The organism is Streptomyces sp. CT34 (assembly GCF_000805335.1).
Lineage (GTDB): Bacteria > Actinomycetota > Actinomycetes > Streptomycetales > Streptomycetaceae > Streptomyces.
On sequence record NZ_KN708638.1, the window covers coordinates 2,564,961 to 2,606,160 of the forward strand.

Below are 41,200 nucleotides of genomic sequence, written 5' to 3' on the forward strand. Positions count from 1 at the left end.
AGCCCCCAACAGCAAAAGCCGATTCACGAAGAGCCCGCTAGCCGAGCCAGCAGGCCGGAGGGCACGGCGCGCGGCCAACTGCCGGGCCGGCGAGCCGAAGAGAAGGCCGAAGAGAGAAGTGAAGGCCGAAGAGAAGGGAGTACAGCGATGCTCTGGTGGGGCGTGGCATCCGCGCTGCTCGCCAACGTCCTGTACAGCACGGGCTTCGTGTTGGAGAAGCGCGCCCTGTCCGGGCTGCCCGCGCTCAGCACCCACCGTCCCGCCCTGGTCGTCCGCCACCTCCTCAGCAGCCCGCTGTGGATCGTCGGCTCACTCGCCCTCGCCGCCGGTTTCGCCGCCCAACTCGCCGTCTACCGCACCCTCCCCATAGCCGCCGCACAGGGCATCTTCGTCTCGGGCCTGGTCCTCCTGCTGCTCCTGTCCTCGGTCGTGCTGGGCGAGCGGACCAGCGGCCGGGAGCGGCAGAGCATCGTGGCGATCCTCGTCGCGCTGGTGATGGTCGTCGCGTCCTTACAGGGCCACGACGCCCAGGCCATCGCCCGTACCGCACCGCCCGCGACACTGCTCGCCATAGCCGTGCCGTCGCTCGGCGCGGGGCTGTTGCTGTACCGCTCCGCCGAGCGCCGGGCACGGCGCCGCCACCGCCTGCCGACCACGGGCGTCCCGTACGGGGTGGCGGTCGGGCTGCTCTACGGGGTCAGCTCGCTCGCCATCAAGGGTGTGTCCGGGCTGCTCGGCGCCCACGACATCCCTGCCGCGGTCGGGGCGCTCTTCCGGTCGCCGTATCCGTATCTGCTCCTCTTCACCGGAGCCACGGGGCTGGTTCTGTCGCAGACGGCCCTGCAGCGCTGCCGGGCCTCGGTCATCGTCCCCGTCTGCTCCACCGTGACCTGCGTCTTCACCGTTGCCTGCGGCACGGTCACCTTCGGCGAGCCGCTGCCCGCCAACCCCGTACGGCTGGCATTGCGGCTGGGCGGCACCGTCGTGGCGTTGTCCGTCCTCCTGGCGCTGCCCCGTCACGACAGCCACGACCGTTGCGAAAGCCACCACCGTCACGAAAGCCATGACCATCACGAAAGCCATGACCGTCACGCCAGTCACGACTACCACGACATTCATGGCAGTCACGCGAGTCGCGGCAGCCAGGGCAGTCACACGAGTCGCGGGGGCCGGGGCAGTCACGAGAGTCACGGGAGCCAGGGCAGTCATCACGTCGGTGCCTCGGCGGGGCAGGGCGGCGACATGTCGACGAGTCTGAGCAGCGACGTCTCGACGGGGCGCGACGCCGGCACGTCGACCACTTCTGCCGCCCCACCGGGCGACTTTGCCGCCCCGCCCACCGCCGCTGCCGCGCCGCGCGCCTCGCCCGCGTGCCCGCGCCGTTCGGCCTCCTCCCCGTGCGCCTCGGACGCACCGGGGGTCGGCGGGCGGTCGTACGAGGCGACATCCCGCCACACCGCACAGTCCGCCGCCAAGTCAACGGAGTTGAGCCATGAAGCGCGATGACCCACTGCTGAGGATTCTTGCCTGCCCGATCGACAAGGGGCCGCTCTGCCTGCTCGCGTCGGATGACGCCCTCTACAACCCGCGGCTGCGGCGCCGTTACCCGATCCTCGACGGCATCCCGCAACTCCTGCCGTCTTCGGGCATGCAGGTCACCGATGAAGAACATGAGCGCGTGCTGCGGCAGATCGCGGAGGAGGATGCCGACGACGGGGAAGGTACCGGCAAGGGGGCGAGCGTCGGTTCGGGGGAGGACGCCGGTGACGGGGAGGGCAGCAGCTTGGGCGAGCGGAGCGCGGCTTATGGGGGTGACGCGGGCTCCGGAGGGGGCGTGGACTGCGAGGGGGGCGTGGGCTCCGATGGGGAAGCTGGGGCTCGTGCCGGCAATGAGTCCTCTGGTGACCCCGCCGGCCCTGATCACGCCCATACCCGCACCCACACCCATACCCGTACCCACGCCATATTGCCGGGGGCCTCCCCTGAGGCCGGGGCCTCTGCTGGGGCCTGCGGCTCTGTGGACTCGGAGGCGGCGTCGTGACGTTGGCGGCGTGGTTGGGGCCGCGGTTGCCGGGGCGGTGGGTGGCTGCGGTGGCGGCCGGGCTCTATCCGCGGTTCGAACCCGAGCTGGGGCGGCTCGCGGACTTCTGTCCGGCGGGCGGGACGGCCGTGGACGTCGGCGGGTGGTACGGCCCGTGGACCCGGCGCCTGGCGCGGCGCGCGGACCACGTCGTCACCATCGAGCCGGTCCCCCACCTGGCCCGGTTGATCGCCTCCGTCACGCCGTGCCATGTCGACGTGGTCTCCGCGGCGGCCACGGATCGCACCGGTTGCGCCACGCTCTGGCTGCCCCCGGACGGCCGTGGCGACCGCGGGGTCTCCTCGCTCGTACGCCGTGAGGTGCACACCACGGCCCTGGACGTCCCCTGCCTGCCCCTGGACGCGCTGAAGTTGTCGGCGGTCACCCTCATCAAGATCGATGTGGACGGCGGCGAACTGGCGGTCCTGCGCGGTGCGGCGCACACCATCGAGCGTGAACTACCCGCACTGTTCGTCGAGTTGGAGACCCGGATTCAGCCGCTCGCGCCCGTACTGGAGTGGACGGCCGCGCGCGGGTATCGCGGCTGGGTCCTGCCGCGTGACCGCTGGCTGCCGCTGGCCGACTTCGATCTGTCCGCCCATCAGTCCCGCACCTCCCATGTCGCCGAACACGGCCTGCTGAGGCGCTCCCTCGCCCCGCACCGCCGCTATGTCAATTCCGTGCTCTTCCTCCCCGACGGCGCCCGCCCCGGATCCGCCGCCTCCGCGCCGGCCGCCGCCTCCACCGCCTCCACGGCGTCCGTCCGCGACCATGTCCATCATGAACCCCGCCACTGACAACGACCCGCCCGCCGGCTCCGGCGCCCCCTCCGACCTGCCGGGCCCCCTCGCCTTCCAGCTCGTACTGCTGCGCCGGATGGCCGACCACCAGCCCGGTCTCGTCGAGGACGCACTCCGCGAACTGGGGGTCTCCCGGGCCGAGATGCGGGAGGCCAACCGTCGCTGGCAGGCCCGGATGCACGCCCCGCGGGCGCGGGCCGGCGTCCGGCCGTACCGTGCGCTGCTCGGTACCCCCGAGACCGTCACCGGCCGCCGCATCGGCGATCTGACCTGCGAGGCGCTGACCTGGCCGGTACCCCTCTGGCCGGATCTGCGGTTCGAGGTCCTCGCCGCCCCGGGTGGCGCCGTGTGGAACGCATGGCTCGTACGGGCGCCCGGCGCAGCCGCCCCCGTGCTGCGTACGACGGCGGACCTCACTCCGTGGTCGTGCACGGTCGACGAGGTCGCCCGCGCCTTCGCGCCGGCCCGCCCCATGGAGGGCAGCGCCCCCAACCGCTGGCAGCTGGCCTGCTCCGCCCCCGGTCCGGACGGGGAACGGCACGAGATCGTCACGGAGTTCGCCTGGGGGCTGTACCAGCGGAGGGTGGATTGAGCAGAGGGTGGATTGAGGAGAGTGGGCTGACGGGGAGTGGGCTTACGGAGAGAGGACTGATGGAGCGGCCGATGTGGACGTGAGCGATTGACGCGCCATCGATGCGCGGGGGCCGGTGCGGACGCCTGTGCGGATGCCGGCGCTCACGCCGGTGTGGACGGCTCTGTCGTGGTGGTGACGTACCGTCAGGCAGCGAGCCCACCGGGGTGCAGCCGCAGACCGTGGACCGTGGACCGTGGACCAGTGAGCCGGTACGTCGGCGATGCGGTAACTCGGTGCAGTAGCTCGGTGAGTCATGGGGCCCATCCCCCTTGCTCTTTTCCTCCCCTTCCCCCCGGCCCCTTCCCCGGTCCTCTCTCCGCCCCGCCACGGCTCCGTCGCCTTCCCCCTTCACCCCTTCGCCGCGCCGTTCCCGCCCCCGTCCCCCGAGCGGACGCGCTCGACGAGCGGGGTGGGAATCGGGCCCGGAGGATGGCGCACGAGCGCTCCCGTGCGGGCGCTCGCGTCCAGTACCGGCCCACCGGGGACGGCCAGACCGGCCCATCGGGGAGGAATCCACCATGACCATCTGCCTCGCCCAGCTGCGGCGCTGCTCGGCCGCCGTCGACCTCGGTGCCGCCCGGACCAGGGTGTACGTCAAGAACCAGGGGCTGGTCGTCGACGAACCGACGGTCGCCGCGGTCAACACCCGTACCGGCTCGCTACTGGCCGTCGGCGCCCAGGCCGAGGTGATGGACGGCCGCACCCCCGATTACATCCGCGTCGTCCGGCCGGTCTCCAACGGGACGGTGGTGGACATCGACATGGCGCAGCGGCTGCTGCGGCACCTGGTGGGCGACAAGCTGCGCAAGACGTGGCGGCGCCGGCCGAGCATGCGGGCCGCGGTCTGCCTGCCGTACGGCAGTGAGCCGCTGGCCCAGCGGGCGGCGGTGGAGACCCTCACCGGGCTGGGTGCGCGGCGGGTCGAACTGGTCGACACGCTGGTCGCCGCCGCCGTCGGCTGCGGGCTGCCGGTGGAGCAGCCGGAGGCGACGATGATCGTGGTGTGCGGCGCGGGCACCACCCAGGTCGCGGTGCTCTCCCTCGGCTCCATCGTGGCCGCCGAGACCGTCCCCGTGGGCGGCAATGCCATCGATCACGCGGTCATCCAGCATCTGCGGCTGCACCACGAGCTGATGCTGCCCGGCCAGTCGGTGCGCCCGCTGCATCTGATGTTCGCCGGGGAAGGCGAGCTGACGCCGGGCACCACCGAGGTGCACGGGCGGGATGTGGTGAGCGGACTGGCGCGCTCGGTGCATGTCGACACCGAGCGGGTACGGCGCGCGATCATCACGCCGCTGACCGCGATCCTCGACGGTATCGGGGCGGTGCTGCGGCGCTGCCCGCCGGACCTCGTGGCCGACCTCGGGGAGCGCGGCATCATGCTGGCGGGCGGCAGCGCGCTGATCCCGGGCCTGGAGCCGATGATCCACGAGGCGACGACGATGCCGGTGCATATCGCGGACCGGCCCGGCACCTGCGCGGTCCAGGGACTGGGCGCCATGATCGAGGGCAAGGTGCAGCCCCTGCACCTCGATCCGATGGCTCCGTAGCGTCGTGGCCCCATGGCGCGGAAGGTCCGCGGGGCTCCGTAGGTCCGTAGCGCCGTAAAGCGGTAGGTCCGCGGCTCCGTGGCCCCGTAGAGCCGCGGGTTCGTGGCCCTGTGGCTCCGTCAGAGGCTCCGTCGTAGGGAGCCCGACGGGCCGTCTGTCCGAGCCGGGCGGGCGGCGGGCGGCGGGTCGGCGGGCGTCCCGGTCACAGGCTCCGGGCGTTCCAGGCGATCACCGCGGGGCGGTCGTGTTCGGTGCCCAGGACGCCGACCGCGCCGGTGCCGAACGTGAACAGTCCGCCCGCCGCGGCCGGCAGGCCGAGGCGGCGGGCGGGCAGGACGCGCAGGAAGTGCGCATGCGCCACCAGGGCCACATCGCCCTCTTCGGTGTCCAGATGGGGTGCGATGCGGGCCAGTACGCGGTCGGCGCGCGCACCCACCTCCTCGGGTGTCTCCCCCGGGTGGCCGGCGGGGCCGGCGGCGACGCCGTCGGTGAACAGGTACCAGCCGGGTCTGCTGCGGTGGATCTCGGCGGTGGTGATGCCCTCGTCGCCGCCGTAGTCCCATTCCCGCAGGTCGTCGAGGATCTGCGGCGACGGGAGTCCGGCGAGTTCGGCGGTGCGCAGCGCGCGGGCCATCGGACTGGCGTAGACGTGCCCGATCTTCCGGCCGGACAGCACCGGCCGCAGCGCGCGGGCCTGCTCCTCACCGTCGGCGGTGAGCGGGAGGTCGGTCCAGCTGGTGTGCCGGCCGTCCCGGCTCCACTCGGTCTCGCCGTGCCGGATCAGCAGCAGCTCGCTCACTCGGCCTGCGCCTGCTCTCCCTGCTGGGCCGCCTCCTGGGCCTGGGCTTCGGCGACCGACGCCCGGACCTCGTCCATGTCGAGTCCGCGGGCCTGGCCGATGACGTCCTCCAGGGCGGATTCCGGCAGCGCGCCGGGCTGGGCGAACACCGCGATGTTGTCCCGGACGATCATCAGGGTCGGGATGGACTGGATCTCGAAGGCGGCGGCCAGCTCGGGCTCCGCTTCGGTGTTGACCTTGGCGAAGACCAGGTCGTCGTGCTTCTCGGACGACTTCTCGAAGATCGGACCGAACCGCTTGCAGGGCCCGCACCACTCGGCCCAGAAGTCGATCAGGACGAAACCGTTTCCGGAGACGATCTCGTCGAAGTTGTCCTTGGTGAGCTCCACGGTGCTCATACGCGCTTCCCTGCTTCCGGTCTGCTGACGATGTCCGGGTCGGTGTCCCGTTGGTCCGGTCGGTGTCCGGTATCCGTAACGGGGTCACCCCGCACCGTATTCCGTACACCGGACCGTCCGGCTCCCCTGCCCACCCCAGCCGCTCCTAGACATCCCGCCCCCGGAGAATCGCCCTGCCGCCGTGTGGTGTGTCGCACGGCGCCCTGAGAGCAGCGCACGCCCCACCCGGGTGCGGCCCCGGGCCCTACGATGGACAGGGGGCCTGCCCGGAAGGAGGCGGCGGCCCAATGGAGACGCGCGTCGATGAGATCGCCGACGGCATCTACCGGATCTCCACCTATGTTCCCGAGGTGGCCGCACCGGCGGGGTTCACGTTCAACCAGTTCCTCATCGACGCGGAGCAGCCGCTGCTCTTCCATACGGGCATGCGGCAGCTGTTCCCGCTGGTCTCGGAGGCCGTGGGCCGGGTCGTACCGCTGGACCAGCTGCGCTGGCTGGCCTTCGGGCATGTGGAGGCCGACGAGTGCGGGGCGATGAACGAGTTCCTGGCGGCGGCCCCGCATGCCGAGGTGGCGCACGGTCTCCAGGGGTGTCTGGTCTCGCTCAACGATCTGGCCGACCGGCCGCCGCGCCCGATGGCGCACGGTGAAACGCTTGACCTGGGCGGCAAGGAGGTGCTGCGGCGCCGGGTGATGCACCTCAACACCCCGCATGTGCCGCACAATTGGGAGGCGCGGGTGCTGTTCGAGGAGACCACCGGCACGCTGCTGTGCGGGGATCTCTTCACCCACCTCGGCGACGGCCCGCCGATCACCGACCACGACCTGGTCGGGCCCGCGCTCGACGCGGAGGAGCTGTTCCGTCAGACGTCGTGCCTGACGGCGGCGGTGGCGACGATGCGGTCGCTGGCCCAACTGTCGCCGAGGACGCTGGCCGTGATGCACGGGTCGTCGTACTACGGGGACGGTGCCGCGGCGCTGCGCGAGCTGGCCGACGGCTTCGAGGACCGGTTCAGTCCGGAGATCTCCTTCGCCGGCCGGCCGAGCGCCCTCGCCGGCCAGGACGCCCCGCAGGGATGACCACGACGACCGCGGGGATGACGGCAGGGGCATCGCAGGGCCGACCCGGCGGGACGGCCCGACAGGACGGCCCGACAGGACAGCCTGGCGGGACAGCATGGCGGGACAGCGCGGTGGGACGGCACGGTGGGGATGTCGTCGGGCCTGCGTCGTGGCGCTCAGCGGTCCGTGACGGCGGTTAGCATCGCTGGAGAGACCGCCAAGGACGGAGTGTTCATCTGTGCGTCATCTGCGCGTAGGCGTCGCCATCTTGACCATGGGAAACCGCCCCGCCGAACTCCAGGAGCTGCTGGATTCGGTGGCCAAGCAGGACCTCCCGGCGACGCACATCGTGGTCGTCGGCAACGGCTCGCCGCTGCCCTCGCTGCCCGATGGCGTGACCGGCCTGTCGCTGAGCGAGAACCTGGGGGTCTCCGGTGGCCGGAACGTCGCCCTGGACGAGCTGCGCAAGCTCGGCGAACTGGACGTGGTGGTCGACCTGGACGACGACGGGCTGCTGATCGGCCCGGACGTCTTCAGCCGGCTCGCGGAACTGTACGAGCAGGACCCGCAGTTGGGCATCGTGAGCTTCCGCATCGCCGATGAGCGGGGCCGCACCCAGCGCCGCCACGTCCCCCGGCTGCGGGTCGGCGACCCACAGCGCGGCGGCCTGGTCACCACCTTCCTCGGCGGCGGGCACGCACTGTCGGTGCCGATGCTGGACCGGATCGGCGGCTGGCCGGACGAGTTCTTCTACGCCCATGAGGAAACCGACCTGGCCTGGCGGGCGCTGGACGACGGCTGGCGCATCCGCTACGCGCCGGAGATCGTGCTCCAGCACCCGTACACCTCGCCCACCCGGCACGCGGTCTACCACCGGATGGTGGCCCGGAACCGCGTCTGGCTGGCGAAGCGCCATCTGCCGGCGGTGCTGGTGCCGGTGTATCTGGGCGTCTGGGCGGCGCTGACCGCGGTCCGCAGCCGCTCGGCGGCGGGCCTGCGGGCCTGGGCCGCCGGGTTCGCGGAGGGGGTGCGGACCCCCTGCGGACGGCGGCGGCCGATGCGCTGGCGCACGGTGTGGCGGATGACGCGGCTGGGCCGGCCGCCGGTCATCTAGGCCCCGTCGTCGCACTCCCGTCGTGGCACTCCCGTCGTCGAACTCCCGTCGTCCGCCCGGAGCGATCCGTCATCCGCCCGGGTCGTCATCGTTCGCCCAAGGCCATCCGTCATATGTCCAGGGCGAGATGGATGTCCTCGTAGGCCAGCCACTGGGCGTGGGTGTGCAGCCCGTAGGTGAGCTCCGTGGCGGGTTTCCAGCCGGGCGGGGCGGGGGGCCATGGCGCCTCCTCGGTACGGCGCGGGGGTGTGGCGGGCGGTGTCGGCGGCGCCTCGTTGATCGGTACGGGGCGGACCGCCGTTTGTACCGCAGCGGCCAGTTCGGCCGCGGTGACCGGGGCGCCGGCCAGCCCGGTCGTCCCGTCCGGCGGGGCCGTGGTGAGCATCGCGGACAGCGCGGCGACCAGATCGCTGACGTGCAGGGGGCGCAGGGGTGCGGCCGGGTCCTCGACGGTCAGTGGGTGGCTGCGCAGCGCGTCCCGGACGAGGCGGCCGATCCGCGTGTCGTGCGGGCAGCCGGGGCCGTACAGATCCCCCACGCGGACCGTTACGTCCCTGAACTGCCCTGATGCGGTGGGGTACTTGAGAGTGAGGGAAGACAGGGAAGGGGGAGAGGTGCCTCGGCCGGCGGAGGTGGCACCCGTGCCGGCGGCGGCGCCGGTGGCCGGAACCGGTGGGTGCGGGGCCAGGCCCGTCAGGTCGAGCAGCGCGTCGTACGGGCGGCCGGCGGGACGGCCGGGGGTGGTGGGCTCTTCGGGGACGGTGCGGCGGTCCAGGGGGGTGACCTGGTGTCCGGCGTCGGACAGGCCCCGTACGAGGTGTTCCGTGAGCGGGGTGGTGGGGCCGAGCACACCGACCCGCAGGGGGGCTTCGGTCCGGGGGCGGGCCGGGCGGGTCCGCAGCCGGTTTGCCGTCTCGCGGCCCGCCTCGATGCCGGCGAGGGTGATCTGGGACAGTTCCGCGCGCAGTTCGGCGATGCGCTCCTCGGGCTGGGCGTGACTGATGCCTCCGGGGCCCACGGTGGCCAGCGCCTCGGCGAGGACGGCGGGGTCGGGGGCAGGGGCGGTGCCGTCGTCGGGCGCGGTGGTGCGGAGGCCGTCCCGCTGCTGGACGAGACCCATCGTGAAGGCCGTCAGCCAGGTCCCGGTGGCCGCGGCGGGGCCGCTCGCTTCGGCCATCTGCACGATGGCCGGTTGCGGCCTTCCGGGGCGTAGGCCACAGCCCTCCAGGTATTGCTCGCAGGTGAGATGGAGCCAGTGGCCGGGATCGTCACCGGGAGCACCGGCGCGTACCGCGCACTGCGCGACGCCGTGTTTGAAGAACGGGAGAACCCGCGGTCCGCTCAGCCGGATGTCTTCGCGACCGGGAATGTCCGAGGGCAGAAAACAGACCGAACGGCGCGGTCCGCGAAAGGCGTTGCCGGAGATGCTGCCGTGGTCCTCGTGTTCGGCGAGGCTGGGTACCGAAACGTATGCCGGGATTCGGTGCGCGCGTAGGTAGCGGTTCATCAGGATGTCGTCGGGCGAGCTGTCAAGATGGCGTCGGCCGAACGTCACGAATCCGGCGGCGACTTCCCTGGGCAGAATGATGGCGACACACGGAAAGTACTCGTTGACGGCGGTCACCCAGCGCGCTCCGGTCAGTGCGCCGAATCGCACCGCGGCGCCGTTTCTGGAGTCCCAGAGAGCGAATAGCGCGAGGGCCGCGTCCGGCATCTCTTCGACCGCCATCCGGGCGCGCGCGAAGAAGGTATCGGAGAGGATCATGTCGTCCTGGACGACGAGTTGATGAGTGGCGCCGTCGTCGATCGCCGACCAGGCGCACAGCGCGGTCCGCAATACGGATGGTTTCCCGGCCGGGTCGGGGTCCATGACGACCCGTAATCCGCCCGGTGGGGCGGCCTGCGCCAGGCGTTCCGCTGCCGCGCGGCGTTTCGGGTGGGTCATCACGGCACCGCTCAGCCGATATCGCGTCATCGATTTCCTCCGGCGCTTTTCGCCGTGCCGGGCAATCCGGCACAGGTGGATCCGGACAGTACGGCGGTCGCCGGGAGCGCCGCAAGACTGCCGAAATGGCGCTCTGGTAGGGGCATTCGGTGACCGACATGCTGACCGCTGGCCCAGGTCGGGCGGTCTCGTGCACAGGGAGAGGGGTCCATGTCGGCGACGGCGAACGGCACTGGCGACAACACCGGTGGCATCGGTATCGGTATCGGCACCGGTAACGGCGTGGGAAGTGCGGCGTGCGGTGATCCGGGGGAATCGGTGGCGGCCCGGCTGGAGAAACTGCGGGACGCCCGTGTGGTGGTGACCGGTGGCGCCGGATTGGTGGGCAGCCGGCTGGCCCGGCTATTACGCCGGGCGGATGCCGAGGTGACGGTACTGGACCGGCTGGACGCCTATCCCGAATCGGCGCACACCTCGTTGTTCGGGGTGGACGGTCTCGGGGCGAAGTTGGTGGTCGGGGATATCTGCGACCGCGAAGCGGTGCGTACGGTGCTCGCCGGCGCCGACTATGTGGTGCACGCCGCGGCGTACGCGGATGTGGCCGCGTGCACCCGGCGGCCCGATATCGCCTTCCGGGCCAATGTGCAGGGCACCCAGGTGGTGCTGGAGGAGGCCGCGGCCTCCACGGTGCGGCGACTGGTGCTGGTGTCCTCGGCGGCGGTGTACGGGGACGGCGATCCGTCCGTACGGGGGCCGCAGGTGTTCCGCGAGGACCAGCGGCTGCTCCCGGTGTCGGTGTACGCCAACTCCAAGCTCTGGGCCGAGCACCAGACGCGGCTGCTGCTGAGCGGCCCGGACACCCCGGAGTACGCGGTGCTGCGCTACTTCTCCGTGTACGGCGATCCGCAGATCCCCAAACCCGGCAGCCATTCGTGGATGGTGGCCTGGCTGTCCATGCAGGCGCGGCTGGGCCGCCCGATGCGGCTCAACGGGGGCGGGACGCAGGTGCGGGACCTGGTGCACGTCGAGGATGTCGCGGCGGCCACCGCGCTGGCCCTGATCGAGGAGCGGATGGCCGGGGAGACGGTCAACGTCGGTACCGGTGTGCCGACTTCGGTGCGCGAGGTGGGTGAGCTGATCGCGCCGCACTTCCCGGCGTCGCGGTTCATCACCACGCCCATGCCGGAGGGCGATCCGCTGGGGGGCTGTGCGGCGACCGAGCGCGCGTGTGAACTGCTGCGCTGGCAGCCGCGGATCGACGTCCGGGCGGGTGTGGAGCGCTATGTGCGGTGGCTGTCCACGACACCCCATGCGGTGCCGGGGTGGCTGGCCGCCGGGCCGGCCGCATGACAGCCTGCCGCCGGGAAGACGGACAAGGCATCACGAAAGGTGACGTACAGGTGAGTTATGTCGGCTCGTATCTCTGGTCCCTGCGGCAGAAGGTGGGCAGCCGGCCGCTGCTCGTCCCGGGCGCGCAGGTCCTGCTGCTGGACGGGGCCGGCCGGGGGCTGTTCCAGCGGCGCGCCGACAACGGCGTGTGGGAGCTGCCGGCCGGGGCGTGCGAGGAGGGCAGCGACTTCAGGGGGACGGCCGTGCGGGAGCTGGCGGAGGAGACCGGTCTGCGGGTGGCGCCGGCGGATCTGGAGGCCTTCGGCTCGCTGTCCGACCCCGGGGTGCACACCCTGACGTACCCCAACGGGGATGTCACCCATTGCTTCGCGCTGTGTTTCTGGGCCCGCCGGTGGTCGGGGGAGCTGTCCCCGGGCCGGGACGAGGTGACCGGTGCGCAGTTCCGGGCGCTCGCGGATCCGCCGCGACCGCTGCATCCGCCCACCGCCGTGGTCCTGGAGATGTTCCGGGAGTTCGGCTCGACCGGAAAGTTCCAGGCCCGATGACGACGAGGCGAGCGGTGCGGGCGGGTGGTGCGGCGGTGCCGTGCCGGGCGTGCCTGTCCGGGGAGGATCTGGACTGGATGGGCGGCCGGTCGGTCAGTCTGGCGCTGGATCTGACCACGTCGGTGGCGTTACGGGCGCCCGGTGCCCGACCGCCGGGCGGGGCCGCTTCCGGTGCCGGGGCGGGGAGTTGGGCCGAGGAGGTGTGGGCGTTCCTGCGCCGCCGGCTGCCCGGAGCGGGGGCGCGCCCGCCGGCTGTGACGGTGCGCAGCGACGTGCCGGCGGCGAGCGGCCTGTCGTCGTCGACGGCGCTGATCGTGGCGCTGTTCCGGGCGTTCGCCGAGGTGGCGGCGCCGGGTGCGGCGCTGTCCGCGCGGACGCTGGCCCAGTGGGCGTACGAGTTCGAGTTCGGGTACTTCAACGGCGGCGGGATGGATCATCTCGCGGTGATCGCGGGCGGTCTGCTGCTGCTCGACGGGCGGACCAGCGGTCTGCCGGAGATCGTGGGCCGGGTGGACTTCCCGGCGGACTGGGCGGTGGTGGTGCTCGACTCGGCCACCAGGAAGGACACCGGCGACCATATCCGTTCGGTGCGGGCGCGGCTCGCGGCCGGGGACGCCCGGCTCGCGGCGTACCGGGAGCGTTGCGACGCGGCGTCCGTGGCCGTCTGGGAGGCGGTGCGGCGCCGTGATCCGGCGGCGCTGGGCGGTGCGATGGGCGAGGCGCACGCCGCGATGCGCGATCTCCAGGGCATGTCCACGCCGCTGCTGGAGGAGTTGCGGGAGGTGGCGCTGCGCCGTGCCGGCCTGCCGCTGAAGCTGAGCGGGGCCGGTGGGGGCGGGGCGCTGGTGGGAGTCTGCCCGGCCGCCGACGCGGCGGAGGTGGCGGCCCGGTTGCGGCGGGCGCTGGGCGCGGGGCATCCGCGGGCGCGGGTGATCGTGACCCGGGCGGCGGCGGGCCTGGCGCCGGAGCTGGCGGCGGCGCCGGCCCCGTAGGGCGCGGCAGGTCCCCGGGCCGTCCGGTGCGCGGGGTCCGGGGAGCCGGCGGTCCCGGAGGACCGCCGGCCTGCCAACTGCCCGGGGAGGTACGCGAGTCGAAGGGGCCCACTGGATGAGCGAGCCCGCTGGATGAGCGGGCCCGCTGGATGAGCGGGCCCGCTAGATGAACGGGTCCTCCTCGCTCCCGGGCTCCGGTACGGCCATGGTCCCCGCCGCCGTCCCGGACCTGATCCTGTCGAGTTCGAGGTTGGAGCGGTGGCGGGCGCAGTGGAAGCGGCAGTCGCGGCTCGGGTCGACGATGCCGCGGTCCGAGGTGCGCCAGATGTCCGCCAGGCTGTCGGTCACCGCGTCGCCGATGCGGGCCCCGGCGTTGCCCCGGTGGTACGAGCAGACGTAGACGCCCGACGGCGTCACAAGGGTGCGCAGTTCGGCGACCCGGCAGCGGTGGTAGTCCTTCTCCTGGACGGGCCCCACCCGGTTCCGCAGGGACGTCAGGGTGGAGGAGTCGACGATCTCGAAGCCGTCGCCGGTCCACTGCCGTGCCCGGTCGAGCTGCTCCTCCACGGAGGCGAGGATGCCGTCCGGCACCTGGACGACGTGGTGCCCGTCGTCGAACATCGCCTTGGTCTCGAAGTAGTCGCACCCGATGTCGTGGGCGAGTTCGGCGGCCCGTAAGACCTCGTTGTGGTTGCCGACGACGGTGCCGTCCGGCTCCTGGCGGGTCATGACGAGGAACGAGTAGCCGAGGGCGCCCGCTTTGGCCTCGGCGAGCAGCCGCATGTTGCCGATGACCTTGTCGAAGACGCTGCGGCCCTTGCGGTCGGGCCGGAAGAGCCGGTAGGTGTCGCTGGTGCCGGCGTCGACGGAGACCCGTACCCATGAGGCGTAGGCGGCCAGTTCGGCGAGGTTCTGCCGGATCAGGGTGCCGTTGGTGACCACGCCGATGGCGATGCCGGCCTCGCCGAGGACCCGCAGCACGGTGCGGGTGCCGCGGTGGGCGAGCGGTTCGCCGCCCCCGATGAGGACCACCGCCCGGACCTTCATCTCCACCAGTTCCCCGGCCAGTTCGGCGAGCCGTTCGGGGGTGAAGCGCCCCTGGTTGAGCAGCTTTCCGCTGATGCATTCCGGGCAGGCCAGATCGCAGAAGGTCGTCGGGTCCAGGTCCACGACCAGGGGGCCGCCGGAGGGTCCTCCGGAGGCGGCTTCGAGGATCCGCGGCCAGCCGGTCGGCTGGTAGAGCTTGGACACCAGGTCGAGACGGTCGAACGTCACGTGTTCTCCTGCAAGGTCGGGTACGTGCGGAGGGTCCGTCCACCGGGGCGGCGGTGCACCGGTGAGCGCGTACGGCGAACGTCCGGGTCATCCCTTGACCGCGCCGGTCGCCGGTCCCGCGGCGATCCGGCGCTGGACGAGCGCGAAGAAGACCGCCACGGGGAGTGCGGTGAGCGTGGCGCCGGCCATCAGTCCGCCGTAGTCGGTGCCGAAGCCGGTCTGGAAGGACACCAGCCAGATGCTGAGGGGCTGCTTGTCGTTGCTGGACAGCAGGACATAGGCGAAGACGTACTCGTTCCACGCCTGGACCAGGGCGTAGAGGGAGGTGGCCACCAGCCCCGGTGCGAGCAGCGGCAGGACGACCCGGCGGAAGGCGCCCAGCCGGGTGCAGCCGTCGGTCATCGCGGCCTCCTCCAGCTCGACCGGCACGGCGGCGGTGAAGCCGCGCAGCAGCCAGACCGTGAAGGGGAGCACGAAGGCGAGGTAGGTGAGGATCACCCCGGGCAGGCTGTCGGTCAGTCCGGCGTCGCTGAGCAGCAGATACAGCGGAATGATCAGTCCGGCCGACGGAATCAGCTGGACTCCCAGGATCACCATGACCACGGCTTTGCGCCCGGCGAACGCAAAGCGGGCCAGGGCGAATGCGGCGAGCGTGCCGATCAGCAGGGAGACGGCGACGGTGCCGGCGCCGATGAGGACGCTGGCCCGCACATTGGCCCAGAAAGTCGGGGTGGCGAGGGCCCGGCGGAAGTGTTCCAGGGTGAGCCGGGCCGGCCAGAATCGCGGCGGACTGGCGTGGATCTCGTCGGCCGGCCGGAATGCGGTGAGCAGCATCCAGTAGATCGGGAAGGCCATCAGCGCGCTGAAGACCAGGCCCAGCGCATTCAGTGCGGGTCGCCGTTTTCCGCGGTGCCGGGAGTTCGGGCGTTCCCGGTTCGGTGAAACGCCCCGATTCCCGGTGCCGGGTGCTGTGTTCACTCGGTCTCCCCCAGGTGGACGAGCTGGCGGATGTGGACGACTGCGCCGCCCAGCAGCATGAGGACGGTGAGGACGGCGATGGCCGCGCCCGCGCTGTAGCGGTTGACGGCGAAGGACTCGGTGAACGAATAGACCCCGAGCAGGTAGTAGTCCTTCTCGGGCTGGCCGCCGCGCATCAGCCAGATCTGGTTGAACACCCCGAAATCCCAGATCGCGCAGAGCGAGGTGACCAGCACGGCGGTGGGTTTGACCGCCGGGAAGGTGACATGGCGGAACAGGCGGAATCCGCGGGCGCCGTCGACGCGTGCCGCCTCCTCCCATTCCGCGGGGATCTGGAGGAGGGCGGCGTGCAGCGTGATGGCGGCGAACGGCACGGTGCCCCAGACGACGACACCGGTGATCACGGCGAATCCCTGCCAGGGGTTCTCGAACCAGTTGTGCTTGCCGAAGTCCAGTCCGGGCAGCAGTCCCAGCAGCCAGTTGACGACGCCGTCGTCGGCGTCCGTCAGCCAGCGGAAGACGGACGCCGCGACCATGACGGGCATGGCCCAGACGGCGACCAGCACCCCGGTCATGGCCGTCCGCACCCAGCGCGCCACCCGCCGCATCAGCAGCGCCACCGGCATCGACAGCACCACGGTCGCCGTCACGCAGACCACCGTGAACAGCACGGTGCGGCCGAGGACCGCCCAGAAGAACCCGTCGGAGAGGATCGACCGGTAGTGCGCGAGCCCGGCCCAGGGTGGCGCGGCCCCGGAGAAGAGCTCGCGGCGGGTCATGTCCTGGAAGGACAGCAGCACCAGGTCGGCGAGCGGGTAGCCGAGGACGGCGGCGAGGGCGAGCACGGTCGGCGCGATCAGCAGGTAGGGCAGCACCCGCCGCCGGGCGGTGCGCCGGGCGCGCGGCTGCGGCTCCGCGGTCCCCACGGCCGTCAGTTCTCGTTGATCACGGCGTCGATCCGGCGGTCCGCGGCCCGCGCCGCGTCCGCCACCGACCGCTTCCCGGTCGCGATGTCCTGGAGCGTCTCCTGGAGGACCTGGGACTTCTCCACGGCTGTCCACCCCGGCGCCAGGGGGGTCAGCCAGCCGCGCCCGGCGGCCCGCGCGGCCGGGCCGTTGCTGCCGCCGGCGGCCACCTCCCGCAGCTGGGCGGTGTTGTTGGGCAGGGTGTCGGCGGCGATCAGCCGGCGCTGCGAGGTGCGGTCGGTCAGCAGCCGGATCCAGTCCTGGGCGAGGCTCCGGTGCGCGGACCTGGCGGGGACGGCCAGGGTGGAGCCGCCCAGGAACGGCGGCAGCAGTCCGCCCGAGGGGCCCGGGAAGGCGAACGTGGCGAATTTTCCGCGCAGTTGCGGACTGCCGCCGGACCTGCTGTCCGTCGCGGCCCTGGCCTCCCAGGTGTTGCCGTAGAACATGCCGGCCCGGCCCTGCCCGACCACCGCCGGCTCGTCGCCGTTGTCCTTGGACCGGTCGCCCACGTAGTACGCGTCGAGCAGGTCCTTCCAGGCGGAAAGGCCCTTGACGGACGCCGCGGAGGACAGCGCGCCGTGCCAGCGGCCGTCCCTGCGCACCGCGATCTCGCCGCCCGCGTCCTTGACGAAGGCCATCGCGGCGTACCAGTAGCGGCCCGGCATGTAGAACGCGGAGAAATTCCGGTCGGCGGCGCCGAACTTCCGCTTCAGCCTGTCGAGATCCGCCCGTAACTCCGGATAGCTGCGCGGCGCCCGGTCCACGCCGACCCGGTGGAGGAGATCGGTGCGGTAGATACCGACCCGAGGTCCCGCGTAATACGGCACGCAGTACGTCTTTCCGTCGTTGCGGCAGGCGTCGCGGAGTGCTCCGAGCCATTCCCCGGAATGATCGAACCCGGCCGGATCGACCGGTGCGAACGCCCCGTTGACGATGTAGTTGGTGGTTTCGCTGTTGCCCATCTCGACGACATCGGGGACCTGCCGCCCGGCCAGTGCCGCGTCGAGTTTCTGGTTCTTGCTCGTCCACTGCTGGTACTGCACCGTGACGTGGACGGTGGGATGGATACGGCGGAACCGGTCGTTCACGTGCGAGACCAGATCCGGCCAGCTCTCCTGGGCGTCGACGGTGAGCCACACCGTCAGATCCCCCGAGCGGTCCGCCGCCACCGGCCCGCCGCAGCCGGCCACCGGCCCCAGCACCGCAACCGCCCCCAGGGCCACCGCTGAACGGGAGACACGCCCCACCATGATCTCCTCCCTCGGGGTTGTCGAAACCGGCGTGCTATCTACCCCACGTATCCCGCGCGTTACCCCGGGGAGTCTTTCCGGCCAGAAATTCCGCCGCCTCCGAATGCCCGGCCGGGGAATACGGGAACGTCGGTACGGCAGGCCGGACCACATTCCGGTCCGCATTCACCACAGCAAATACGGCGGTGATTTGACGCAAAAACCGTGGTGCGCCGGAGAGCCGCTCTTGACGCTGCCGCCCCCGCTGCCTCACTTTTGCACGGGTGTCCCCCACGTCCCCTATCGAAGGGTTTGCACGTGACTGAGTACGGCACGGCGGCCGCAGATCCGGCCACCCGGCCCCTGAAGGTCAACTCCTGGAACGGCTGGGACCCCCTGCGGCATGTCGTCGTCGGACGCGCCGACAACACGGTCGTACAGGCCCCCGAACCGGCCGTGCAGCGGGACTTCCCCGACGACGGCTACCCGCTGGGCACCTACGGCCCGATGCCGGCCGACATGACCGCCGAGGCCAACGAACAGCTGGACAACTTCGCCGAGTTGCTGCGCCGCCGCGGCATCCGCGTCGACCGCCCCACTCCCCTCGACTTCAACCGGCAGGTCGGCACGCCCGACTGGACGCAGGAGACGATGTCCGGCTGCATGCCGCCGCGCGACCTGCTGCTGACCGTCGGCAGCGAGATCCTCGAAGCGACCATGTCGTACCGCAGCCGCTGGTTCGAGTACCTCTGCTACCGGCCCATCCTCCAGCGCCTCTTCGACGCCGACGAGAACATGCGCTGGGAGGCGGCGCCCAAGCCCCGGCTGACCGACGCCTCCTACAAGCCCGGATTCTGGGACACCTACCACACCCTCGGCACCGAGGAGCAGCTGGCCCGGGTACGCGACTACGACCTCGCGCTGACCGAGGCCGAGCCGCTGTTCGACGCGGCCGACATCGCGCGCTTCGGCAAGGACCTGTTCGTCCAGCTGTCGTTCGTCACCAACCGCAGCGGATACCGGTGGCTCAAGCGGCACTTCTCCGACTTCCGGGTGCACGCGGTGACCTCCACCAACACCCACCCGCTGCACATCGACGCCACCTGGGTGCCGCTCCGCCCCGGCCTGGTGCTGCACTGCGGTGAGCGGCTGGCGGACGCCGAGCTGATGGAGTTCTTCCGCCGCAACGACTGGGAGATCATCGAGGCGGTGCAGCCGGCCAGTTGGGAGCACCAGCCGCGGCTGTCGTACTGCAGCCCGTGGCTCGCCGGCAACATGCTCAACCTCGACCCGAACACCCTGTGCATCGAGGAGAAGGAGGTCCCGCTGGCCGACCAGCTCTCCTCGTACGGCTTCGAGATCGTGCCGGTGCCGTTCCGCGCGGTCGGCCCGTTCGGCGGCGGACTGCACTGCGCGACCGTCGACATCGAACGGGACGGGACGCTGGAGGACTACTTCCCGCACCGCTACGGACGGTACTGACGCCGGTGCCGGACGACCGCGGGGACATCGCCGGGAGCGGCATCCGGGCCGTGATCCTCGACTTCTACGGCACCCTGGTGCGGCTGGTCGAACCGCTGCCGCCCAGCCACCGGTCGCTGTTCGCACGCCGGGGCCTGACCGAGGCCGCCGGGAAATGGGGCGACCAGTGGGCGGTCGGGCCCCGGGACGGCGAGCAGCACGCCGCCCACTCCGTCAGCGAACAGGCGTACCGCGCCTGGGAGGTGGACCGGCTGCGGCGCCGGGCGCGGGAGTGCGGCGTCCCGGAGCCGGCGGCCGGCGAACTCGCCGTGGAGCTCGACCGGGCGATGAAGGACCTCCGGCTGGCGCTCTTCGACGACGTACCGGACGCGCTGGCCGGGCTGCGCGCCCGGGGCCTGCACGTGGCGGTCTGCTCCAACTGGTACTGGGACCTGGACCGCGCCATCGAGGACGTCGGCCTGGCCGGGCTGGTGGACACCGCGGTCACCTCGGCCCGCGCCGGCGCCCGCAAACCGCATCCGCTGATCTACCGGACGGTGCTGGAGCGGTGTCGGGTTCCCGCGGGGCAGGCGCTGTTCGTCGGGGACATGTGGGAGCCGGACGTCGCGGGACCGCTGGCCTGCGGGATGCGGGCCGCGCATCTGTGGCGGGCCGACCGGGCCGTCGGGGGGACGGCCCCGCCGCTGCCGGACGGGGCCGTGCGGATCTCCTCGCTGGCCGCGCTCAGCACTCTGGTGTAGCCGGGCCGGCCAGCCGGTCCAGCACGTTCCGGGTCACCCGGACGACGCCGGGGTCCAGTTCCCGGCCGCAGACCACCGGCCAGTCGGTGGTGCCGGCCGTGAACACCGTGCCCCCGGCGGTGTAGAGCCCCATCGTGGCGGCGCGCGGGCCGGTGATCGCCGGCTCGCGCGCCGGGCAGTTCCAGTGCCCCCATTTCAGGTGGTGAAAGTCGTCGTGCACCGGATCCAGGAGGTAGATCCCCAGGATGAGGAAGGACTCCGGAGTGCCGTCCGCCCCGGTGGCGCGGGCCACGCCGGCCGCGTCCGTCGCGAAGGCCGCGCCGTCGCACTCGTAGCCGATCAGCGCGGTCCCGGCGCCCAGGGCGTCCGGGGTGCCGCCGTCCGTGCCGTCCCGCAGGCCGGTCCCCTCGTAGACCCAGTGGTCGGCGTGCTGGACCCGGTACCCCTCGCGGGGCCGGTCGCCGGGCCAGTCCCCCGGCCACATCCCGCCGTTGCGGAAGCTGACACCGGTGAGCGCGTTCTCCGGCTCCCCGACCCCGTCCGGCGGCGCCGGCCACCACAGGTCGGTCGCCGGGAGATGCGGGTACTCGGTGCCCACGTGGTGGTCGGTGTCCGAGACGAACGCGCTGTTGCCGTCCACCGGATGCACCCGCCACCAGCAGGTGTTGGCACTGAAGAACGCCACGTTGCCGCCCCCGCGCACGAACTCGGCGACCCGGTCGCGCATCGCCGCGCTCCAGTACTCGTCGTGCCCGACGCTCAGCAGCAGCCGGTACGGGGAGAGCAGCCCCGGCTCCTCGTGGAGGTCGAGGTCGGTGCAGTACTCGACCTGGTAGCCGCTGCGTTCCAGCCAGGCGATGAACGGCGCGTCCCAGTAGGCGAGGTCGTTGACGCCGCCGGGCCGGTGCAGGCTGAGCTGATGGCCGCGGGGCCGGTCGGCGCCGCCCTCCTGGTAGACGGGGTGCTCGTAGAGGCTGGCGGACCGCTGTGCGTCGGCGCGGTCCCCGCAGTTGTAGGCGTGCCGGGTGTAGGTCGACTTCTTGTAGAGGATGCGGGCCCCACCGGCACCGGGATGCCGCGGCCGGACGACGAAGAACTCCCGGCCGAAACCCGCGATCCCCGCGTCGTCCAGCAGCGGAACGTCCCGGTCCCGGCGCTCCTCCCCCGCCGCGCTCCGCTCCTCCTCGACGAAGTGGGCGAGATAGATCCCCGGCGGCCAGTCGCCGGGAATGCGGTGGTCGTACGGTGGCCAGTCCCAGTCCACGGCCGGCGAGGCATGCTCCGGGACACCGTCCGGATGCGGCGGCGCGGCGGCCGGGACGCCCGGATACGGGCCGGTCTCCGCCATGAAGGCGAGTTCCCGTCCCAGCCGGTGGAAACGGACCCGGAATTCCCGGGCATCCGTCGACACATGAAACCTGAGACGCCGTCCGACTATCACACTCTCACGATCCATATATCCCTCGATCACCCGCGCCATGCTAGGTGCGGAACCGGTCCGCAACAACGAAAATTCCGGCCAACGAAAGGCAGCCAATGTGCAGTGAATTCCGGGTAAGGGAACTGGTACTGGGCATTGAGGGACTGGCCCTGCTACGGCATGCGATGGACGCCGACGAGGAATTCCTCGCGGCCCGCCTGGCGGAAATCCGCGCCTTCGCCGACGACAGCACTACCGACCTCCCCGACCGCCGGAAGCCGGTCAGCGAACTCGGCGCCGCGGACGGCTACGCGTCCTGGTCCACCCGCTACGACTCGCTGCCGAGCGCCTTCATCGAGGTCGAGGAGCCGATCCTGCACGGCCTGCTGGACCGCGGCCCGGTCGGCACCGCCCTGGACGCGGCCTGCGGCACCGGCCGCCAGACCGCCGCCCTGACCGCCCGCGGCTACCGCACCATCGGCGTCGACCAGTCACCCGAAATGCTCGCGCACGCCCGCCGGAAAGCACCCGGCGCGGAATTCCGCGAGGGCCGTCTGGAAAAACTCCCGCTGGCCGACAACAGCGTCGACCTCGCCGTCTGTTCCCTCGCCCTGACCCATCTCCCGGACCTCTGCGCCGGAATCGGCGAACTGGCCCGGGTGGTCCGCCCCGGCGGCCGGGTCATCGTCTCCGACCTGCACCCGTTCGTCGTCTCCCTCCAGGGCCAGTGTCTTTTCGTCCACGACACCGGCCGGCTGGCATTCGTGCGCAACCACCGTCACCTCCACGGCAGTTATCTCTCCGCTTTCTCCGCCGCCGGACTGACCGTCCGGGAATGCCACGAACCGGTCTTCAACGGGCGGCTGGCACCGGGCGGTTACGAGGAATACATCGCCGACGCCGCCCGCGCCGCCTGGGAGGGAATCCCCCTGGTCGTCATCTGGGCCGCCGAAAAGACCGGAGCGAGCGCCGCATGACACCCGCCTTCGTGCACCACTCCGAGCGCCCCGAACTCTGGGACCGCATCAGCAGCGATTTCGCCGGTATCGTCCCCGAATACAACCTGCACGGCGATATCAACGCCGGCTTCTGGCACCGCCTCTTCAGCGACTTCGCCGACCACCAGTTCCTGCTCCACGACCCGGACACCGACACCGTCCTCGGCGCCGGCCGCACCCTCCCGCGCACCTGGGACGGCACCCCCGAGGGCCTCGGCACCGGCCTCGACGCGTCCATCGAGGCGGCGTTCCGCGAGCACGACGCGGGGGCCGCCCCGGACGTGCTGTGCGCCCTCGGCATCGAGATCCCGCGCGCCCACCAGGGCAAGGGCCACGCCACCCGTCTCCTCGGGCACATGGCCGACATGGCCCGCGCCGCCGGCCTCTCCCATGTCATCGTCCCGGTCCGCCCCACCTGGAAGGACCGCTACCCCCTCGTCCCCATCGAGCGCTACGCGTCCTGGACCCGCCCCGACGGCGCCCCCTTCGACCCCTGGATCCGCACCCAGGTGCGCCAGGGCGGCACCATCGCCGCCGCCGTGGCGCAGTCCTCCCGCATCACCGGCACGGTCGCCGAATGGGAGTCCTGGACCGGCATGGCCTTCCCCGACGACGGCGCCTACGTCTTCCCCGGCGGCCTGGACACCCTCCACATCGACCACGCCCGCGACCGGGGCGCGTACTGGGAACCCTGCGTCTGGATCACCCACGACGTCCGCAAACCCGCCCCCGCCCCTTGACCTCTGTCCCCGGCAGCAGCCCCCGCCGGCAGGACCCCGTGGACCGCGGACCGGGAGGCCGCGCCGCCGCCCCGGAAGCGACACCACGGGGCCGGACGACGAGCCGGACGACGATCCACAGGACGAACCGCAGGACGAACCGCAGGAAAAGGGCCCTCGCGCTTCCGCGAGGGCCCTTCCGCCGTGCTCTCACCTGGTCTGATCGTTTCTGCGTTACCAGGCTGCGGTGGGGCGGGTGGGACTCGAACCCACGGCCGACGGATTATGAGTCCGCTGCTCTAACCGGCTGAGCTACCGCCCCCTCACGGCGCGTCGCGCACATTTGTGCGCGCCGTCTGCCGCAGCATAGCCGCTCATACGATCTGCTGCCCGTGCGGGCTGCCGTCGGGCGACCTTGCCTGCCCAAAAGGACTTCGATCACCGGTCGTTCGGTTCCCGGGCACAAGAAAAAGGACCCCGCGCGGGGTCCTCGTTCTTTCTGCTCCCCCGACTGGACTCGAACCAGTAACCCTCCGGTTAACAGCCGAATGCTCTGCCAATTGAGCTACAGGGGACCGAGCTCCCCCGACTGGACTCGAACCAGTAACCTGCCGGTTAACAGCCGGCTGCTCTGCCAATTGAGCTACAGGGGATTGCTCTGTGTGCCTCGAATGCATCGCTGTCCGGGCTTCCGGACGGCGGGCGCTCGCTGCGACACATACATTAGCGCAAGCAGGGGGGTGCTCCGCCAATCGGTATCGCCTCAGATCGCCGCAGGTGATCTCCGGCGCCGGAGGGCAGGTGCGCAGCCCGGTGGTCCGCTGCCTCCCGGCACCGGACGGGGATCGAGCGGCAAGGGAAAGGTGGAGCGATGCGCTACCGGCTCACGTTCATCGCGGGACTGGCGGTGGGGTATGTGCTCGGCACGCGGGCCGGCCGGGAGCGGTACGAGCAGCTGAGGAAGGGCGCGCAGCGGATCGCGCAGAACCCCGCGGTCCGCAACACCGCCGAGTCCGCGGCGCTGACCGGGCGGCAGACCGCGACCAAGGTGTTCGGGACGGTTTCCGCGAAGATCGAGGGGCGGCTGCCGGCGCCGGTCGCCGAGCGGGTGCGGTCGCTGCGCGAGCAGCGTGCGGCCGACGAGGACGACTGGGGCACCAGCAACACCTGAGGCTCCGGAGGCGCCCGGGCCCCTGCCGGGCAAACCCTGACTCTCTCCCCATGCGGCCCATGGGGCATCATCTGGGGCCATGGGGATAGTCGCCGGGTTGGACAGTTCGTCCGAGAGCACACGGATCGTGGTCTGCGATGCGGACACGGGTGCCGTCGTCAGGCAGGGGTATGCACCGCACCCCGTCGAGAAGGGGCCCGATGTCGATCCGCAGGCGTGGCTGATGTCACTCGGCGAGGCCGCGGGGAACGGGCTGCTGGAGGGCGTGCAGGCCATCGGGGTCTCCGCGCAGCAGCACGGGCTGGTACCGCTGGACGCGGACGGGAACCTCGTCCGGCCGGCGCTGGTGGGCAACGACAAGCGGGCGCAGAGCGCGGCGGCGGATCTGGTGGATTCGCTGGGCGGCCGGTCCGCGTGGGCGCAGGCCGTCGGGTCGGTGCCGCAGGCGGCGCACCCGGTGACCAAGCTGCGCTGGCTGGCGCGTAGCGAGCCGGCGAACGCGGCGCGGATCGCGGAGGTCATGCAGCCGCACGACTGGCTGGCCTGGCAGCTGCTGGGCCGGCCGGCGCGGCGGACGACGGACCGGGGCGGGGCCTCGGCGACCGGTTTCTGGTCGGCGGCGAACGGCACGTACCGGCCGGACCTGGTGGAGTTGGCGCTGGGGCACCAGGTGCGGCTCCCGGAGGTGCTGGGCCCGTCGGGCACCGCCGGTTTCACGCCGGAGGGGCTGCTGATCTCGGCCGGTACCGGCGAGACGATGGCCGCGGCCTTCGGGCTGGGGGTCGGCGTCGGCGACGCGGTGGTGTCGCTGGGCGCCTCGGGGTCGGTCTTCGGCATCCACGACGAGGCGCTGGTCGATCCGTCCGGGACGATCACCTCGTTCGCGGACGCGACCGGGCGGCATCTGCCGGTGGTGCACATCACCAACGCGGTGCGGGTGCTGCGCGGTGCGGCGGAGATGCTCGGCACGGATCCGGCGGGGCTGTCCGACCTGGCGCTGAAGTCGTCGCCGGGCGCGTACGGCATGGTGCTGCTGCCCTATCTGGAGGGCGAGCGGACGCCTCATCTGCCGCACACCGCAGGGTCGTTGCACGGGATGCGCCGGGAGAGCATGAAGCCGGAGCATCTTGCGCGGGCGGCCGTGGAGGGCATGCTGTGCGGGCTCGCGGACGCACTGGACGTGCTGCGCGGGCGGGGCGTCGCGGTGCGCCGGGTGTTCCTGCTGGGCGCGGCGGCCGAGCTGGGCGCGGTGCAGGCGGCGGCGCCCGGGCTGTTCGGGGCGCAGGTCGTGGTGCCGCAGCCGGCCGACTACGCGGCGCTGGGCGCGGCCCGGCAGGCGGCCTGGGCGTGGAACACGGCGCACCGTACGGGTACCCCGGCCGCCGGTGGGGACGGCGGACCGGGGTACACCGAGCCTCCGCAGTGGCCGGCGGCGGCGAGCCAGGTCTTCGAGCCGGGCGAGGAGCTGCCGGTCTGGCAGGCCGTGCGCCAGCAGTACGCGGCGGTGCGCGACGAGGCCCATCCGGGGGCGTTCCAGTGGGAGGGCTGACCGGACCGCGGCGCCGGCGCGCCGGGGCTCAGTCGAGGTAGCCGCGGAGCTGGTCGGCGAAGGCGTGGTCGCGGAGCTTGTTGAGGGTCTTGGACTCGATCTGCCGTATCCGTTCGCGGGTGACGCCGAAGATCCGGCCGATCTCCTCCAGGGTGCGGGGGCGGCCGTCGGCCAGGCCGTAGCGGAGCTGGACGACCTTGCGCTCGCGTTCGCCGAGGGTGGACAGGACCGCGTCGAGGTGTTCGCGGAGCAGCAGGAACGCGGCGGATTCGACGGGTGAGGCGGCGTCGCCGTCCTCGATGAGGTCGCCGAGGGCGACGTCCTCCTCCTCTCCCACGGGGGCGTGCAGGGAGACCGGTTCCTGGGCTAGCCGCAGCACCTCGCTGACGCGTTCCTCGGTGAGGTCGAGGCTGGCGGCGACCTCCTCGGGGGTCGGTTCGCAGCCGCGCTCCTGGAGCATCCGGCGCTGGACGCGTACGACGCGGTTGATCAGCTCGACGACATGGACCGGGACGCGGATGGTGCGGGCCTGGTCGGCGAGGGCGCGGGACATGGCCTGGCGGATCCACCAGGTCGCGTAGGTGGAGAACTTGTAGCCGCGGGCGTAGTCGAACTTCTCGACGGCGCGGATCAGTCCGAGGTTTCCCTCCTGGACGAGGTCGAGCATGGTCAGCCCGCGGCCGACGTAGCGCTTGGCGACGGAGACCACGAGGCGGAGGTTGGCCTCGATGAGGCGGCGCTTGGCCATCCGGCCCAGGACCACCAACTTGTCCAGGTCGTAGGCGAGTTGGGAGTCCAGGTCGGGGGTTCCGGTGAGCTTCTCCTCGGCGAACAGGCCGGCCTCGACACGGCGGGCGAGCTCGACCTCCTCGGCCGCGGTGAGCAGCGGGATCCGGCCGATCTCGCGGAGGTACTGGCGGAAGAGGTCGGAGGACGGGCTGCCGGTCCCGGGGTGGGGCGGCGGCTCGGGGGTGATCTCCTCCAGGACCATCTCGGCGGCGGGGGGTTCGGGCTGCTGCGGGACCGTGACCTGCCCGGTCGGCAGGTCGGCGTTGACCGGGGTGGCCGGTGTGCCGGCGGCCGGTGCGTCGGGGAGGGTCTGGGTCTGCACGGGGGCGACCTCCAGGGTGATCGCGTCTGGGGCGGCAGAGAGCCCGGGAACGGTCGCGGCCGAGCCGCCGTCCGTCCCGTACGTCACGAACGGCTGCGCGGGCGACCCGCGGCCCGTACGGGGGTGCGTACGACCGGGTGTGCCGCGCTCCGAGGACTCAGGCACCGTTCCTCAGTGTGGAGTACGACACACTCCCGCCACGAGGGGCGTGCGGGCACTTTTTGAGTCCGGTCCGTGACCGGATGGCTACCGGGAGGTGCCGGGCGGCCCGGGAGGCGCCGCTACAGGGCTCCGTAGCCGCGCTCGCGGAGGGCCTGGCCGTACTGCTGGAGGACCCAGAGCTCGTTCTGGACGGCGGCCAGGTGCTCGGGGTCGGCGCGCGGGCCCAAGCGCTGGAGGGTGCCGCGGATCTCGGTGACCCGCTGGTTGACGGCGGCGAGGCGGACGGCGACCAACTGGACGCCGGCGTACGCCTCGTCGGGCTCGCGGCGGGTGTGCAGCGGCTCCACGGTGAGCTCGGTGACCATGGCGCGGACGGTGTCGTCGGGCGCCGCCTCGCGGACCCGGGGGACATAGCCGCTGTCCGCGGCGCCGGCCGCGGCGCCGCCGGCGTCCTCGATGCACTGGCGGACCACGGCGTAGGGCGGCGCGGTGAACTCGTCGGCGCCGTATGCGTCGAAGGCCGGGGAGACCAGGTCGGGGCGCTGGAGTGCGAGCTTGAGCAGCTCCCGCTCGACGCGGTGGGCGGGGCTGCGGAGGTTGAGGGCGGGGCCGCCGGTGCCGGCCGCGGGGCGCTGCGGGGCGGCGGCCGGGGCCGGGCCGGGGCGCTGCGGGCGGCCCTGGCCGGAGCCGCCGTCGCGCCCGCGCTCCCGGGCCCAGCGGGCGAGCTGGCCGACCCGGCGGACGACGAACTGGGTGTCCAGGATGCCGAGCATGCCGGCCAGCTGGACGGCGGATTCGTGCTGGATGGAGCTGTTCTTGATGTTCGCCACGATGGGGGCCGCCTCGTCCAGCGCGGCGGCCCGGCCCACGGTGGTGTCCAGGTTGTGCCGGGAGACGACGTGGCGCAGCGCGAACTCGAAGAGCGGGGTACGGGACTCGACGAGGTCGGCGACCGCCTGGTCGCCCTTGGCGAGCCGCAGGTCGCAGGGGTCCATGCCGCCGGGGGTGATCGCGATGGAGGTCTCGGCGGCGAACTTCTGGTCGTCCTCGAAGGCGCGCAGCGCGGCCTTCTGGCCGGCGGCGTCGCCGTCGAAGGTGAAGACGACCTCGGAGCCGGAGTTGTCCATCAGCAGACGGCGGAGGATCTTGATGTGGCCCTCGCCGAAGGCGGTGCCGCAGGTGGCGATGGCGGTGGTGATCCCGGCCAGATGGCAGGCCATGACGTCGGTGTAGCCCTCGACGACCACCGCGCGGTTGGTCCTGGCGATCTCCTTCTTGGCGAGGTCGATGCCGTACAGGACATGGGACTTGCGGTAGTTGGGGGTCTCGGGGGTGTTCAGGTACTTCGGGCCGTTGTCGTCGTCGCGGAGCTTGCGGGCGCCGAAGCCGACGACCTCGCCGGCGATGTCGCGGATGGGCCACATCAGACGGCCGCGGAAGCGGTCGATGGGGCCGCGGCGGCCCTCCTGGGAGAGGCCGGAGAGGATCAGCTCCTGGTCGCTGAAGCCGCGCCCGCGCAGGAAGCGGGTGAGGTGATCCCAACCGGCGGGGCTGTAGCCGACGCCGAAGTGCTGGGCTGCGGCCTGGTCGAAGCCGCGCTCGGCGAGGAACTTCCGGGCGATCTCGGCCTCGGGGGCGTCCAGCTGCTCCACGTAGAACGCGGCGGCGGCCTTGTGGGCCTCCACGAGGCGGGTGCGCTCGCCCTGCTGGCGGCCGGGGGTGTAGCCGCCCTCCTCGTACCGGAGGGTGATGCCGGCCTGGGAGGCGAGGCGCTCGATGGTCTCGGCGAAGGAGAGGTGGTCGATCTTCATGATGAAGTCGACGGTGTCGCCGCCCTCCTGGCAGCCGAAGCAGTGGTAGAGCCCCTTGGCCGGGCTCACGTGGAACGACGGGGACTTCTCGTCGTGGAAGGGGCACAGGCCCTTGAGATTGCCGCCGCCGGCGTTGCGGAGCTGGAGGTACTCGGACACGACGGCGTCGATCGGGACCGCGTCCCGCACCGCCTTCACATCGTCATCGTTGATCCTGCCTGCCACGCCTGAATTCTACGGTGGGGGTCGGACATCGCCGGGCGGGGCGGGGTTCGGTGCGGGGGGGTGGGGCGGGGCTCAGGCCGGTGCGGCCCGGACTCGCTGCCTTGGACTCGGCTGCCTTGGAGTCGGTTGCCTTGGAGTCGGTTGGCGAGGGCGTGCGGCGGGGCCTCCGCTTCCCCCCACCCCCGAACCCACCCCCCGCCCCCTCCCCCGAAGGGGGAGAGGGGGAGGGGGCGGGGGAAGCATTCCGCGTCCGCCCGGCCCGCACCGCCCACACCGACCGCCCGGCCCCGCCCGCCGGCCCCACAGCCCCGCCCGTCGGCCCGGCAGCCCGCCGCGCCCCTGGCTGCCCCTCCCCGCGTCGCCGCCCCGCTCCCCCACGTCGCCCCCCTCCGGCGCGTCGCCCGCTACCCTCCGGCTCGGCGCCGATCATGCGGATGCCGGGGTTCAAAGCAGCGGCAGCAGCGGTAGCGGCGGACGTCGGCCCGCTGCCGCCGGGGGGCGCCGGGCCCGGGAGCACGGCAGGGGCGTGGGGTGCGCCCGGCCCACCGGCCGCCTACCGGCCTCCCGCCTGGCGGCCTCCCGGACGTCGTCGAACGGGACCCGCCACCGGCCGGGACGGACGTACCCGTGGCGGCCATGGGTCTCCTGCGCCCTATAGCCCCTATAGCCCCCTACGGCACCAGCGACTCCAGAGGAACGGACGGGTCCTGAAGCTTCTCGGGGTCCAACGGGGCGCCGGAGCGGATCAGTTGCTGGACGGTGTCGGTGACGTCCCAGACGTTGACGTTCATGCCGGCCAGCAGGCGTCCTTCGCTGAGCCAGAAGGCGATGAACTCCCGCTTGCCGACGTCGCCGCGGCACACGACCTGGTCGTACGAGCCGGGCGGGGCGTAGCCGGAGTACTCCATGCCGAGGTCGTACTGGTCGGAGAAGAAGTACGGGATGCGGTCGTAGCTGACGTCCTGGCCGAGCATGGCGCGGGCCGCGGCGGGGCCGCCGTTGAGGGCGTTGGCCCAGTGCTCGACGCGCAACCGGGTGTCGAGCAGCGGGTGGTCGGCGGCGGCGACGTCGCCGGCGGCGTAGATGTACGGGTCGGAGGTGCGCAGCGCGGCGTCGACGGCGATGCCGCCGCCGTCGGCGCGGTCGACGACGTCGAGGCCGGCCTGTTCGGCGAGGGCGGTGCGCGGGGCGGCGCCGATGGCGGCGAGTACGTCGTGGGCGGGGTGTTCCTCGCCGTCGTCGGTGCGGACGGCCAGCACCATGCCGTCGTGGCCGACGATTTCGGTGAAGCGGGCGCCGAAGTGGAAGCGGACGCCGTGTTCGCTGTGCAGGTCGGTGAAGAGCGCGCCGAGTTCGGGCCCGAGGATGCCGTGCAGCGGGGTCGGTTGGGGCTCGACGATGGTGACCTCGGCGCCGTAGGAGCGGGCGGCGGCGGCGACTTCGAGGCCGATCCAGCCGGCGCCGGCGATGACCAGGTGGCCGTTGTCGCGGCCCAGGGAAGCCAGCACGCCGCGCAGCCGTTCGGCGTGCGCGAGGCGCCGGAGGTGGTGCACGCCGGCGAGCCCGGTGCCGGGGATGTGCAGGCGGCGCGGTTCGGCGCCGGTGGCCAGCAGCAGCTTGTCGTAGGCGATGAGGGTGCCGTCGCCCAGGCGTACGGTCTTGGCCGCGGGGTCCAGGTGGACGGCGGGCTGGCCCAGGTGGAGCTCGATGTGGGCCTGGGCGTAGAAGGCGGGTTCATGGATGAACACGCTGTCCCGCTCGTCCTTGCCGAGCAGGTACCCCTTGGAGAGCGGGGGCCGCTCGTAGGGGTGGTCGCGCTCGTCGCAGATGAGGATCACCCGGCCGGTGAATCCCTCTGCGCGGAGAGTCTCCGCGGCCTTCGCTCCGGCCAGGCCACCCCCGACGATGACGAACGTCTGGTGTGCGTCGACCACTTGCTTCCTCCTCGTTGCGGTGCCGTACGTCCGCGTCCGCGTCCGTAAACGCCCCCGTTGTCGCCCCCGTTGGTGCTCCCCGTTGCGCGTGCCCCCGTTGCTCCGTTCGTTCGTGTGCGGTGCCCCGTGCGAATCGTCGTGGACGAGCGTCCCGCACGGAGCGTGATGGGGGAAGAGGGGCTGCCCCCCTAGGGTCACCCTGGGTTGCCCCAAGCGTTACCAGGGGGACGTGTGAGACGGGCGTGAAGAGAGCGCGCGGAGGCGTCCGTGAGGGCCGCGATCTGGTCGATGACGGCGCGCATCCGGGCGGTGTCGTCGGCCGCCGCGGCGAACAGCGAACGGAACTGCGGATCAAGGCCGTCCGGGGCGCGGGCGAGCAGCGCCTCGGCGAGTTCGGCGATCACCACGCGCTGGTCGGCGCGGAGGGCTTCCTGGTCGGGGCGCTGTATGACGTACCGGTCGGCGACCGCTTTGAGAACGGCGCATTCCAGCCGGGTTTCGGCCGGAACCACCAGCTCCGCCGCGTAGCGGGTGAGCCGCCCGGCCCCTCCGCCGGAGCCCGGACGGCTCCGGGGGTACCCCCATCGGGCCCGGGTCGCGCCCTCGGCGGCCTGGCAGAACCGGCCGATCAGCTGGCTGGTGGCGTCCTTGAGGCGGGCCTGGGCGAGCGCCGTGCCGTCGTAGCCGTGCGGCCACCACTCCTGGTCGAGGAGGCGGTCCAGGGCGGCGGCCAGTTCCGCCTCGCCGGCGCCGGGGGCGTAGCGCTCGGCGGCCACCGCGAAGATCTCGGCGCGTTCGGCGTCGGCGAGCAGCACGTTGGGGTCGAGGTGGCCGGCGTGCAGCCCGTCCTCGACGTCGTGCACCGAGTACGCGACGTCGTCGGACCAGTCCATGACCTGCGCCTCGAAGCTGCGGGCGGCGGTCGGGGCGCCGGCGCGGAACCACGCGTAGACCGGCAGGTCGTCCTCGTAGACGCCGAACTTCGGGGAGTCGGGGTCGTCGGGGTGCCCGCCGCGCGGCCAGGGGTACTTGGTGGCGGCGTCCAGGGCGGCGCGGGTGAGGTTGAGGCCGACGCTGACCGGGTGGCCGTCCGCGGCGGGCACGAACCGCTTGGGCTCCAGACGGGCCAGCAGCCGCAGCGACTGGGCGTTGCCCTCGAAGCCGCCGCAGGGCGCGGCGACCTCGTTGAGGGCCTGTTCGCCGTTGTGGCCGAAGGGCGGGTGGCCGAGGTCGTGCGCCAGGCAGGCGGTCTCGACCAGGTCGGGGTCGCAGCCGAGGGCGGCGCCCAGTTCCCGGCCGACCTGGGCGCACTCCAGGGAGTGCGTCAGCCGGGTGCGGGGGCTGGCGTCCCAGGCGTGGGTGTGGGTGCCGGGGGTGACGACCTGGGTCTTGCCGGCGAGCCGGCGCAGCGCGGCGGAGTGCAGGACCCGGGCGCGGTCGCGTTGGAAGGCGGTGCGTCCGGGGCGTTTGTCCGGTTCGGGGACCCAGCGTTCGGCGTCGGCCGCGGTGTAGCCGGGAGTCGTCGGGTGCGGAGCCGGGCCCGCTTCCGGGGGCGGAGGGGTGGTCGGTGTTGTGCCCGTCATACAGCGACGGTAGCCGCCCTGATGCCCTCGGTGCCGGATCCGGTACGCGCGCTGAGCGCCTGGTCGTAGCGGTGCAGGACGAGCCGGGCCAGTGCGGTGTGGTCGCCCAGGGGGCCGGCGGCGGGCCCGGGGGCGGCTGCCGCGCACTGGTCGGCGAACCGGCCGGGGGCGGTGAAGCAGGCGGCGACGGCTATCCGGCGGGGGTCGTGGCCGCGAGCGGTGAGGGTCCGTATCGCCTCGGGGACGGTGGGGGCGGCGGCGGAGGCGTAGGCGGGGAGGACGGGCAGGCCGCCGAGGCGGGCGGAGAGCAGCCGGGCGGTGCGGGCGGTGTCCTCGGCGGAGCGGGGTGCGCGGGAGCCGGCGGCGGCGAGTACGACCGCGCTGCGGGCCCGGGGGCGGGCGGACAGGCCGGCCTCCAGGAGGCGGTCGTGCAGCGCCTCGGCGAGGAGGGGGTGCGGGCCCAGGGGTGCGGCGATCCGGCCGGTGAGGTGGTCGGCGGCGGCGAGTGCGGCCGGCAGGTCGTGGGTGACGTGGTGGCCGTGGGTGAGGAGCAGCGGTACGAGAACGGCCTGGCCGCGCAGCCCGGCGAGGGTGTCGGCGAGCAGCGGCCGGTCGAGCTCGATGTGGCCGAGGCGTACGGGCAGGCCGGGGCGGAGGGCGCGGACGCGGGCGAGGAGGGCGCGGACGGTGGGGGCGGCCTGGGGGTGGCGGCTGCCGTGGGCCACGGCCACGAGGGTGGGCGCGGCGGCCCGGGCGGGGGCGGGCGCGGGGGCCTCGGGGGCGGGGCGGGTCCCGGTGGGGCGCCGGTAGCCGTGCAGGTGGACGGTGCGGAGCCGGCTGTTGAGCTGGTCGGTGATCGCGGACGCGAGCTCGGCCGCGCCGATGGGGGCGGCGGGCGGGGCGGCGGGGTCGTGCGGATCCGGAGCGGGGTGGTGGGGTGTCGGCGCCGTCATGGACCGAGCCTGGCAACCGTTCGTTGCGGTTCCGTTTCCCCGGTGGGAACTCTGTGTGCCGTCGCACCTCAGCGGCCCGCGCGCCCCGTGGGAGGTCTCCGCCGCCCGCCCGAAACACACCCGATCCGTGCCCGTAACAGGCCCGTACCACGCTGTGTGCATGGACGCCGCGACCGTTGAGACCCACTGCCCGTACTGTGCCCTGCAATGCGGTATGGGTCTGCGGCCCGCCGGCCGGGGTGCCGGGCCCGCCGTGGAGGTCGTCGAGCGGACCGCCTTCCCCGTGAACCGGGGCGCCCTGTGCGGTAAGGGCCGTACCGCCGCCGAGCTGCTCACTCCGGGGGCGCGGCTGTCCTCCCCCCTGGTGCGGGAGGCCGCCACGGGGGAGCTGGTGCCGGCCGGCTGGGACGAGGCGCTGGACCGGGTCGCGGACGGGCTGCGGCGGGCCGGCGCGGCCCACGGGAAGGACGCGGTCGCGGTGTTCGGCGGCGGTGGGCTGACGAACGAGAAGGCGTACACGCTGGGCAAGTTCGCGCGGGTGGTGCTCGGCACGTCGCAGATCGACTACAACGGCCGGTTCTGCATGTCGTCGGCCGCGGCGGCGCACGGCCGGGCGTTCGGGCTGGACCGCGGGCTGCCGTTCCCGCTGGCCGATGTGGCGCGTACCGGGTGCGTCATCCTGGTCGGGTCCAACCTGGCCGAGACGATGCCGCCGGCGCTGCGCTATCTGACCGAGCTGAAGGAGAACGGCGGCCGGCTGATCGTCGTCGACCCGCGCCGCACCCGCACCGCCGAGCAGGCCGATCTGCATCTCGCGCCCCGGCCCGGCACGGATCTGGCGCTGGCCCTGGGGCTGCTGCACCTGGTGGTGGCGCAGGGCCGTACGGACGAGGAGTTCATCGCGGAGCGCACCAGCGGCTGGCCGGAGGCGCGGGCCGCCGCGATGGCGCACTGGCCGGAGATGGTGGAACGGATCACCGGCGTTCCGGTTCCGCAACTCCGCGAAGCGGTCCGGATGTTCTGCGACGCCCCGTCCTCGATGGTGCTGACGGCGCGCGGCCCGGAGCAGCAGGCGAAGGGCACCGACACCGTGGGGGCGTGGATCAACCTGTGCCTGGCGACCGGGCGGGCGGGCCGGGAGCTGTCCGGTTACGGCTGCCTGACCGGCCAGGGCAACGGCCAGGGGGGACGCGAACACGGCCAGAAGGCGGACCAGTTGCCCGGCTACCGCAAGCTGGACGACCCGGCGGCGCGCCGCCATGTGGCGCAGGTGTGGGGCGTCGAGGCGGAGTCGCTGCCGGGTCCGGGCCGCAGCGCGTACGAACTGCTGGAGGCGCTGGGCGGCGAGGTCCGGGCGCTGCTGCTGATGGGCTCCAACCCGGTCGTCTCCGCGCCGCGCGCCGCCCATGTGGAGGGGCGGATCCGGTCGCTGGACTTCCTGGCGGTGGCGGACGTGGTGCTGTCCGAGACGGCTCAACTGGCCGATGTGGTGCTGCCGGTCGCCCAGTGGGCGGAGGAGACCGGCACCACGACCAACCTGGAGGGCCGGGTGCTGCTGCGCCGCCGCGCGGTGGACCCGCCGCCCGGGGTGCGGACGGACCTGGAGGTGCTCGGCGGTCTGGCGGCGCGGCTGGGGCACGCCAAGGGCTTTCCGAGCGACCCGGAGGAGGTCTTCGACGAGCTGCGGCGCGCGTCGGCGGGCGGTCCGGCGGACTACTCGGGGATCACCTACGGGCGGATCGCGGCGGAGGACGGGGTGTTCTGGCCGTGCCCGGCGGGGCCGGAGCCCGCAGCTGACGGCGAGCCGGCGGCCGACGGGGCGCCCGGCGGCGGGCCGGCGACCAACGGGATGTCAGACGGCGAACCGGCGGACTCCGCGGCGGCGCCGCCGGTCCCGCACCCCGGGACCCCGCGCCTCTTCCTCGACCGGTTCGCGACGCCCGACGGCCGGGCCCGGTTCGTCCCCGTGGCGCACCGCCCGGCGGCCGAGGAGACCGACACCGCGTACCCGGTGGTGCTGACCACGGGGCGGGTGCTGGCCCAGTACCAGTCGGGGGCGCAGACCCGCCGGGTGGCCGAGCTGAACGCGGCCGAGCCCGGCCCGTACGTCCAGCTCCATCCGCAGCTGGCGGAGCGGCTCGGCGTCGCGGACGGCGAGCCGGTGGCGGTGGTCTCCCGGCGCGGCCGGGCGGTCGCACCGGCCCGGGTGAGCGGGACGATCCGCCCGGACACGGTGTTCATGCCGTTCCACTGGGCCGGCGAGGGCCGGGCCAACTCGCTGACCAATCCGGCCCTCGACCCGGTGTCCCGGATGCCGGAGTTCAAGGTGTGCGCGGTGCGGCTGGAGCGGGTGGAGCCGGTCTGACCCAGGTCTGCTCGGCGAACCAGAACCGACTCCCCGTCAGAACGCGTCGAGTTCCTTCAGGTACGCGGCCCGCGTCTCCTCGTCCAGGAACGAGGCCAGGAAGGAGTTGCGGGCCAGCGTCCGCAGCGTCGCGTCGTCCAGCCCCAGGGCGTCCCGTACGGCGATGAAGTTGTCGTCCGCGTAGCCGCCGAAGTAGGCCGGGTCGTCGGAGTTGACGGTCACCAGCAGCCCGGCGTCCAACATGGCGGGCAGCGGGTGGCCGGCGAGGTCGTCGACGACCCGCAGCCGGACGTTGGAGAGCGGGCAGACGGTCAACGGGACGCGGTCGGCCACCAGGCGGGCCACCAGCCGCTCGTCCTCAAGGGAGCGCACCCCGTGGTCGATCCGGTCCACGCCGAGGACGTCCAGCGCTTCCCAGACGTACGAGGCCGGGCCCTCCTCCCCCGCGTGGGCCACGCACTTGAGCCCGGCCTGCCGCGCCAGCTCGTAGACCTCCCGGAACTTCGACGGCGGGTGGCCGACCTCGGCCGAGTCCAGGCCGACGGCGGTGATCCGGTCGAAGTACGGGCGGGCCGCCTCGAAGGTCTCCAGGGCCGAGTCGGCGCTCTCGTCCCGCAGGAAGCACATGATCAGCCGGGTGGTGATGCCGTGGGTCTCCGGCGCGGCGTCCAGGGCGCGGGACAGCCCGCGGACGACCGTCCCTATGGGGACACCGCGGGCGGTGTGCGCCTGCGGGTCGAAGAAGATCTCGGCGTGCCGGACGCCCTGCTCCTTGGCGCGCGCCAGGTAGGCGTCGGCCAGGTCGGCGAAGTCGTCCTCGGTGCGGAGGACCGCCATCAGCGCGTAGTAGAGGTTCAGGAAGGACTGGAGGTCGGTGAAGGAGTAGGCGCGGCGCAGGTCGTCCTCGGTGGCGTACGGCAGGGTGACGCCGTTGCGCTCGGCGAGCGCGAAGGCCAGTCCGGGCTCCAGGGTGCCCTCGATGTGGAGATGCAGTTCGGCCTTGGGGAGGGGGCGATGGGCGGGGGCACTCGGGGAGTTGGAAGGCACTCGGGTCACACCTGTTCTGCTCTGCGGGGGTACTGCGGGGCCCGCTCCGGGGCACCGGAAGCACCGGTTCCGCGGTACGGGAGGAGTCGTCCAGGCTATCCGGGGTCATCCGGGGTTTCCCGCGGGGTGTCCGGGGCGCCCGGTCCAGTCGCCGCCGGCGACCGGCGTCCCGGTGGCCCGCAGCCGGGCGGCCGGCGGCCCGGCCACCAGGTAGACCCAGGCCCGTACGGTCCCGCCGTCCGCGCGGACCGCCTCGGTGGCCACCCGCTCGTAGAGGTTGTGGCCGCTCCCCTCGGCGCCCGGGGTGTAGCCCTCCAGCCGGTCCAGCGCGGTGCGCACGTCCTCGTAGTCGGCGGCGCGCGGCAGCACCAGCGCGCCGTGCACCACGGCGTCCGCCGGCCCGGCGACGGCGTACGGGTACCCGGGGCCCTCGTAGAGCAGCACGCCACGGATGCGGGCCGGTTCCTCGGAGGCGGTCCGGCCGCGCAGGAACCGGGCGTGGTTGGCCTCGCCGGGCCGCAGCGTCCCGTAGACGAAGAACGGCAGGCGCTCGTCCTCGATGGTCATCGGCGGCGGTCCTCTCCCATGGTGGCGAACGGCGTCCCGGCCACAGTCCCATCCCCGTGACCCGTGGCCTGTGACCCGTGACGCCATCGTCCCCCGGCTGCAACCGCGCCGGCCCGTGGTACGTCGCAGCTTGCGACATCGCCCACGGGCGGCGGGCCACGGACAGGGGCGGGAATGCGGGGAATGCGGGGGCGGCGGGCCGGACTGCCGGACTGTATACGGCGGGTACGGATGCTGGGCATCCGGGCGGTACGGGGCATGCGGGTACCGCGGTGGCTGCCGCGCCCGCGGATACCGCGGACCCGGCGCGGGCAGCGGCGCGCGTTCCAGGCGGTCGTGGTGCTGACCGTGCTCGCCCTGGCGCCCGCGACCTGGCTGAACGCCACCGCGGGCCCGCGCGTCCGGACCGTCGCGGCGGCGCCCGCCGCCCCGGTGGCCGTGGTCTTCGGCGCCGGCCTGTGGAACGGCGAGCCGTCTCCGTACCTCGCCCACCGGCTGGACGCCGCCGTGCAGCTCTACGACCGCGGCACGGTCCGCGCGATCCTGGTCACCGGCGACAACAGCCGGCACGACTACGACGAACCGGACGCGATGCGCGGCTATCTGGTACGGCACGGCATCCCGGCCCACAAGATCGTCAGCGACTACGCGGGCTTCGACACCTGGAACTCCTGCACCCGCGCGCACCGCGTCTTCGGCGTGGACCGGGCGGTTCTGGTCAGCCAGGGCTTCCACATCCGGCGCGCGCTGGCGCTGTGCACGGCGGCCGGTATCGAGTCGTACGGCGTCGGGGTCGCCGCCAACCACGACCTGACCTGGGCCTACGGCGGCGTGCGGGAGATCTTCGCGGCGGGGAAGGCGGCGGCGGAGGCGCTGCTGCGGCCCGATCCGCGGTTCCTCGGCCCGAAGGAGAAGGGCGTGGCGGAGGCGCTGCACTGACGGCACCCGCCTCCGGTCACGCCCCCGCCCTCGGGCCCCGGGCCCTCAGAGGAGCCCGGCACCTCCGTCCGAACCCGTCATGTTCGGCGTGTTCTGTCCGCTCTGCGAGTCGTCCGTGCCCGGCGCGCTGTCCGTGCTCGGCCCGTTGTCCGTGCTCGGCAACCCCAGCGGGCCGTCCGTACCCTGACCGCCCTGAGCGCTCTGCCGGCTCTGCTGGTCCTGCTGGTCCTGCTGGTCCTGCTGGGGCTCCTGGTTCTGCTGACTCTGCTGGGACTGTTGGCTCGGCTGGCTCTGCCGGGTCTGTTGGCTCGGCTGGCTCTGCTTGCTCTGCTTGCTCTGTTTGCTCTGCTGGTTCTGCGCGCTCAGGGCGTTCTGGGTGTTCTGCGCGCTCTGTGCGCTCTCCTTGACGGCGCGGTTGTAGAGGCTGCGGATCTCCTTCCCGAAGTACGGGCTGTAGGAGACCCGGTCGCTGTGCGGGCCGCTGGGACCACCGCCGTTGACGCCGCCGATGAGGCCGATGACCCGGCCGGTCTGCGTGTGCTCGTCGAAGTTGGCCAGCCAGGGGCTGCCGGAGGTGCCGCCGAAGAAGCCACCGCAGTCCAGGCGGAGTTCGCGGGTGCCGACCAGGCGGCTGGTGCGGGCGTCGCAGCGTACGGCGCGGTCCGCCGGGTCGCTCTGCGCGCTGGGGTAGCCGATGACACTGACCTGGTTGCGGTAACCGGGCGTGTCGGTCAGGACGTTGCCGCCGGTGACGGACTCGATCATCCGGCCGTGCTCGTCCGGGGCGACGGTGGCGAACGCGAAGTCCAGGTCGGCGCCGGCCCCGCTGGTGGCGCGGTCCGAGTAGGCGAACGTGTCGTCGATGGCCCACACCCCGTAGGGCTGGGATTCCGAACCCGACTGGTACTGCGGGACGAACGCGGCGCGCGCGCCCGGGTTGCAGTGCCCGGCGGTCAGCAGCAGATTGCCGTGCGGGCTGTGCACCACACTGGCGGTGCAGTGGTGCTCGCGCGCCTCCCCGTCGACGGAGAACAGCACGCCGACGGACGGGATGCCGTCGAAGTGACGTGCGGTCGGCGCGAGTTGCGGTGCGGGGGCGGCCGGCTCGTCGCCGCGCTCGTCGGGCGCCGCGGCACCGGCCATCCGCTGCGGCGTCCAGTAGGCGGCGGCGTCCCTGCTGGTCCAGGAGCCGTGCGGGTGGCTCTGGTGGCCGTAGGACACCTGGTCGCCGGGGGGACCGTCGGCCGCGTGGCTCACGGGGGAAGCGGCCAGGCACAGGGTCATGCCCAGGGCGAGCGTCGCCGCTCTCCCCCACCGGCAGCGCAGCCGCCGGCGGTGCACAACGGCGGCACCCGCCGCAACGGCCTTCGACATAGGGGCTGGTAGTGCCACGTCAGCTCGTCTCCTCTGCGACCCAGGCGAGATAGCCGGCGCCGCCGTGCGTGACCGGAGTCGCGATGATCTCCGGGGTCTCGTAGTCATGTGCGGCGAGGAGATGGCTCTCCAGCGCCGCGTACCGCGCGCTCGCCGTCTTGAACAGCACCTGCCACTCCCGGCTGGTCTCCACGGCGCCGTTCCAGCGGTAGACCGAGGTCACCGGCGCGCTGATCTGCGCACAGGCGGCGAGCCTCGCCTCGATCGCGCCGCGCGCCAGCCGCTCGGCCTTCTGCTCGCTGTCGGTGGTCGTCATCACGGTCAGAAAACGCGCCGGCTGCGCGGCCGGGGCCGGCACGGCAGGCGGTTCGTTCAGGGCGGTCGGGTCGGCCACGGTCACGCACCCTTCGCGGTCGGGGTGGGGGGTAGTGCCACTGCGGAGCACATTCGATCTTCGACGCTCATTCCTCGGCGTCCTGTGTCCATTGCTCGGTCCTCGGTCGCCGATCTCCGGTCGCGAGCCACTGATCTGCGGGATTTCCGGTCATCGGTCGTCGGTCGCCCCCCCGGCCCCGTCACCGGGCTCCGACCTCCGGGTATCGTCCTCCGCCATCGATCTTCCGCCATCGATCTTTCTATCCTTCGATCCAGGATCGCCTCGCATCGTACGGATCTTGATGATCAACTGGCGCGCGGCGGGCCGCTTCCCGCGCCCAAGCACCCGGACGCCCCATTCCCGTTCGTATCCTCCGGTCGTTCCCGTTCGTATGTGTCCGTCGTTCCCGTTGGCATCCGTCGGTCGTTCCCGTTCGCATCCGCCGACGGTTGCCGTTCGCATCCGTCAGCCGTTGCCATGCGCATGCGCCGACCCCGCGCCCGAACGCCCCGGTTGCGCCCTCCGGGTCAGGGACAACGATGGAGAGGGGAGTCCCGTGGAGAGGGAGTCCCGCCGCCGGCCCGCACGCGAAAGGCGAGCGCCATGGAGAATCTCGAAACCCTCGTCCGCGACCAACTCGACGACGCCCGCGCCTCCGCGCACGGACGCAGCGCGCACCTCTTCCTGCACGACGGCCCGCTGCGGCAGACCGTGATCGCGCTGCTGGCCGGCACGTCGCTGGACGAGCACAACGCGCCCCCGGCGGCCAGCCTCCAAGTGCTGCGCGGCCGGGTCCGGCTGACCGGCACCGGCTGGGGCCAGGTGCTGACCGCGGGGCAGGTGACGGCGATCCCGCACACCCGGCACGGCCTGACCGCCCTCGATGACTCGGTGGTGCTGCTGACCGCCGTCACGGCGGTACGCGAACCGCTGCGGGCCGCCGTGCCCGCGGGCACGGC

Annotated in this window: 34 protein-coding genes, 3 tRNA genes and 2 pseudogenes; 19 read left to right on the top strand and 20 right to left on the bottom strand. The window is 72.7% G+C overall.

The annotated features are described in order from the left end of the window. Positions 1-147 precede the first annotated feature (147 nt). The 5 genes and pseudogenes from RZ84_RS11340 to RZ84_RS11360 form a co-directional block, all read left to right on the top strand. Positions 148-1,026: pseudogene (locus tag RZ84_RS11340) on the top strand (DMT family transporter); the annotation flags it as partial. Between the two features lie 466 nt (positions 1,027-1,492). Next, positions 1,493-1,693, top strand: a pseudogene (locus RZ84_RS11345) (Trm112 family protein); the annotation flags it as partial. A 344-nt stretch (positions 1,694-2,037) separates the two neighbouring features. Continuing rightward, the gene (locus RZ84_RS11350; protein ID WP_043264220.1) at positions 2,038-2,877 is read left to right on the top strand and encodes an FkbM family methyltransferase; all 840 of its coding nucleotides are present in this window, start codon (positions 2,038-2,040) and stop codon (positions 2,875-2,877) included. Next, positions 2,861-3,472, top strand: coding sequence for a hypothetical protein (locus RZ84_RS11355; RefSeq protein ID WP_043264221.1), 612 nt, complete (start codon positions 2,861-2,863; stop codon positions 3,470-3,472). The genes RZ84_RS11350 and RZ84_RS11355 overlap by 17 nt, the downstream gene beginning before the upstream one ends. A gap of 560 nt (positions 3,473-4,032) precedes the next feature. Then, positions 4,033-5,064, top strand: a complete 1,032-nt coding sequence (locus RZ84_RS11360) for a rod shape-determining protein (RefSeq protein ID WP_043264222.1) — start codon at positions 4,033-4,035, stop codon at positions 5,062-5,064. A gap of 202 nt (positions 5,065-5,266) precedes the next feature. Here the strand turns inward: RZ84_RS11360 and RZ84_RS11365 are convergent, their stop codons facing one another. Next, the gene (locus tag RZ84_RS11365) at positions 5,267-5,863 is read right to left on the bottom strand and encodes a histidine phosphatase family protein (protein WP_043264223.1); all 597 of its coding nucleotides are present in this window, start codon (positions 5,861-5,863) and stop codon (positions 5,267-5,269) included. Continuing rightward, positions 5,860-6,261 (bottom strand): thioredoxin, encoded by a 402-nt coding sequence (gene trxA / locus RZ84_RS11370; RefSeq protein WP_043264224.1) that lies wholly within the window; start codon positions 6,259-6,261, stop codon positions 5,860-5,862. The genes RZ84_RS11365 and trxA overlap by 4 nt, the downstream gene beginning before the upstream one ends. Before the next feature lie 287 nt (positions 6,262-6,548). Between trxA and RZ84_RS11375 the strand changes: the two genes are divergently transcribed. Beyond that, on the top strand, positions 6,549-7,340 hold the full coding sequence (locus RZ84_RS11375; RefSeq protein ID WP_043264225.1) for an MBL fold metallo-hydrolase: 792 nt from the start codon (positions 6,549-6,551) through the stop codon (positions 7,338-7,340). A gap of 220 nt (positions 7,341-7,560) precedes the next feature. Next, positions 7,561-8,436: a glycosyltransferase family 2 protein gene (locus RZ84_RS11380; protein WP_043264226.1), complete on the top strand. Its 876-nt coding sequence runs from the start codon at positions 7,561-7,563 to the stop codon at positions 8,434-8,436. 109 nt (positions 8,437-8,545) lie between these two features. Here RZ84_RS11380 and RZ84_RS11385 read toward each other — a convergent pair whose 3' ends face one another. Next, positions 8,546-10,411: an NAD-dependent epimerase/dehydratase family protein gene (locus RZ84_RS11385; protein WP_157878802.1), complete on the bottom strand. Its 1,866-nt coding sequence runs from the start codon at positions 10,409-10,411 to the stop codon at positions 8,546-8,548. 180 nt (positions 10,412-10,591) lie between these two features. Here RZ84_RS11385 and RZ84_RS11390 point away from each other — a divergent pair, with 180 nt between their 5' ends. From RZ84_RS11390 to RZ84_RS11400, 3 genes are read left to right on the top strand one after another with little or no spacing between them, the layout of a single operon-like run. Further along, entirely contained in the window at positions 10,592-11,731 is a 1,140-nt protein-coding gene (locus RZ84_RS11390; protein ID WP_078893691.1) for an NAD-dependent epimerase/dehydratase family protein, read from the top strand. Positions 11,732-11,781: 50 nt separating this feature from the next. After that, entirely contained in the window at positions 11,782-12,276 is a 495-nt protein-coding gene (locus RZ84_RS11395) for an NUDIX domain-containing protein (RefSeq protein WP_043264228.1), read from the top strand. After that, the gene (locus RZ84_RS11400) at positions 12,273-13,268 is read left to right on the top strand and encodes a mevalonate kinase family protein (RefSeq protein ID WP_052229883.1); all 996 of its coding nucleotides are present in this window, start codon (positions 12,273-12,275) and stop codon (positions 13,266-13,268) included. Before RZ84_RS11395 ends, RZ84_RS11400 begins: the two co-directional genes overlap by 4 nt. Positions 13,269-13,430: 162 nt before the next feature. Here the strand turns inward: RZ84_RS11400 and RZ84_RS11405 are convergent, their stop codons facing one another. The 4 genes from RZ84_RS11405 to RZ84_RS11420 form a co-directional block, all read right to left on the bottom strand. After that, the gene (locus RZ84_RS11405) at positions 13,431-14,543 is read right to left on the bottom strand and encodes a radical SAM protein (protein WP_043264230.1); all 1,113 of its coding nucleotides are present in this window, start codon (positions 14,541-14,543) and stop codon (positions 13,431-13,433) included. A gap of 87 nt (positions 14,544-14,630) precedes the next feature. Beyond that, positions 14,631-15,521, bottom strand: coding sequence for an ABC transporter permease subunit (locus tag RZ84_RS11410; RefSeq protein ID WP_043264231.1), 891 nt, complete (start codon positions 15,519-15,521; stop codon positions 14,631-14,633). After that, positions 15,518-16,447 (bottom strand): carbohydrate ABC transporter permease, encoded by a 930-nt coding sequence (locus RZ84_RS11415; protein ID WP_052229884.1) that lies wholly within the window; start codon positions 16,445-16,447, stop codon positions 15,518-15,520. Before RZ84_RS11415 ends, RZ84_RS11410 begins: the two co-directional genes overlap by 4 nt. Before the next feature lie 5 nt (positions 16,448-16,452). Next, entirely contained in the window at positions 16,453-17,736 is a 1,284-nt protein-coding gene (locus tag RZ84_RS11420; RefSeq protein ID WP_043264232.1) for an extracellular solute-binding protein, read from the bottom strand. A 297-nt stretch (positions 17,737-18,033) separates the two neighbouring features. Here RZ84_RS11420 and RZ84_RS11425 point away from each other — a divergent pair, with 297 nt between their 5' ends. Next, positions 18,034-19,197, top strand: a complete 1,164-nt coding sequence (locus RZ84_RS11425; RefSeq protein WP_078893692.1) for a serine/threonine protein kinase — start codon at positions 18,034-18,036, stop codon at positions 19,195-19,197. A gap of 5 nt (positions 19,198-19,202) precedes the next feature. Continuing rightward, a complete protein-coding gene (locus RZ84_RS11430; protein ID WP_052229885.1) occupies positions 19,203-19,937 on the top strand; it encodes an HAD family hydrolase in 735 nt (244 codons plus the stop codon). On the opposite strand, the gene RZ84_RS11435 is transcribed toward RZ84_RS11430, so the two are convergent. Next, positions 19,921-21,348 carry a N,N-dimethylformamidase beta subunit family domain-containing protein gene (locus RZ84_RS11435; RefSeq protein WP_052229886.1) on the bottom strand — a complete coding sequence of 476 codons (1,428 nt, stop codon included), beginning with the start codon at positions 21,346-21,348 and terminating at the stop codon, positions 19,921-19,923. The two genes, RZ84_RS11430 and RZ84_RS11435, sit on opposite strands and share 17 nt — an antisense overlap. Before the next feature lie 125 nt (positions 21,349-21,473). On the opposite strand from RZ84_RS11435, the gene RZ84_RS11440 reads away from it, so the two are divergent. Further along, on the top strand, positions 21,474-22,334 hold the full coding sequence (locus tag RZ84_RS11440) for a class I SAM-dependent methyltransferase (protein ID WP_043264233.1): 861 nt from the start codon (positions 21,474-21,476) through the stop codon (positions 22,332-22,334). Continuing rightward, a complete protein-coding gene (locus RZ84_RS11445) occupies positions 22,331-23,095 on the top strand; it encodes a GNAT family protein (protein ID WP_043264234.1) in 765 nt (254 codons plus the stop codon). Before RZ84_RS11440 ends, RZ84_RS11445 begins: the two co-directional genes overlap by 4 nt. 227 nt (positions 23,096-23,322) lie before the next feature. On the opposite strand, the gene RZ84_RS11450 is transcribed toward RZ84_RS11445, so the two are convergent. The 3 genes from RZ84_RS11450 to RZ84_RS11460 form a co-directional block, all read right to left on the bottom strand. Beyond that, positions 23,323-23,396 (bottom strand) — tRNA-Ile (locus RZ84_RS11450). Positions 23,397-23,576: 180 nt separating this feature from the next. Then, positions 23,577-23,649: transfer RNA gene (locus RZ84_RS11455), tRNA-Asn, on the bottom strand. 5 nt (positions 23,650-23,654) lie between these two features. Then, positions 23,655-23,727: transfer RNA gene (locus RZ84_RS11460), tRNA-Asn, on the bottom strand. 218 nt (positions 23,728-23,945) lie between these two features. On the opposite strand from RZ84_RS11460, the gene RZ84_RS11465 reads away from it, so the two are divergent. Together RZ84_RS11465 and RZ84_RS11470 are read left to right on the top strand one after the other, a co-directional pair. After that, a complete protein-coding gene (locus RZ84_RS11465) occupies positions 23,946-24,245 on the top strand; it encodes a hypothetical protein (RefSeq protein ID WP_043264235.1) in 300 nt (99 codons plus the stop codon). Between the two features lie 79 nt (positions 24,246-24,324). Beyond that, complete coding sequence (locus RZ84_RS11470; protein WP_078893693.1) at positions 24,325-25,794, top strand: FGGY family carbohydrate kinase; 1,470 nt, start codon at positions 24,325-24,327, stop codon at positions 25,792-25,794. 28 nt (positions 25,795-25,822) lie between these two features. Here RZ84_RS11470 and RZ84_RS11475 read toward each other — a convergent pair whose 3' ends face one another. The 5 genes from RZ84_RS11475 to RZ84_RS11495 form a co-directional block, all read right to left on the bottom strand. Beyond that, positions 25,823-27,070 (bottom strand): RNA polymerase sigma factor, encoded by a 1,248-nt coding sequence (locus RZ84_RS11475; RefSeq protein WP_043264237.1) that lies wholly within the window; start codon positions 27,068-27,070, stop codon positions 25,823-25,825. 116 nt (positions 27,071-27,186) lie between these two features. Then, the gene (gene dnaG, locus RZ84_RS11480; RefSeq protein WP_043264238.1) at positions 27,187-29,103 is read right to left on the bottom strand and encodes a DNA primase; all 1,917 of its coding nucleotides are present in this window, start codon (positions 29,101-29,103) and stop codon (positions 27,187-27,189) included. A 671-nt stretch (positions 29,104-29,774) separates the two neighbouring features. After that, positions 29,775-31,037: an NAD(P)/FAD-dependent oxidoreductase gene (locus RZ84_RS11485; protein ID WP_043264239.1), complete on the bottom strand. Its 1,263-nt coding sequence runs from the start codon at positions 31,035-31,037 to the stop codon at positions 29,775-29,777. 194 nt (positions 31,038-31,231) lie between these two features. Further along, positions 31,232-32,620 carry a deoxyguanosinetriphosphate triphosphohydrolase gene (locus RZ84_RS11490; protein WP_043264240.1) on the bottom strand — a complete coding sequence of 463 codons (1,389 nt, stop codon included), beginning with the start codon at positions 32,618-32,620 and terminating at the stop codon, positions 31,232-31,234. Next, positions 32,617-33,573: a sirohydrochlorin chelatase gene (locus tag RZ84_RS11495; RefSeq protein ID WP_043264241.1), complete on the bottom strand. Its 957-nt coding sequence runs from the start codon at positions 33,571-33,573 to the stop codon at positions 32,617-32,619. The genes RZ84_RS11490 and RZ84_RS11495 overlap by 4 nt, the downstream gene beginning before the upstream one ends. A gap of 160 nt (positions 33,574-33,733) precedes the next feature. Here RZ84_RS11495 and RZ84_RS11500 point away from each other — a divergent pair, with 160 nt between their 5' ends. Next, positions 33,734-35,938, top strand: a complete 2,205-nt coding sequence (locus RZ84_RS11500; RefSeq protein ID WP_043264242.1) for a molybdopterin oxidoreductase family protein — start codon at positions 33,734-33,736, stop codon at positions 35,936-35,938. A 36-nt stretch (positions 35,939-35,974) separates the two neighbouring features. On the opposite strand, the gene RZ84_RS11505 is transcribed toward RZ84_RS11500, so the two are convergent. Together RZ84_RS11505 and RZ84_RS11510 are read right to left on the bottom strand one after the other, a co-directional pair. Continuing rightward, complete coding sequence (locus RZ84_RS11505) at positions 35,975-36,994, bottom strand: adenosine deaminase (protein ID WP_198539970.1); 1,020 nt, start codon at positions 36,992-36,994, stop codon at positions 35,975-35,977. Between the two features lie 96 nt (positions 36,995-37,090). Next, positions 37,091-37,552 carry a gamma-glutamylcyclotransferase family protein gene (locus tag RZ84_RS11510; RefSeq protein WP_043264243.1) on the bottom strand — a complete coding sequence of 154 codons (462 nt, stop codon included), beginning with the start codon at positions 37,550-37,552 and terminating at the stop codon, positions 37,091-37,093. A 258-nt stretch (positions 37,553-37,810) separates the two neighbouring features. On the opposite strand from RZ84_RS11510, the gene RZ84_RS11515 reads away from it, so the two are divergent. Then, positions 37,811-38,491, top strand: a complete 681-nt coding sequence (locus RZ84_RS11515; protein WP_043269644.1) for a SanA/YdcF family protein — start codon at positions 37,811-37,813, stop codon at positions 38,489-38,491. 45 nt (positions 38,492-38,536) lie between these two features. Here RZ84_RS11515 and RZ84_RS11520 read toward each other — a convergent pair whose 3' ends face one another. Next, positions 38,537-39,883 (bottom strand): trypsin-like serine peptidase, encoded by a 1,347-nt coding sequence (locus tag RZ84_RS11520; RefSeq protein WP_198539971.1) that lies wholly within the window; start codon positions 39,881-39,883, stop codon positions 38,537-38,539. A 1-nt stretch (position 39,884) separates the two neighbouring features. Beyond that, on the bottom strand, positions 39,885-40,259 hold the full coding sequence (cutA, locus tag RZ84_RS11525; RefSeq protein WP_241777663.1) for a divalent-cation tolerance protein CutA: 375 nt from the start codon (positions 40,257-40,259) through the stop codon (positions 39,885-39,887). 585 nt (positions 40,260-40,844) lie between these two features. Between cutA and RZ84_RS11530 the strand changes: the two genes are divergently transcribed. Continuing rightward, positions 40,845-41,200, top strand: a 356-nt coding sequence (locus tag RZ84_RS11530; RefSeq protein WP_107068260.1) for a cupin domain-containing protein, incomplete at its 3' end; no start/stop codon positions are given.

Coding starts and splice junctions, on each gene's coding strand:
- RZ84_RS11355 (WP_043264221.1), top strand. CDS start 2,861: ATGAACCCCGCCACTGACAACGACCCGCCCGCCGGCTCCGGCGCCCCC.
- RZ84_RS11360 (WP_043264222.1), top strand. CDS start 4,033: ATGACCATCTGCCTCGCCCAGCTGCGGCGCTGCTCGGCCGCCGTCGAC.
- trxA (WP_043264224.1), bottom strand. CDS start 6,261: ATGAGCACCGTGGAGCTCACCAAGGACAACTTCGACGAGATCGTCTCC.
- RZ84_RS11375 (WP_043264225.1), top strand. CDS start 6,549: ATGGAGACGCGCGTCGATGAGATCGCCGACGGCATCTACCGGATCTCC.
- RZ84_RS11385 (WP_157878802.1), bottom strand. CDS start 10,411: ATGACGCGATATCGGCTGAGCGGTGCCGTGATGACCCACCCGAAACGC.
- RZ84_RS11390 (WP_078893691.1), top strand. CDS start 10,592: ATGTCGGCGACGGCGAACGGCACTGGCGACAACACCGGTGGCATCGGT.
- RZ84_RS11400 (WP_052229883.1), top strand. CDS start 12,273: ATGACGACGAGGCGAGCGGTGCGGGCGGGTGGTGCGGCGGTGCCGTGC.
- RZ84_RS11420 (WP_043264232.1), bottom strand. CDS start 17,736: ATGGTGGGGCGTGTCTCCCGTTCAGCGGTGGCCCTGGGGGCGGTTGCG.
- RZ84_RS11440 (WP_043264233.1), top strand. CDS start 21,474: ATGTGCAGTGAATTCCGGGTAAGGGAACTGGTACTGGGCATTGAGGGA.
- RZ84_RS11445 (WP_043264234.1), top strand. CDS start 22,331: ATGACACCCGCCTTCGTGCACCACTCCGAGCGCCCCGAACTCTGGGAC.
- RZ84_RS11465 (WP_043264235.1), top strand. CDS start 23,946: ATGCGCTACCGGCTCACGTTCATCGCGGGACTGGCGGTGGGGTATGTG.
- RZ84_RS11470 (WP_078893693.1), top strand. CDS start 24,325: ATGGGGATAGTCGCCGGGTTGGACAGTTCGTCCGAGAGCACACGGATC.
- RZ84_RS11490 (WP_043264240.1), bottom strand. CDS start 32,620: ATGACGGGCACAACACCGACCACCCCTCCGCCCCCGGAAGCGGGCCCG.
- RZ84_RS11495 (WP_043264241.1), bottom strand. CDS start 33,573: ATGACGGCGCCGACACCCCACCACCCCGCTCCGGATCCGCACGACCCC.
- RZ84_RS11500 (WP_043264242.1), top strand. CDS start 33,734: ATGGACGCCGCGACCGTTGAGACCCACTGCCCGTACTGTGCCCTGCAA.
- RZ84_RS11510 (WP_043264243.1), bottom strand. CDS start 37,552: ATGACCATCGAGGACGAGCGCCTGCCGTTCTTCGTCTACGGGACGCTG.
- RZ84_RS11515 (WP_043269644.1), top strand. CDS start 37,811: ATGCGGGTACCGCGGTGGCTGCCGCGCCCGCGGATACCGCGGACCCGG.